The 57671-nt window shown below is 63.5% G+C and carries 51 protein-coding genes, 1 tRNA gene and 1 pseudogene (1 of these 53 running past the window's edge); 25 read left to right on the forward strand and 28 right to left on the reverse strand.

Features of this window, described 5'->3' with window-relative positions:
* Nucleotides 1-305: 305 nt before the first annotated feature.
* The 4 genes from UP10_RS28555 to UP10_RS28570 all read right to left on the reverse strand — a co-directional run bounded on the left by UP10_RS28555 (nt 306) and on the right by UP10_RS28570 (nt 4359).
* Nucleotides 306-1112 (reverse strand): helix-turn-helix domain-containing protein, encoded by an 807-nt coding sequence (locus UP10_RS28555; protein ID WP_502692262.1) that lies wholly within the window; start codon nt 1110-1112, stop codon nt 306-308.
* Between the two features lie 128 nt (nt 1113-1240).
* Complete coding sequence (locus UP10_RS28560; protein ID WP_044590561.1) at nt 1241-1897, reverse strand: glutathione S-transferase family protein; 657 nt, start codon at nt 1895-1897, stop codon at nt 1241-1243.
* Nucleotides 1897-3066: an acyl-CoA dehydrogenase family protein gene (locus UP10_RS28565; RefSeq protein WP_044590562.1), complete on the reverse strand. Its 1170-nt coding sequence runs from the start codon at nt 3064-3066 to the stop codon at nt 1897-1899. Before UP10_RS28565 ends, UP10_RS28560 begins: the two co-directional genes overlap by 1 nt.
* 156 nt (nt 3067-3222) lie before the next feature.
* Nucleotides 3223-4359, reverse strand: a complete 1137-nt coding sequence (locus UP10_RS28570; RefSeq protein WP_044590563.1) for an acyl-CoA dehydrogenase family protein — start codon at nt 4357-4359, stop codon at nt 3223-3225.
* A gap of 218 nt (nt 4360-4577) precedes the next feature.
* Here UP10_RS28570 and UP10_RS28575 point away from each other — a divergent pair, with 218 nt between their 5' ends.
* Nucleotides 4578-6119, forward strand: a complete 1542-nt coding sequence (locus tag UP10_RS28575) for an acyl-CoA synthetase (RefSeq protein WP_044590564.1) — start codon at nt 4578-4580, stop codon at nt 6117-6119.
* Nucleotides 6120-6248: 129 nt separating this feature from the next.
* A complete protein-coding gene (locus UP10_RS28580; protein ID WP_044590565.1) occupies nt 6249-7469 on the forward strand; it encodes an ABC transporter substrate-binding protein in 1221 nt (406 codons plus the stop codon).
* A gap of 109 nt (nt 7470-7578) precedes the next feature.
* Here UP10_RS28580 and UP10_RS28585 read toward each other — a convergent pair whose 3' ends face one another.
* On the reverse strand, nt 7579-8343 hold the full coding sequence (locus tag UP10_RS28585; protein WP_044590566.1) for a helix-turn-helix domain-containing protein: 765 nt from the start codon (nt 8341-8343) through the stop codon (nt 7579-7581).
* Nucleotides 8344-8597: 254 nt separating this feature from the next.
* On the opposite strand from UP10_RS28585, the gene UP10_RS28590 reads away from it, so the two are divergent.
* The 4 genes and pseudogenes from UP10_RS28590 (at nt 8598) to UP10_RS28600 (ending at nt 15485) form a co-directional block, all read left to right on the forward strand.
* On the forward strand, nt 8598-10814 hold the full coding sequence (locus UP10_RS28590) for a marine proteobacterial sortase target protein (protein WP_502692263.1): 2217 nt from the start codon (nt 8598-8600) through the stop codon (nt 10812-10814).
* Between the two features lie 194 nt (nt 10815-11008).
* A pseudogene (locus UP10_RS45445) lies at nt 11009-11563 on the forward strand (class GN sortase); the annotation flags it as partial.
* 183 nt (nt 11564-11746) lie between these two features.
* Entirely contained in the window at nt 11747-13969 is a 2223-nt protein-coding gene (locus tag UP10_RS28595; protein WP_044590631.1) for an acetate--CoA ligase family protein, read from the forward strand.
* 313 nt (nt 13970-14282) lie between these two features.
* Nucleotides 14283-15485: an IS110 family transposase gene (locus tag UP10_RS28600; RefSeq protein ID WP_245321921.1), complete on the forward strand. Its 1203-nt coding sequence runs from the start codon at nt 14283-14285 to the stop codon at nt 15483-15485.
* Between the two features lies 1 nt (nt 15486).
* On the opposite strand, the gene UP10_RS28605 is transcribed toward UP10_RS28600, so the two are convergent.
* Nucleotides 15487-16248 carry a S1 family peptidase gene (locus tag UP10_RS28605; RefSeq protein ID WP_044590632.1) on the reverse strand — a complete coding sequence of 254 codons (762 nt, stop codon included), beginning with the start codon at nt 16246-16248 and terminating at the stop codon, nt 15487-15489.
* A gap of 117 nt (nt 16249-16365) precedes the next feature.
* On the opposite strand from UP10_RS28605, the gene UP10_RS28610 reads away from it, so the two are divergent.
* The 4 genes from UP10_RS28610 to UP10_RS28625 all read left to right on the forward strand — a co-directional run bounded on the left by UP10_RS28610 (nt 16366) and on the right by UP10_RS28625 (nt 19886).
* A complete protein-coding gene (locus tag UP10_RS28610) occupies nt 16366-16998 on the forward strand; it encodes an HAD-IA family hydrolase (protein ID WP_044590568.1) in 633 nt (210 codons plus the stop codon).
* Nucleotides 16999-17071: 73 nt separating this feature from the next.
* Nucleotides 17072-17389, forward strand: a complete 318-nt coding sequence (locus UP10_RS28615; RefSeq protein ID WP_044590569.1) for a hypothetical protein — start codon at nt 17072-17074, stop codon at nt 17387-17389.
* A 165-nt stretch (nt 17390-17554) separates the two neighbouring features.
* Entirely contained in the window at nt 17555-18502 is a 948-nt protein-coding gene (locus UP10_RS28620; protein ID WP_044590570.1) for an AAA family ATPase, read from the forward strand.
* Between the two features lie 7 nt (nt 18503-18509).
* Nucleotides 18510-19886, forward strand: a complete 1377-nt coding sequence (locus UP10_RS28625) for a VWA domain-containing protein (RefSeq protein WP_044590571.1) — start codon at nt 18510-18512, stop codon at nt 19884-19886.
* 124 nt (nt 19887-20010) lie between these two features.
* Here UP10_RS28625 and UP10_RS28630 read toward each other — a convergent pair whose 3' ends face one another.
* Nucleotides 20011-20535 (reverse strand): hypothetical protein, encoded by a 525-nt coding sequence (locus UP10_RS28630; RefSeq protein WP_044590572.1) that lies wholly within the window; start codon nt 20533-20535, stop codon nt 20011-20013.
* A 346-nt stretch (nt 20536-20881) separates the two neighbouring features.
* Here UP10_RS28630 and UP10_RS28635 point away from each other — a divergent pair, with 346 nt between their 5' ends.
* On the forward strand, nt 20882-22102 hold the full coding sequence (locus UP10_RS28635) for a T6SS phospholipase effector Tle1-like catalytic domain-containing protein (RefSeq protein ID WP_044590573.1): 1221 nt from the start codon (nt 20882-20884) through the stop codon (nt 22100-22102).
* 188 nt (nt 22103-22290) lie between these two features.
* Nucleotides 22291-24159 carry a DNA helicase RecQ gene (recQ, locus tag UP10_RS28640; RefSeq protein WP_044590574.1) on the forward strand — a complete coding sequence of 623 codons (1869 nt, stop codon included), beginning with the start codon at nt 22291-22293 and terminating at the stop codon, nt 24157-24159.
* A 31-nt stretch (nt 24160-24190) separates the two neighbouring features.
* On the opposite strand, the gene UP10_RS28645 is transcribed toward recQ, so the two are convergent.
* Nucleotides 24191-25129, reverse strand: coding sequence for a DUF1186 domain-containing protein (locus UP10_RS28645; RefSeq protein ID WP_156180322.1), 939 nt, complete (start codon nt 25127-25129; stop codon nt 24191-24193).
* Between the two features lie 190 nt (nt 25130-25319).
* Here UP10_RS28645 and UP10_RS28650 point away from each other — a divergent pair, with 190 nt between their 5' ends.
* Together UP10_RS28650 and UP10_RS28655 are read left to right on the forward strand one after the other, a co-directional pair.
* Nucleotides 25320-27068, forward strand: a complete 1749-nt coding sequence (locus UP10_RS28650) for a flavin-containing monooxygenase (RefSeq protein ID WP_044590575.1) — start codon at nt 25320-25322, stop codon at nt 27066-27068.
* A gap of 83 nt (nt 27069-27151) precedes the next feature.
* Nucleotides 27152-28093 carry a metallophosphoesterase gene (locus UP10_RS28655; RefSeq protein ID WP_044590576.1) on the forward strand — a complete coding sequence of 314 codons (942 nt, stop codon included), beginning with the start codon at nt 27152-27154 and terminating at the stop codon, nt 28091-28093.
* Between the two features lie 15 nt (nt 28094-28108).
* On the opposite strand, the gene UP10_RS28660 is transcribed toward UP10_RS28655, so the two are convergent.
* The 3 genes from UP10_RS28660 to UP10_RS28670 form a co-directional block, all read right to left on the reverse strand.
* Nucleotides 28109-29032 (reverse strand): sterol desaturase family protein, encoded by a 924-nt coding sequence (locus tag UP10_RS28660; RefSeq protein WP_044590577.1) that lies wholly within the window; start codon nt 29030-29032, stop codon nt 28109-28111.
* Nucleotides 29033-29289: 257 nt separating this feature from the next.
* Nucleotides 29290-29544, reverse strand: a complete 255-nt coding sequence (locus tag UP10_RS28665) for a hypothetical protein (RefSeq protein ID WP_245321926.1) — start codon at nt 29542-29544, stop codon at nt 29290-29292.
* A 114-nt stretch (nt 29545-29658) separates the two neighbouring features.
* Complete coding sequence (locus UP10_RS28670; protein ID WP_044590578.1) at nt 29659-30672, reverse strand: 1-aminocyclopropane-1-carboxylate deaminase; 1014 nt, start codon at nt 30670-30672, stop codon at nt 29659-29661.
* A gap of 160 nt (nt 30673-30832) precedes the next feature.
* Between UP10_RS28670 and UP10_RS28675 the strand changes: the two genes are divergently transcribed.
* On the forward strand, nt 30833-31297 hold the full coding sequence (locus tag UP10_RS28675; RefSeq protein ID WP_044590579.1) for an Lrp/AsnC family transcriptional regulator: 465 nt from the start codon (nt 30833-30835) through the stop codon (nt 31295-31297).
* Nucleotides 31298-31306: 9 nt separating this feature from the next.
* Here UP10_RS28675 and UP10_RS28680 read toward each other — a convergent pair whose 3' ends face one another.
* Nucleotides 31307-31549 (reverse strand): hypothetical protein, encoded by a 243-nt coding sequence (locus tag UP10_RS28680; protein ID WP_044540842.1) that lies wholly within the window; start codon nt 31547-31549, stop codon nt 31307-31309.
* 302 nt (nt 31550-31851) lie between these two features.
* Between UP10_RS28680 and UP10_RS28685 the strand changes: the two genes are divergently transcribed.
* Both UP10_RS28685 and UP10_RS28690 read left to right on the forward strand, forming a co-directional pair.
* On the forward strand, nt 31852-32058 hold the full coding sequence (locus UP10_RS28685; RefSeq protein ID WP_044540841.1) for a hypothetical protein: 207 nt from the start codon (nt 31852-31854) through the stop codon (nt 32056-32058).
* A gap of 32 nt (nt 32059-32090) precedes the next feature.
* Nucleotides 32091-32270 carry a hypothetical protein gene (locus UP10_RS28690; protein ID WP_044540840.1) on the forward strand — a complete coding sequence of 60 codons (180 nt, stop codon included), beginning with the start codon at nt 32091-32093 and terminating at the stop codon, nt 32268-32270.
* Here the strand turns inward: UP10_RS28690 and UP10_RS28695 are convergent.
* Nucleotides 32267-33829 carry a serine hydrolase domain-containing protein gene (locus tag UP10_RS28695; RefSeq protein ID WP_044590580.1) on the reverse strand — a complete coding sequence of 521 codons (1563 nt, stop codon included), beginning with the start codon at nt 33827-33829 and terminating at the stop codon, nt 32267-32269. The genes UP10_RS28690 and UP10_RS28695 overlap by 4 nt on opposite strands.
* Before the next feature lie 202 nt (nt 33830-34031).
* Between UP10_RS28695 and UP10_RS28700 the strand changes: the two genes are divergently transcribed.
* Entirely contained in the window at nt 34032-34838 is an 807-nt protein-coding gene (locus UP10_RS28700) for an NAD-dependent protein deacetylase (RefSeq protein WP_197086912.1), read from the forward strand.
* 6 nt (nt 34839-34844) lie between these two features.
* On the opposite strand, the gene UP10_RS28705 is transcribed toward UP10_RS28700, so the two are convergent.
* The 7 genes from UP10_RS28705 to UP10_RS28735 form a co-directional block, all read right to left on the reverse strand.
* Entirely contained in the window at nt 34845-35141 is a 297-nt protein-coding gene (locus UP10_RS28705; protein WP_044590582.1) for a hypothetical protein, read from the reverse strand.
* Nucleotides 35138-35416, reverse strand: coding sequence for a cell division topological specificity factor MinE (minE, locus tag UP10_RS28710; protein ID WP_044541192.1), 279 nt, complete (start codon nt 35414-35416; stop codon nt 35138-35140). The genes UP10_RS28705 and minE overlap by 4 nt, the downstream gene beginning before the upstream one ends.
* On the reverse strand, nt 35416-36231 hold the full coding sequence (gene minD, locus UP10_RS28715; protein WP_044540837.1) for a septum site-determining protein MinD: 816 nt from the start codon (nt 36229-36231) through the stop codon (nt 35416-35418). The genes minE and minD overlap by 1 nt, the downstream gene beginning before the upstream one ends.
* Nucleotides 36232-36251: 20 nt before the next feature.
* Complete coding sequence (gene minC / locus UP10_RS28720; protein ID WP_044590583.1) at nt 36252-36959, reverse strand: septum site-determining protein MinC; 708 nt, start codon at nt 36957-36959, stop codon at nt 36252-36254.
* 154 nt (nt 36960-37113) lie between these two features.
* Entirely contained in the window at nt 37114-37809 is a 696-nt protein-coding gene (locus tag UP10_RS28725; protein WP_044590584.1) for a hypothetical protein, read from the reverse strand.
* Nucleotides 37810-37996: 187 nt separating this feature from the next.
* Nucleotides 37997-38947 carry a tripartite tricarboxylate transporter substrate-binding protein gene (locus tag UP10_RS28730; protein WP_245321928.1) on the reverse strand — a complete coding sequence of 317 codons (951 nt, stop codon included), beginning with the start codon at nt 38945-38947 and terminating at the stop codon, nt 37997-37999.
* Nucleotides 38948-39045: 98 nt separating this feature from the next.
* Nucleotides 39046-39540: an Lrp/AsnC family transcriptional regulator gene (locus tag UP10_RS28735; RefSeq protein ID WP_044590585.1), complete on the reverse strand. Its 495-nt coding sequence runs from the start codon at nt 39538-39540 to the stop codon at nt 39046-39048.
* 140 nt (nt 39541-39680) lie between these two features.
* Here UP10_RS28735 and UP10_RS28740 point away from each other — a divergent pair, with 140 nt between their 5' ends.
* Complete coding sequence (locus UP10_RS28740; protein ID WP_082077295.1) at nt 39681-41060, forward strand: flavin monoamine oxidase family protein; 1380 nt, start codon at nt 39681-39683, stop codon at nt 41058-41060.
* A 332-nt stretch (nt 41061-41392) separates the two neighbouring features.
* Nucleotides 41393-43000: a pilus assembly protein TadG-related protein gene (locus UP10_RS28745; RefSeq protein WP_082077296.1), complete on the forward strand. Its 1608-nt coding sequence runs from the start codon at nt 41393-41395 to the stop codon at nt 42998-43000.
* A gap of 57 nt (nt 43001-43057) precedes the next feature.
* On the opposite strand, the gene UP10_RS42220 is transcribed toward UP10_RS28745, so the two are convergent.
* Complete coding sequence (locus tag UP10_RS42220) at nt 43058-43660, reverse strand: CGNR zinc finger domain-containing protein (protein ID WP_050043834.1); 603 nt, start codon at nt 43658-43660, stop codon at nt 43058-43060.
* A 74-nt stretch (nt 43661-43734) separates the two neighbouring features.
* Here UP10_RS42220 and UP10_RS28755 point away from each other — a divergent pair, with 74 nt between their 5' ends.
* Complete coding sequence (locus UP10_RS28755; RefSeq protein WP_050043835.1) at nt 43735-44412, forward strand: AzlC family ABC transporter permease; 678 nt, start codon at nt 43735-43737, stop codon at nt 44410-44412.
* Entirely contained in the window at nt 44405-44710 is a 306-nt protein-coding gene (locus tag UP10_RS28760; RefSeq protein ID WP_044590587.1) for an AzlD domain-containing protein, read from the forward strand. Before UP10_RS28755 ends, UP10_RS28760 begins: the two co-directional genes overlap by 8 nt.
* A gap of 50 nt (nt 44711-44760) precedes the next feature.
* Here the strand turns inward: UP10_RS28760 and UP10_RS28765 are convergent, their stop codons facing one another.
* The gene (locus UP10_RS28765) at nt 44761-45282 is read right to left on the reverse strand and encodes a ParB N-terminal domain-containing protein (protein ID WP_044590588.1); all 522 of its coding nucleotides are present in this window, start codon (nt 45280-45282) and stop codon (nt 44761-44763) included.
* Between the two features lie 335 nt (nt 45283-45617).
* Between UP10_RS28765 and UP10_RS28770 the strand changes: the two genes are divergently transcribed.
* Nucleotides 45618-47384 carry an MOSC and FAD-binding oxidoreductase domain-containing protein gene (locus UP10_RS28770; RefSeq protein ID WP_044590589.1) on the forward strand — a complete coding sequence of 589 codons (1767 nt, stop codon included), beginning with the start codon at nt 45618-45620 and terminating at the stop codon, nt 47382-47384.
* Nucleotides 47385-47525: 141 nt separating this feature from the next.
* On the opposite strand, the gene UP10_RS28775 is transcribed toward UP10_RS28770, so the two are convergent.
* Nucleotides 47526-48281, reverse strand: coding sequence for a DUF2786 domain-containing protein (locus tag UP10_RS28775; protein WP_044590590.1), 756 nt, complete (start codon nt 48279-48281; stop codon nt 47526-47528).
* Nucleotides 48282-49080: 799 nt separating this feature from the next.
* A complete protein-coding gene (locus tag UP10_RS28780) occupies nt 49081-52206 on the reverse strand; it encodes an autotransporter outer membrane beta-barrel domain-containing protein (RefSeq protein WP_245321924.1) in 3126 nt (1041 codons plus the stop codon).
* A 312-nt stretch (nt 52207-52518) separates the two neighbouring features.
* Between UP10_RS28780 and UP10_RS43320 the strand changes: the two genes are divergently transcribed.
* Nucleotides 52519-52908, forward strand: a complete 390-nt coding sequence (locus tag UP10_RS43320) for a hypothetical protein (RefSeq protein WP_050043837.1) — start codon at nt 52519-52521, stop codon at nt 52906-52908.
* Complete coding sequence (locus tag UP10_RS43325; protein WP_156180314.1) at nt 52878-53342, forward strand: hypothetical protein; 465 nt, start codon at nt 52878-52880, stop codon at nt 53340-53342. The genes UP10_RS43320 and UP10_RS43325 overlap by 31 nt, the downstream gene beginning before the upstream one ends.
* A gap of 150 nt (nt 53343-53492) precedes the next feature.
* Here UP10_RS43325 and UP10_RS28790 read toward each other — a convergent pair.
* The 4 genes from UP10_RS28790 to UP10_RS28805 all read right to left on the reverse strand — a co-directional run.
* Nucleotides 53493-53582 (reverse strand) — tRNA-Ser (locus UP10_RS28790).
* 621 nt (nt 53583-54203) lie between these two features.
* A complete protein-coding gene (locus UP10_RS28795; RefSeq protein ID WP_044590591.1) occupies nt 54204-55655 on the reverse strand; it encodes a trehalose-6-phosphate synthase in 1452 nt (483 codons plus the stop codon).
* A 170-nt stretch (nt 55656-55825) separates the two neighbouring features.
* A complete protein-coding gene (gene otsB, locus UP10_RS28800) occupies nt 55826-56662 on the reverse strand; it encodes a trehalose-phosphatase (RefSeq protein ID WP_044590592.1) in 837 nt (278 codons plus the stop codon).
* A gap of 6 nt (nt 56663-56668) precedes the next feature.
* Nucleotides 56669-57671, reverse strand: the 3' portion of a protein-coding gene (locus UP10_RS28805) for an MFS transporter (protein ID WP_156180316.1). 488 nt of this gene lie beyond the right edge of the window; the window shows 1003 of its 1491 coding nt (coding positions 489-1491); the start codon falls outside the window, past its right edge; the stop codon is at nt 56669-56671.

The following is a 57671-nucleotide window of genomic DNA, read 5'->3' on the forward strand; positions in this document are numbered from 1 at the left end:
ATGGGAGCCGTCGCCTAACAGATTGGCCGGCCGGCGGGTTCGCCCACCGGCCGACCCGGAAGCTGCAAGAGCAGATGGAGCAATCGGTCGATCAACGATGCGAGACAGTCCGTGGGACCCATTGGCCGTCAACAGGTCGCGGGGTTGTTTGGAGCTCGCGTCGCGCAACCCATCTTGGCCAGCGATCAATGTGCGTCGCATCAACAGGCCGGACATATGGATGCAAGCGTTCCGATCTACTCACAAAGCTCTTGTGCCACGGGGGCCGTCCACATATGGGTCCCGGCCTTCGCCGGGACGACGGATTAAGTCAACACCGGCTCACTCACCACCTGCCCGGCATGATAGATCGCCAGATCCCTCGAGCCGGAAAAGATCGCCCGCGGCTTCAGGCCGTAGAAGCGGCGGATCGAATGGCTGAAATGGGTCGAGTCAGGATAGCCTATATCCTGCGCGAGATGCGCGAGATTGATGTCCTGGTTGGCGAAGTGCAACAAATGCCGCGCGCGCTTCCAGGCGCGGAAGGAGCGGAACGAGATCCCGGTCTCTTCCTTGAACAGATGCAGGAAGCGCGAGGGCGACAGCGAGGCGTCCGCGGCGCAACCCGCTGCCGTCACCGGCTCGCCCGAGAACTGCCCAATGCGGCTGATCGCGCGCACCACACGGGGATCGAGCACGCGCTGCGGCAGCGCGTCGCCAAAGCACATCGTGTCGAACTCGACATTCGAGATCGCGTCGCGGTATTGCATCTCGGCAAGCCGCGCATAGGCGGCGCGAATGCGGCTCGCGAACAGGGCGCAGTCGGGGCCTTGCAGGCGGCGGGCGACCGCCTCCAGCGTGCCGTCGGGCACGCTCTCGGGCTCGATCGCGACGCAGATCGCCGAGCGATATTCGCTGGTGATGGTGTGGCGCAGGTTCGGCATGGTCACGGCGAGTTCGCCATGGCCCTGCTGGCCGTCGCTGGTGGACAGATGCAGGCCGTCGCGGATCGCGACATAGACATGAAACGCGCCCGGGCAGCGCTCACGCGGGCGGCCGAGCAGCCCGGCGTAGAACACCCGCTCCGGCGTGATCAGCATCCGGTGGCCGGAGTCATGGCTCTCTACGTCCACGATGGCGTCCATGGCAGCTCCTCCTCGCGCGGCTCTTAGGCCGCTGCGACCGGGGCTACCATAGCGCATATTCGCAACCTGTCACCGACGGGTTGGATCAATTCCGGGACAGATCGCCGCTGCGGCAATCAGGGCCGCGCCCTTGGCGCAACGTTCTGTTCCAACCCGGCTTTTTGCTCCGCCGCCACCGCGCGCTGATAACCCTCGCGCTGTTGCAGCCGGGCCCAATAGGCCGCGACATTCGGCCCGAAGTCCTTGGCGAGGCCGATATTGCCGGCGAGCCGCAGCGCATAGCCGTTGGCAATGTCGGCCGCGGTGAAGCGTTCCGCGCAGAGGAATTCTGACTTGGCTGCCGCGGCCTCCACCGCACGCAAGCGGCCGAGGAACCATTTGGCGTAATCCGTCGAAACCTGCGGGTTGCGCCGCTCTTCCGGCTCAAGCTGGCTGTAGCGGAGCACCAACGTCTGCGGGAAGGTCAGCGTGGCGTCGGAAAAATACATCCAGTTCAGGAACGCGCCATAGGCCGGCTCGTCGACGCCGACAACAAGTGGTGTCGGGCCGTGTCTGGTGCCGAGATAATGGCAGATGCCGGAGGATTCCGTCATCCTGGTTTCTCCGTCGATCATGAACGGGATGGTGCCGAGCGGATTGATGCCGAGATATTCCTTGGCGAAGACGCGCGGCGGGAACGGCAGCATTTTCAGTTCGTAGGGAAGCCCGAGCTCCTCCAGCATCCACAGCGGACGGAACGAGCGCGCGGCGTCGCAGTGATACAGCGTGATCATCAAGCGTTTCCCTTTGGCTTGGGGCCCGGCAGCGTCCCCATCATCTTGCACAATACCATCAGCATCACCTCATCGGCACCACCGCCGATCGAAGTCAGGCGGCTGTCGCGATAGGCGCGGCTGACCGGCGTCTCGTTGGTAAACCCCATGCCGCCCCAATATTGCAGGCAGGCGTCGGTGAGCTCGCGGCCGAGCCGGCCGGCCTTCAGTTTGGCCATGGTCGCAAGCCGTGTCACGTCCTCGCCCGCCACCAGCGCCTCGCCGGCACGATAGATCAGCGAGCGCAGCAATTCGACCTCGGTCTGCATCTCCGCGAGCTTGAAGTGCACCACCTGGTTGTCGAGGATCGCGCCGCCGAACGCCTTGCGGTTGCGGGTGTAGTCGATGGTCGCGTTGATGATGAATTCATGCGCCTTCAGGCAGGCCGCCGCGCCCCACAGCCGTTCCTCCTGGAACTGGATCATCTGGTAGGTGAAGCCCTGGCCCTCCTCGCCGATCCGGTTGCGCTTGGGCACCCGGACATTGTCGAAGAAGATCTGCGCGGTGTCGGAGGAACGCATGCCGAGCTTGTCGAGCTTGCGCGCGACCTGCACGCCTTTGGTCTTCATCGGCACGCAGATCAGCGACTTGTTGCGATGGACCGGACCGTCGCTGGTGTTGGCGAGGAGGCAGATCCAGTCGGCCTGGGTGCCATTAGTGATCCACATCTTGCCGCCATTGATGACGTAGTCGTCGCCGTCGGCGCGCGCACTTGTCTTGATCGAGGCGACGTCGGAGCCTGCGCCCGGCTCGGAGACGCCGATGCAAGCGACCTGGTCGCCCGCGATCGCCGGCACCAAGAACTCACGCCGAACCTCGTCGGAGCCGAACCGCGCCAGCGCGGGCGTCGCCATATCGGTCTGCACCCCGATCGCCATCGGCACGCCACCGCAGGTGATGGCGCCGAGCTCCTCGGCCATCATCAGCGCATAGGAATAATCCAGCCCCTGACCGCCGAATTCGACCGGCTTGTTGAGGCCGAGAAAGCCGAGATCACCAAGCTTCTTGAACAGCTCATGCGCCGGGAAGATATCGGCCTTCTCCCATTCGTTGACATGAGGGTTGATCTCGGCCGCGATGAATTTCTGCAAGGCGCGGCGGGGTTCGTCGTGATCGCCGGTGAAGAGCATGGTCGCTATCTATCCCTTGTCATTCCGGGGCGCGCGCAGCGCGAGCCCGGAATCCATTTCACCATAAGATTTGCGGCCCGATGGATTCCGGGTTCGCGCGGAGCCTGTCATCGGGCACGCATGCGCGCGACCCGTTGGCGCGCCCCGGAATGACGGTTAGAGTCCCATCTGCCTTGACGCGAGATCCTTCATGATCTCCTCCGTGCCGCCGCCGATGGCGTTGACCTTGACCTCGCGGTAGATGCGCTCGACCTTGATGCCGCGCATGAAGCCGGCGCCGCCGAAGATCTGCACCGCCTCAGAGGCGCAGTGCGCCATGGTCTGGGTCGCCTGGTTCTTCATCATGCAGATCTCGGCGACCGGGCTCTCGCCCTCGCCGAGCCGCCACGCCAGCATTTCCAGCATCGCCTGCGAAACTGCGACCTTCTGCGCCATGTCGACGATCTTGTGCCTGATGACCTGATGCTGGGCGATCGGCTTGCCGAACGTCTTGCGCTCCTTGGCGTAGGCGATTGCCTCGTCGAGGCAAACCCGCGCATACGCCGTGCAGCTTGCCGCCATGCCCATGCGCTCGCTGTTGAAGTTCTGCATGATGATCTTGAAGCCCTGCCCCTCTTCGCCGATCAAATTCTCGACCGGCACGCGGCATTCGTCGAAATGCAGCGTCGCGGTGTCCGACGCCCACCAGCCCATCTTCTTCAGCTTGGTGCGGGACAGGCCGGGCGTATCACCCTCGATCAGCAGCAGGCTGACGCCGCCGGGGCCCTCGCCGCCGGTACGCACCGCGACCGTCAGATAGTCGGCGCGCATGCCTGAGGTGATGAAGGTCTTCTCGCCACTGACAACGTAATGGTCGCCGTCGCGCCGCGCCTTGGTGCGCAAATTGGCGACATCAGAGCCGCCGCTCGGCTCGGTGATCGCAAGCGCGGAGATCTTCTTGCCCGACAGCACCTCCGGCAGCACCCGCGCCTTCACTTCCGGCCGGGCGGCGCGCGCGATCGGTGGCGAGCCGATGGTGTGGCTCATCAGGCTGGCACTGACGCCCCCGGCGCCGGCGCACGCCAGCTCCTGCGACGCCACGATCTTCATGAGCTGGTCGGCGGCGATCCCGCCATATTCCTCGGGAAAGCCGAGGCCGAGCAGCCCGATCCCGGACGCCTTCGCATAGAGCTCGCGCGGAAACTCGCCCGCCTCGTCCCATTGATGGGCGTAGGGCTCGATTTCCTTCGCAACAAAGCGGCGCATCACCTCGCGAAAGGCCTCGTGCTCGCTGGTGTAGAACGGGTTCGCCATTCGCACTGCTCCGTTGATTCCTGCGGCCGACGATGTCCGGATTTCTACCGGGTAACTTGCGTCGAGTGGCTGCTTCACCGGGGCCGACGCCCGATCTGGCCACCGACCAGCCACTAAACGCAAGACAGTATCCCGATACGCCCCCTCCACTCCCGATCCGTGGCATCAATGGAACCGGGGACAGGCGGCACAAGACCGCCGATCCGGAGGAGGAGAATTTGCCGGTTCGTTATTACGACTGGATCGCGCATCATCGCCGGCGTACGCCGGACAAGGTGGCGCTCGTCGATCTCGCAAGCGCGCGCCGCTTCACCTATGCGCAGTTGGACGCGCGGGTGTCGCGCCTGGCCGGCCACCTGCGCGACCAGCTGAAAATTGCCAGCGGCGACCGCGTCGCGGTGCTCGCGCTGAACACGACGGATACGCTGGAGGTGCAGTTCGCCTGCTTCCGGCTCGGCGCGACCTTCGTGCCGCTCAACACCCGCCTCACCGTTCCCGAGCTGCACTACATCGTCGGCGACGCCGCGCCCAAAGTCATGATCCATGACGACGATCTCGCCGAGACCGCGCTTGCGGTCGCAAAACTCTGCAATGTTGCCTCCGTCATGAGGCTCGGTCCCGGCGGCTCTTATGAGTCCGGGATCGCTGCGGCAAAGCCGCTCGATCGCATCGAGATCGTCATGCTCGATGACATCTCGACCATCATGTACACCTCGGGCACAACCGGCCAGCCCAAGGGCGCGATCATCACGCATGGGATGACGTTCTGGAATTGCGTCAATCTCGGCGGCCCCGCCTGCATCTCACCGTCCTCGGTGCTGCTCACCGTGCTGCCGCTGTTCCACACCGGCGGACTGAATTGCTACACCAACCCGGTGCTGCACGCCGGCGGCACGGTCTTGATCATGCGCGCCTTCGAGCCCGGCGAGGCGATGCGGCTGATCAGCGATGCCAAAGAGGGCATCAACGTGTTCTTCGGCGTACCCGCGATCTACCAGTTCATGGCACAGCATCCGTCATTTGCCACCGCGGACTTCAGCCGCCTGATCGTCGGCGGGGTCGGCGGCGCACCGATGCCGGTGCCGCTGCTGAAGACCTGGGAGACCCGCGGCGTGGCGCTGCAGCAAGGCTACGGCATGACCGAGACCTCACCGGCGGTGATGGTGCTCGATCGCGAGGACGCCGCGCGCAGGGCCGGCTCGTCCGGCAAGCCGGTGCTGCACACCGAGGTACGAATCGTGCGGCCCGACGGCGCCGATGCCAAGGTCGGAGAACTCGGCGAACTCTGGGTCAGGGGGCCGAACATCACGCCGGGCTACTGGAACAGGCCGGACGCCAACGCCTCTTCTTTCACCGACGGCTGGCTGCACACCGGCGATGCCACGCGGATGGATGAGGAAGGCTTCTACTACATCGTCGACCGCTGGAAGGACATGTACATCTCCGGTGGCGAGAACGTCTATCCCGCCGAGGTTGAGAGCGTGCTGCATCAATTGGCGGCGGTTGCCGAAGCCGCGGTCATCGGCATCCCGAACGAGCAATGGGGCGAGGTCGGGATGGCCGTTATCGCGGTCAAGCCGGGCCTTACGCTTGCGCCGGCCGACATTCACGCCCATTGTCAGGCCAATCTGGCACGCTTCAAGTGCCCGCGCCTGATCGAATTTGTCGATGCCCTGCCGCGGAATGCGACAGGAAAAATTCATAAGCCGACGCTTCGGCAGACGTTCAGCCAGCCGAAGCCGACCGATACTGCGGCGTGATTCCGGAAAGCGCGTGTCGCTTTTCCGGACCACGCCGAGACAAAGAACTGCCCTGTAACTGTCTGCCGGGACCGGCTACGGGTTTGTCGCAGAAGTCCCCAACCAAAATCAATCGAGGAAAATGCCTTTATGAAAACGACGAAACTGTCGCTGCTCGCGGCCGCCACGGCGCTCTGCCTGCTCTCCACCCAGGCCGCCTTTGCACAAAAGAAATACGACACCGGCGCCTCCGATACCGAGATCAAGATCGGCAACGTCGAGGCCTATAGCGGCCCCGCCTCCGCCTACGGCGTCATCGGCAAGACCGAGGAAGCCTATTTCAAGATGATCAACGATGCCGGCGGCATCAACGGCCGCAAGATCAACTGGATCTCCTATGACGACGGCTACTCGCCGCCGAAGACGGTGGAGCAGATCCGCAAGCTGATCGAGAGCGACGAGGTGTTTCTGGTGTTCAATGCGCTGGGCACCCCGACCCAGACCGCGGTCCAGAAATATCACAATGCCAAGAAGGTGCCGCAGCTATTCCTCGCCACCGGCGCCAGCAAGTGGAACGATCCGAAGGACTTCCCGTGGACCATGGGCTTCCAGCCGAGCTATCGCGTCGAGGCCCGGATCTTCGGAAAGTACATCCTCAAGGCCAAGCCGAACGCCAAGGTCGCGATTTTCTATGCCAACGACGATTTCGGCAAGGACTACCTGATCGGCCTCAAGGAGATCCTCGACAAATCGAGCGCCACGATCGTCGCCGAAGAAAGCTACGAGACCACCGAGCCGTCGATCGATTCCCACATCGTCAAGCTGAAGGACACCAACGCCGACGTGTTCGTCAACATCGCGACGCCGAAATTCGCAGCCCAGGCGATCAAGAAGATCGCCGAGCTCGGCTGGAAGCCGATGCAGGTGATGACCGACGTCTCGCTCTCGATCGGCGCTGTCATGAAACCCGCCGGGCTCGAGGCCAGCGAAGGCGTGCTGTCGGCCGGCTATCTCAAGGATGCGTCCGACCCGCAGTGGAAGGACGACGCCGGCATGAAGAAGTTCATGGCCTTTGTCGAAAAATACATGCCGGGCGCCAACATCTCGGATGCCAATTTGGTCTATGGCTACGCCGCGGCGCAGACCATGGTTCAGACGCTGAAGCAGTGCGGCGACGAGCTGACGCGTGAGAATGTGATGAAGCAGGCCGCCAGCCTGAAGGATTTCATGCCCGACACGCTGATCCCCGGCATCAAGATCAACACCAGCGCGACCGACTTCGCTCCGATCGAGCAGCTCCAGATGTGGCGCTTCAAGAGCGGGCAGTGGGAGCTGTTCGGCGACATCCTCAGCGCCGAGACGGGGGGCTGATCGTATCCGTCATTCCGGGGCGCTCGCGACAAGCGAGCGAACCCGGAATCTCGATCGACAATCTCCAGATTCCGGGTTCGCGCTTACGCGCGCCCCGGAATGACGAACGTTAGCCCGGCAACAAGATCGCAAATGACTCATCCACCGTGCGGCGCAAATGCTCGCAGTAGAGCTTGTAGTTTGCATCGTCCGGCGATACCCGCCCGAGACTCGGATTGGGCACGTTCTTCACCGGCAACAGTGCGATCGGCGCCGCGATCGGCGTCAACAGTGAGGCGCGGCCGGCGAGCAAGGTCGTGATGATACCGTACATCTCGCCGGAATTGCGCGGCCGGCACACCGTGATCAGGCGATGCTGGCCGTGACGGTTGGTGACGAGGTAGACAAAACCCGACTCGTTGGGCACCGCGACCTCGCCGTACTGGGTGTAGTCGGCATCCTGCCGCTCGCCCTCACGAAATCCGAGTGACGCGGTGACCTCATCCCAGGCGATCTCGGTGCGATAGGCATAGATCGCATCCTTGTCGCCGAATGACGGCCGCACCGTGATGTAGGTCCCTTCGATCCGCGCCACCGCGCGGCGGGAATAGGATCCGAGGCTGTCGGGCGCGATCGCGCCATTGACGGATGCTGCGACCGGCGCGACGGCCGGCATCTTGCGCAAGGAGACGCCGAGCGCCTGCTCCAGCCGCACCGTGGTTGCGAGCGTGAACGGGCGCCGACCACCGAGCACCTTTTCCAGCGTCGAGAGGCTGAGCTTCGCCTGCTCGGCCAGCGTCTGCCGCGAAATTCGACGCCGCGCGATCTCCTCGCGGATGGTCTCCGCGACCTGCCGGCTCTGCTCGGCGGAAAGCTGCTTGTCCGGCGTCGGCATCGTGATCCCCAGCGCGATTCCTCATCGATTTCCGCAGTCTAGCAGACCGGACAATCCAGCACAAAACCGCACAAATCCGCCTAGCCCGCAGGCGGATCGCGACGGACGGTGGCCAAACATTGCCGATCGTTCTGCTCGCGCCAAAACGGCCGTTCTCCATGATTGCGAGACAGCGAAACCCTCGCTCGGGAGCGACGAAAATGACGATTTGCGATGCAAGTGAGACCAGCCGGCGGATCCGCCTGTCGCGCAGGATGCGCATCCTGCTGTTCTTCCTGGTGGAAGGCGTGGCCGCGCTGGCGATCGGCTTTGCGGCCCTGTTCCTGAGCTTTGATCCGGTGTGGTCGGCGGAGCAGCCGAAGCCCGCATTGTTGCGGCCGGCCGATGCGCGCTCCGGCTCGCTACTGCTGAAGACCGACGACGGCTATACCGACGCTCTCAGGCTCGGCATCGACGTCGACCTCACCGTCTCCGGTCCAACCGTTCGCGCCCGGGTCACCCAAGTCTTTCGCAACCAGACCAAGGATTGGGTCGAAGCAACTTACGTCTACCCGCTGCCTTCAGGCGGCGCGGTCGACACCCTGAAGATGGTGGTCGGCGACCGCGTCGTGGTCGGCGACATCAAGGAGCGGCAGCAGGCCCGCGCCATCTACGAGCAAGCCAAACAGAACGGCCAGAAGGCCGCGCTCACCGAACAGGAGCGGCCGAATATCTTCACCAACTCGGTCGCCAACATCGGCCCCGGCGAAACGGTGCTGGTGCAGATCGAATATCAGGAGCCGGTGCAGCAGAACGGCAATGCGTTCTCGCTGCGGGTGCCGATGGTGGTTGGCCCGCGCTACAATCCGCAACCGGTGGTGCAGAGCGTCGACCTCCGCGCCGATGGCGGCGGCTGGGGCGCGACCACGACCGATCCAGTGCCGGATCGCGACCGCATCTCGCCGCCGGTGCTTGACCCCGCCGAGAATGCGCCGATCAATTCGACCAATATCACGGTGCACCTGCAGGCCGGCTTCGCGCTCGGCGAGGTGAAGAGCCATTTTCACCAGGTCAAGATCGAGAGCCCCGACAATGCCACACGCGTCATTAAGCTGGCCGAAGGCCCGGTGCCGGCCGATCGTGACTTCGAGCTGACCTGGAAACCCGCCGCCGAAAAAGCGCCGTCGGTCGGACTGTTCCGCGAGCGTGTCGGCAATTCCGACTATTTGCTCGCCTTCGTCACCCCGCCGTCGGTCGAGCAGGCGAACGAGAAGCCGCTGCCGCGCGAAGTGATCTTCGTGATCGACAATTCCGGCTCGATGGGCGGCACCTCGATCATCCAGGCCAAGGCGAGCCTGTTGTACGCGCTCGGCCGCCTGCAGCCGGCCGACCGCTTCAATGTGATACGTTTTGACGACACCATGGACGTGCTGTTCCCGACGCCGGTGGCCGCGAATACTGCCAACATCGGCAACGCGACGTCGTTCGTCAGCGCGCTGCAAGCGCGCGGCGGCACCGAGATGGTGCCAGCGATGCGCGCCGCGCTGTCCGACACCAATCACGATGACGCCAGTACCATCCGCCAAGTCGTATTCCTGACCGACGGCGCGATTGGCAACGAACAGCAATTGTTCGAGACCATCAGCGCACTGCGCGGCCGCTCGCGCATCTTCATGGTCGGCATCGGCTCAGCGCCGAACACCTATCTGATGACCCGCGCCGCCGAACTCGGCCGCGGCACCTTCACCCATATCGGCTCGGTCGAACAGGTCGACGAACGAATGCGCGACCTGTTCGCCAAACTTGAGAATCCGGCAGTGACCGGTCTCTCCGCAAAATTCTCCGACACCACGGCCGACCTGACGCCGGCGGCGATCCCCGACGTCTATCGCGACGAGCCGCTGGTGCTCGCCGCCAAACTCGACAAGCTCGCAGGCTCGGTCGAGATCAAGGGCCGGATCGGCGACCGGCCCTGGAGCGTGACGCTGCCGCTCGCCAACGCCGCCAAGGGCAAGGGTCTCTCAAAACTGTGGGCGCGCCGCAAGATCGCGGATGCCGAAGTCGCGCGCACCACGCGGCAGGCAAGTCCTGAAGATGCCGACAAGACCATCCTTGCGCTCGCACTGGAGCATCAGCTCGTCACCCGGCTGACCAGCCTGGTTGCGGTCGACAAGACGCCCAGCCGTCCCGAGGGCGAGCCGCTGAAGCTCAGCGAATTGCCGCTCAACCTGCCGGCGGGCTGGGATTTTGCAAAGGTGTTCGGCGAGCGTCCGCGCCTGCCGGTGGCCCCGACCGAGCGTCGTGCTGAAGCTGGTGATGTCAACGTCCGGCTCGCGGCGCTGAAGCGGCCGGTGGTCACGACGGCTCCCGCCACGGTCCAGCTGCCGAAGACGGCGACCGATGCCGAGTTGAAGATGATCGCGGGCGTGATCCTGCTCACGGTCAGCCTGCTCCTCATGGTGTTCAACCGACGTCAGACGTCGCCCCACTGACGTCGGATGAAAGGAGGAGGTTTCCCCCGACCTCCTCCTTCAAGAGCGCGCGCGGCCTCTCACCCGTCCCCCAAGGGCCGCGCGCGCCGTTCTCTTTCTGAGTGTCATTCCGGGGCGATGCGCAGCATCGAACCCGGAATCTCGAGATTCCGGGTTCGTCCTTCGGACGCCCCGGAATGACAGCAAGGTCCGACATGCCCCGCTTTCTCCCTCCGGCCATCCTCGCCCTCATCGGCCTGATCCTGTTCGGCCAGGGCGCCACCATCCACGCCAAGGCGCTGCTCGCGCAGGTGCTGCTGGAGCGCGCTTTCGAAGAGACCATCGTCACGGGACATCCCGTGAAGCCGTGGAGCTGGGCCGACACCTGGCCGGTGGCGCGAATCGAGGTGAAACGGCTCCATGCCTCGACCATCGTGCTCGCCGGCAGCAGCGGCCAGGCACTCGCGTTCGGTCCGGGCCATGTCGAAGAGACCGTCGACGCCGGCGAACGCGGCGTCGCGGTCTACTCTGCGCATCGCGACACGCATTTTCGCTTCCTCAAGGACGTCGCTGTTGGCGACGAGATCGACGTCACCACGAGTGACGGCAAGACATTCCGCTATCGGGCCGATCGCAGCTCGGTCGTCCGCTTCGACCAGTCCGGGATTGATCCGCTGACCGACCGATATGAGCTGGTGCTGTCGACCTGCTGGCCGTTCGATGCACTGACATCGGGGCCGGAGCGCTATCTGCTGCACGCGACCTTGATCGAACCGGGTTCCCAAGCCCAGCGAATTTTGCGCGCGCCGGGATATTTTGTGCGGTGCCCTGCCCCGTGCTGGCGTGAGTTGCCACCCTCTTCCGTCAGCCATAAAAGGAATGAAAATCACGGCGTTCGGCGATCGTCCGTCGGCCTGAGGAAACGAACGACAACAAGGGTAAGGGCAGGCTCCATGGAAACTCTCGCAAGCACGGCGTCTCATCCGTCCTCAAAATGGACGCCGCCTGCCGACGCCAGCGACATCGTGAAGAGCATTCATGCGATGCTGCACCCGCGCAACATCGTGCTGGTCGGTGCCACCGACAAACCGGGCAACTATGCCGAGCGTATCTGGAACAATCTGATCAGATACAAATATGAAGGCAGGATATTCCCGATCAACGCCAAGCGTGAAGCGATCTGGGGCGTGCCCTGCTACAAGGATTTTGCCGGCCTCCCGGAGAAGCCCGATCACGTGCTGGTGCTGGTGCCGGCCCGGTTTGCCGTGCAGGTGATCCGCGATGCGGCCGCCGCCGGCGCACGTTCCGCGACCATCGTCACCTCAGGCTTCAGCGAGTTGCAGGACGAGGAGAGCCAGCGGCTCGCCGTCGAGCTGAAGCAGGCCATCAAGGAGACCGGGCTCGCCGTCACCGGCCCGAACTGTCTCGGTAACTTAAGCGCTGGCGAAAACCTGTTCACCAATATCGACGACCGCATCGTCACCATGGAGCAGGGCGCGGTGGCGATCGCCGGCCAATCCGGCGCGATCGTGATGGCGATCCGCCAGGCGCTCGAGGATCGCGGCGTCGGCGTCGGCTACATGGTCACGACCGGCAACGAATCCGGGCTGGAGACGCCGGACTTGATGGCCTATTTCGCCGCCGATCCCAGCATTCGCGTCATCGTGGTCTATCTCGAAGGCGTCCGGAACACGAAAGTGTTCCGCGAAGCCTGCAAGGCCGCGCGTGCCGCCGGCAAACCGGTGATCGCGCTCAAGCTCGGCGCATCTGAAGGCGGCCGCGCTGCAGCGATGGCGCATACCGGCGCACTCGCCGGCTCGATCGAGACCTTTGACGCGATTTCAACCCGCGAAGGCGTGATCCGCGTCCGTGGGCTCGACGAATTGATCGAGACCACCGAGTGTTTTGTTCACGCCGATCCGCCGAAGGGCAATCACCTCGCCGCGGTGTCGCTATCCGGCGGCAAGCGCGGTCTCTTGATCGACGCCTTCTATTCCGCCGGCCTGAACTTTGCGCCGTTGAGCCCGAACGCGTCAGAACAACTGGCGAAGATGCTAGGACCCGGCAGCATCGTCGGCAATCCCCTTGATGCGGGCTTTGCCGCAGTGGTCGATCCCTCGGTCTACATGAAGTCGATCGAGATCATGATCGACGATCCCGACACCGATGTCGTCATCATCGACGCCGAGCTGCCGAAGGCGCCGCACGAATTGCGCGAGCGCAATCTGCGCATCGTCAACGAGATGGCGGCCAAGGCCAATAAGCCGGTGATCTATATCAGCACCATGTCGATCGGCTTCACCGAATTCACCAAGGGACTGCGCAAGAGCCTCCCTGACATCGTCGTGATGCAGGGCCTCGACCGCGCCGTCGGCGCCATCAAGGCGCTGATCGAATACGCCGGCCTGCGCAAGGAAGTGCCTGACATCGTGTCCAGCTCGAAGGCCTCCGCGCGCGCCGTGCTGGAGAAGACGCTAACAGCCGCCAATGGCGCCGCCGCGCTCGACGAGGTCGCCTCGAAGAAGCTGCTCAAGGCCTATGGCATTCCGGTCTCCAGGGAAGAGGTCGCACAGACCGCGGCTGAGGCCGTGACAATCGCCAAGCAAATCGGCTTTCCGGTGGTCGCGAAAGTGGTCAGCGCCGACATCCTGCATAAATCCGATATCGGTGGCGTGGTGCTGAACCTCGGCAATGCCGCCGAGGTGAAGAAGGCGTTCAACGACATTACTGTGCGGGTGAAGAAGCTGAAAGGTAAGCCGAAGCTCGAAGGCATCCTGATCGCGCAGCAGGTCAAGGCCGACCTCGAGCTCGTGGTCGGCGCCTCGCTCGACGCCGAGATGGGACCCGTGGTGCTGTTCGGCACCGGCGGCGTCGATATCGAGCTGCTGAAGGACGTGGCCCTTGCTGGCGCGCCGCTCGATGCCGCCGAGGCGCGAGAGCTGATCGCGAAGACCAAGGCCGGCATCAAGATGAAGGGCTATCGCGGCAAGCCCGCGCTGCACGAAGCATCAGCGGTGAAGGCACTGGTCGGCCTCTCCAATCTGATGGCCGACGCCGGCAACCGCATCGCCTCGATCGACGTCAATCCGTTCCTGATCAACAGCAAGCTAGGCGTCGCCGTCGACGGCCTGATCGTGCTGAACAACGCGGCTGCGAAGAAGGCGGCGGGGCATTAGGTTCGACGCGTGCTCAATCCGTAGGGTGGGCAAAGGCGCGCCGCGCCGTGCCCACCACATCTTGCACGGCCCGTGATGGTGGGCACGCTACGCTTTGCCCACCCTTGTATTAGCGCGCTGGATTAGACTTGCCTCGTTCCGTGAGGAATGGCCCAGCGCGGGTGGCCGCCCGAGCTGGGCCGCCGATCGATCGGATCGATGCCCACCGAAGCCTTGAGGGCTGTCTTTGTAGCAAGATCGCGATCGGCACTTCATCGGGACCCGCATGGTTGAACGAACTTTAGGTTCGCATCACAAGGGAGGGTCGAGGAAGATGGCCAAGCGTACCACAATGTGTGCCGGGATCGATACCGGCAAACGGAAGCTCGACGTGGCGTTCGATAGCAGCACGGAACGGCTGCAGGTCGAGAACACAGTTGAGGGTTACAAGACGCTGGTGGAGTGGTTACGGCGCCACAAAGTGAAGCGGGTCGGGATTGAGGCGAGCGGCGGCTATGAACAGGCCGTGGTTGCCGAACTGCGATGCAAACGCTTTGTCGTCGTGGTGTTCCAGCCAGCGCAGGTGCGCAGCTATGCCAAATTTCGGCTGCAGCGGGCCAAGAACGACAAGATCGATGCCGCCTTGATCGCGGCCTGTACCGCCGCGGTCCGGAAGATCTACGCCGCGCCCGATGCCAAGTTGCTGCCGTTTGCCGGGCATCTGACGATGATCGATCAGATCGGCGAGGATATTGCCAAGCTCAAGAACCGGCTCGAGAGCTGTCGCGATGGGCGTATCCAAAAGCTCTGGAAGGAAGATATCGCCCGTCTGGCCAAGCGCGAACGAGCCGAGTTCAAGGCCCTGGTGGCGGCGATCCGCGCGCGTCGCGATCTCGCTGCCCGGCTCGATCTGATCTACAGCGTCAGCGGCAGTGGACTGCTGACCGCGGTGGCCATCCTGGTCCGGATGCCCGAGATCGGTCTCCTCACGCGTGAACAGGTCGCCGCCTTGGCCGGACTTGCACCTTATGACGACGATAGCGGCGATCGGCTTGGCAGCCGTCAAATCGACGGCGGCCGCAAACGCCTGCGCCGGGCACTCTATACAGCCGCGCTGCCGGCATCCTTTCGTTGGAATCCACAGCTCATCGCCCTTTACAGAAGGCTGATCGCCGCCGGCAAGGGGCACAAGCGTGCGCTCATTGCCTGTGCCCCAGGAAGCTGCTCATTTTCATCAACACCGTCGTGGCCCGCGGGACACCGTGGCAAGACCAGCCACCGCTGGCCGCTACCGTCCCGGCCAGCTGATCCGTTTCTTTGTTCGATCGGGGCGCCGTTTCTTCGTCCCGACCTGCCGTCGCAAAGACGCCGCGCGCAGCGGCCGTCAAGGATGGCCGTCGCTCAAACCCCACCACATACTCCGCCCTCGACAGGCCACGCCTTGACGGCCGCGAGCACGACGTCAGGATCAACGGCGATCGGACAATCCAATCGCGAACAACCACAAGATCTAATTGTTGCTACAGGGTCGTCGTGACTTAAAACCTCGCACCCCACTGCCGCGCGGTCTGCATCAGCCAGTCGCGGTACAGCGTCAGCGGCGTGACGCCGGTGATGCCGCCGCAGCCAGCGGTGCCGTTCGGCCCCGTGGACCAGCTCACCACGCCGATGATCGCAGGCCCGCTCTGCTTGTCCTCGAACACGGGCGCACCGGAATCGCCGGTACAGGCGCCCATCCCGTCGCGTGTGCCCTGGCCAACCGGATCGACGAGACGGATCTGCAGCGTACCGGGTTTGCCGGTCGCGATCAGGCCGGCGACGCGGATGGTGCCGCCGCTCTTGCCGTCGCCGCGCACCGTGACGCCGACGCCCGCGATGGTGAAACGACCGCCGACCTGGATCGGAATTTCGGGCGTACCAAGCGTCGATGGCGCTTTCCCAACCATTGGCGCGGCAAGCTGCAGCAGCGCGACATCGGCGGTCGCGACATGATTAAGCATCGCTTGCATCTTGAAGCCCGGATGAATCGCAACCGTCTTGACGTCCTGCAGCTTGGGCTGCCGGTCCGCGCCATAATCGACGATCTTGTAGTCGGCGCCGGGCTGCACGCAATGCGCCGCGGTCAGCACGACTTTTGGCGCGATCAACGCGCCGGTACAGAAATTGCCGCGCGAGCCGACGATGGTGACAACGGAACGCGCGACACCGTCGGTCGACGGTGCGCCGCCGCCGACGATGGCGGAGGCGGGAGAGCACGTGAGCGACAGCATGGCCGCGAAGATCAAGTGACGTTTCTTCATCGGCGCAGCAATAGCCCGCGCCGCGCGGATCGCCAAGCGCCGGATCGGGCTGGTTCCGGTCATCAATCCGTGTTAGCCGCTCGCTCCGTCAACCAATACGTGACCTGGCAGGGAACAATGATCGAAGCAGTGATCTGGGATTTCGGCGGCGTCCTGACCACCTCGCCGTTCGAAGCGTTCGCGCGCTATGAGACCGAGCGCGGCCTGCCCGCCGACATCATCCGCCGCACCAACGCTGCCAACCATCTCGAAAACGCCTGGGCCAAATTCGAGCGCGCCGAAATCGACATCGACGCCTTCGACAAACTTTTCGCGACGGAATCGAAATCGCTCGGCGCCGAGGTGCGCGGCAAGGACGTGCTGCCGCTGGTGTCCGGCGACCTGCGCCCCGAGATGGTCGAGGCACTGAAGCGCATCAAGGCGAAGTTCAAGACCGGCTGCATCACCAACAATCTTCCGGCCAACGCGATCGGCAGCCACAGCGGGCGCACGCTCTATATCGCCGAGGTGATGGTGCTGTTCGATCATGTGATCGAATCAGCCAAGATCGGACTGCGCAAGCCCGATCCGCGCATCTACCAGATGATGGTTGAGACGCTGCAAGTGAATCCCAAGAACTGCGTCTATCTCGATGATCTCGGCGTCAACCTGAAGCCCGCGCGCGAGATGGGCATGACCACGATCAAGGTGCTCAACGCCGCGCAGGCGATCGGCGAACTCGAAGCCGCGACCGGCCTCACGTTGAGGTGAAGCCGGTTCCGCACGCATTCACCAAACATTCAGGCGATGGCATCTAATCGTCAGCCTCTTTTCGGAGGCACTCATGAAATCCCTGGTCATCGCTCTCGTCTCAGCCGGCTCGCTCCTGGTTTCCGTCGCGGCCTTTGCACAGTCCACGCCGGGCGCAACTCCTGTCGCTCCGCCAGCGGCTCCCGCACAAGACAACGCGGCGGCTGCGCCCGTGCCCGGAGCGAGGCGTGCGGCCTGTCAATCGTCGGCGCAAGCGCTGAAGGGGCAGGACAAGCACGACCAGATACAGCTCTGCATGGCGCAGGCGCGTCTCGATTGCCTGAAGCAGGCGATCGACCAGAAGGTCGTTGGCCCGCAGCGCAAGGATTTCGTGAAGAGCTGCGCAGGCTGACGACGCCGCTTCCGGCTTGTATTGCGCTCGGCGGAAATAGGCCGGAACCATGCGCTAACCCCAAGCCTTTAACCCTCGGCCTTTGCGGTCCAAACGAGCCTTGTGCTTTGCCTGTAACGGGGGCAGAACAGGTCCGAGTTCTAGGCAACTTCGGAGCTGATCCTCGTGGCTGACACCAGGCCCACCGCCGCGATCGAGGCCGTGGAAAGCGGCCTCGCCGCGCACGGTTATATCGCCAGCCGGCAGATCGCCACTGCGGTGTATCTGTCGCAGCAGATCGAGAAGCCGATCCTGGTCGAAGGCCCCGCCGGGGTCGGCAAGACCGAGCTGGCGAAAGCGATCGCCGCCTGGCGCGGCCTCAAATTGATCCGCTTGCAGTGCTATGAGGGCCTCGACGAGGCCAAGGCGCTGTACGAGTGGAAGTACGCAAAGCAGCTGCTCTACACCCAGATCCTGAAGGACAAGCTCGGCGAGGTGCTCGGCGAAGCGCAGACGCTGCATGAGGCGCTCGGCCAGCTCCACGCCTTCGGCGACGTGTTCTTCTCCAAGGAATTCGTCGAGCCGCGCCCGCTGTTGCAGGCGCTGGAGCAGCCGGCCGGCTGCGTGTTGCTGATCGACGAGATCGACAAATCCGACGCCGAGTTCGAATCGCTGCTGCTGGAAATCCTCTCCGATTTCCAGGTCACCATCCCCGAGCTCGGCACGATATCGGCGGTCGCGCCGCCGACCGTGATCCTGACCTCGAACAGCGAGCGCGACCTCGGCGACGCCTTGAAGCGGCGCTGCCTGCATCTGCACATCGGCTTCCCCGAGCAGAAGCTGGAAGAGCGTATCGTCGAGAGCCGCGTTCCCGGCATCTCCCAGGCCCTGCGCAAGCAGATGGTCGGCTTCATCCACGAGATCCGCACGCTGGATTTGAAGAAGCTGCCCTCGGTCAGCGAGGCGATCGACTGGGCGCGCGTGCTGGTGTTGCTGCAGGCCACCGAACTCGACCACGAGATCGTCAAGGATACGCTCAACGTACTCCTCAAATACGAAGCCGATATCGAGGCCGCAACGCCGCAGGTCTCGGCGTTCATTGCCAAGGCATCGCGGCAAGGCGTCTTTAGCTAGGGTTCCAATGCGCGAGAACCTGCATCGCTTCTTTCGTGCGGCGCGGGGGGCCGGGGTCCGGGTCTCACCCGCCGAAAGCATCGACGCGATGTGCGCGGTGTCCAAGATCGGCTTCGCCGATCGCACGATCCTGCGCGACACCATCCTGCTGACGCTCGCCAAGACGCAGGACGAGAAGCGCGCGCTCGCCGACTGTTTTGATCTGTTCTTCAGCCAGCCCGAGCCGCAGCAGGACACCTCCGAGCAGAACAAGCAGGACGACAACAGTGAGTCCGGCGCCAACCCGTCGGCCGATGCGCATGGCGACGCGGCGGGTGGCGCGGAGAGCGAGAACATCGGATCGCTCGCCGAGATGCTGCTGTCGCAAGACCGCAACGCGCTCTCGGCCGCAATCGCCAACGCTTCGGGCGCAGCCTCGCTGTCCGACATTCGCTACTTCACTCAGCGCGGCATCTTCCAGACCCGCATCCTCAATGCGATGGGCATCGAGCGGCTGCGCGACGACATCGACGACCTGACCACACGCAACCCCGCGCTCGCCGAGCGGCTGCAGGATGCGCTCAACGGCTTGCGCGGCACCGTCCGCGATACGGTCTCGCAGGCCCTGCTGCTCTACGGCCGCGAGGAGACGGAAAACCTGCGCAACGAAATCCTGCGCAACGCGCCGCTGGCGCGGATCGAACCGCGCCAGGTCGAGCAGATGCGCGCGCTGATCCGCCGGATCGCCCGCCGCCTGCGCGAGCGCTTTTCCAAGCCGCGCAAGCGCCAGCGCCGCGGCCATCTCGACGTGCGCCGCACGCTGCGGCGTAACGCAGCCTGGGGCGGAGTCCCCTTCCTCACGGCATGGAAACGCAAGCACCGCGACCGGCCGAAGATCGTGGCGCTGTGCGACGTCTCGGGTTCGGTCGCGCGGGTCTCGGATTTCTTCCTGCTCCTGATCCACAGCCTGCACGAGGTGGTCGACGACGTCCGCTCGTTCGCTTTCTCGGGCCATCTGATCGAGGTCAGCGACATCCTGGACTCCAAATCGCCCGAAGAGGCGATGAAAGAGATCATGTCCAAGGTCGGCTTCGGCTCGTCCGACTACGGCAACTCATTCGCCGATTTCGAGAACGAGTGGATGAGCGCGATCACACCGCAGACCACCGTGATTGTGCTCGGCGACGCCCGCAGCAACAATCTCGACCCGCGCGCCGAAATCCTGCGCCGCATCGGTGAACGCTCCAAGCGGCTGGTGTGGCTCAATCCCGAGGGCCGCATGGTCTGGGGCTTTGGCGATTCGGAAATGCCGCGTTACGCGACCTTCTGCAGCGTGGTGCGCCAATGCGGTACCGCGCAGCAGCTCGAGCGCGCGGTGTCGGACATTGTGGCGACGTATCAATAGGCCCCACGGTCTTGAATGACCGGCGCCTGGAGCGTTTTCGAGCGAAGTGGATACCGGTTCGCGTGAAGAAAACGCGTCAAAGCAAGAATCTAGAGCTCCGTTCCGATTCCATCGGAACGGAGCTCTACGAGCCAAGCCGGGTACTGAGCAGCCATCCAGCCAATGAGATCAGCGTCAACGCGATCGCTGCAGAGAAGCTGACGAATTTGATGGTCGTGATCGCTTTCAACATCGGAACGGTCCGTGCTGCCTCGTTCGGCTCGCCGCGCAGCAACAGCCACGCCAACAGACAATCCTCGATCAGGTCGCTGAGCAGATATACCCCCGGCACCAGCAGCCCGAGCCACGCCTCAGATGGATAGAGTTGCTTGATCCAGTGCGACGATGCCGCGCCCATCGCGCCCGCAAGCGCCAGCATGACGATCAGATCGAGTGGGAACAGGATCGGGCAGACGTATTTGAACCGAAGGTCCGACGTAACCAGTGCGCTGAGCTGGTCGGCTGTGTAGCTCAGCGTCTTCTCAGGAAAGCGCGAAGGAAATCTCTTTGCGAAGACTCTTTCGGCGTACTTGCCGACGCCCCAGAACAGGCCAAACGCAATCACGACCAAACCAGCGAGGATGACCTTCACGCGGGCTTCATGACTCATGTCGGTCCGCCCCTGTGCAGGTCAGGCGTGTGGTGGACACCCGCGGGCAGAATATGCACGCGCACCGGGCAAATCTCCAGAAAATAGAAAGTATGGATACAATATCGCAATGGTTGTTGATTAGATTCCCATCTTTTCCGCACTGTTGCAATTGAATTCTACGGATTGCCGCAACCGGACGCGCGTGCACAGCGCTGGGGCCGGGCGCAGCAAAACACGCTCCGCCAGGCCGCCGGGTGGCGAGTCATCCCGCGTAAACACAGCCTTGCTCAATTGAAGATTGAATCCGGACCGCATTCTGCCCTAGATAGACGCAGGAGTTCACGGCGACCGCAGGGGGCAACGGATGCCGAAGGATATCATCATTTGCTGCGACGGCACCGGCAGCGAGATCAGCGCCAATATTTCCAACGTGCTGAAGCTGTTTCGTGTCACCGAGAAGAGCGATCGGCAGCGGATCTATTACCAGCCCGGGCTCGGCACGATCGGCATGCAGAATTCCTGGGGGCGCTTCAAGCAGCAGATGCGCGGCCTGTGGGGGCTGGCCTTCGGTGCAGGCCTCGACAAGGACACGCTCGATGCCTACGTCTTCCTGTGCAAGGCTTGGGAGCCCGGCGACCGGGTCTGGGTGTTCGGCTTCAGCCGCGGCGCCTACACGGTGCGCGTGCTGGCCGGCTTCATCCATGCAATGGGACTGCTGCCGGTCGACCAGATCGACCTCGCCACCTATGCTTTCGGCACCTTCAAGAAAGCCAGTTCGGACGCCCAGAGGTCCGATGGGACCTTCGACGAAGCGCCGCTGAAGGAGGTCTGGCATTTCAGTCAGATCGCCGGCGGGCGCAACATCGACATCGAATTCATCGGGGTCTGGGACACCGTGGCCTGCATCATCGTGCCGCGGCAGGACAATTTCTGGTTCGACATGCAGACGCTGCTCTTCACCCGCACCAATTCAAGCGTCAAGCGATTCCGCCAGGCGATCTCGATGGACGAGCGGCGGCGCATGTTCCGCCTCAATCGCTGGATCGACCCGCAGAAGTACCGGTCGAATCCGTTCGATCCGAAGACGGCCGTGGACCAGGACATCCGTCAGGTCTGGTTTGCCGGCGTCCACTCCGACATCGGCGGCGGCTATCCGGAGGCCGAGAGCGGGCTATCGAAATTTCCGCTGATATGGATGCTCGCGCAGGCCCAGGCCGCCGGGCTGCACATGGACCGGATGCTGATCGATCATTTCGCCTGGGGAATGCCGCTGCCGCCGCCGGCGCACGTCTATGTGCCGCCGAGCGCGACGGGACCGTTGCGCAATTCGCTGACCGGCGCCTGGGAAATCCTGGAATGGATTCCGAAGCGCGACAAGTGGAAGGAATGGCCCGAGCGTAAATCCTTCCTCGGCTTCTATCTGCCACTTGGCGAGCCGCGGCTGATTCCGGACGGTTCGACGATCCATCGCTCGGTGCTGGAACGGATGGAGGAAATTCCAACCTACCGTCCGATCAACATGCCGAAGGACTACAAGATCGAGGAGTTGACGCCGACGCCACCGCCGATCGCTTCCTCCGTCTGAATCAACGGTTTCACGCGTCGATCGCATCCTTGATGCGCCTGCGGGTGAGCGCAGGTGGCATTGACGAGCGATGTGTGGCCAAGCGCCGCCCCGAATTGCGTTTGTGATTGGAGGGTGTATTAACAGGTCTCGTTTCGGTATCGTTCGGTTCCCAGGACCTCGATCACCGCCTGTTGACCCCAGGACTCATGACCGCCCAGCCCGCCCTCGATCGTGCATCTGCCCCGCCCCGCGATGCGCTGTCCGTGCTCAACCACGTGTTCGGCCTGCCGGATTTCCGTGGTGCGCAGGAAAAGATCATCCGCCATGTCGCTGATGGCGGCAATTGCCTGGTGCTGATGCCGACCGGCGGCGGCAAGTCGATGTGCTACCAGCTGCCGTCGTTGCTGCGCGACGGCTGCGGCATCGTGGTGTCGCCGCTGATCGCGCTGATGCGCGACCAGGTCGCGGGTCTGACCGAGGCCGGCCTCAACGCCGCCGTGCTGAACTCGACGCTGTCCTATCAGGAGGCCTCCGAGGTCGAGCGGCGGCTGCTCGCGGGCGACCTCGATCTGCTCTATGTCGCGCCGGAACGGCTGCTGACGCCGCGCTGCCTCAATCTGCTCGGCCAGGCGAAGATCGCGCTGTTTGCGATCGACGAGGCGCATTGCGTCTCGCAATGGGGCCATGACTTCCGCCCCGAATATATCGGCCTCTCGGTGCTCGCCGAACGTTTTCCCGGCGTGCCGCGCATCGCGCTGACCGCGACCGCCGACGCGATGACGCGGAAAGAGATTGCGGAGCGGCTGTCACTGACGGACGCGCCGGAATTCGTTGCGAGCTTCGACCGGCCCAACATCCGCTACGAGATCGTCGACAAGCAGAATGCGACCACGCAACTCAAGAATCTGATCGCCGAACGGCATGCGGGCGATGCCGGCGTCGTCTACTGCCTGTCCCGCGCCAAGGTCGAGGATGTCGCGGCGTCGCTGAGCGACGCCGGCATTCTCGCGCTGCCCTACCATGCCGGGCTCGATGCCGGCGTGCGTGCCAGGAATCAAGATCGCTTCATCAACGAGGACGGCGTCGTGATCGTTGCGACCATCGCGTTCGGCATGGGCATCGACAAGCCGGATGTGCGCTTCGTCGCGCATCTCGATTTGCCCAAGAGCGTCGAGGCCTATTACCAGGAGACCGGCCGCGCCGGACGTGACGGCAAGCCGTCGACCGCATGGATGGCCTACGGCCTCTCCGACATCGTGCAGCAGCGCCGCATGATCGACGAATCGACCGGCTCCGACGCCTTCAAGCGGGTCTCGATCGGCAAGCTCGACGCACTAGTCGCACTGGCCGAGACCGTGCACTGCCGGCGGCAGCGCCTGCTCGGCTATTTCGGCGAGACGCAAGGCGGCGAGAGCTGCGGCAATTGCGACAATTGCCTGACGCCGCCGCGCATTCGCGACGGCAAGGTGCTGGCGCAGAAGCTTTTGTCCTGCGTCTATCGCACCGGGCAACGTTTTGGCGCCATGCACCTGATCGACGTGCTGGTCGGGCGCCTCACCGAGCGCGTCAAGCAGTTCGGCCACGACCAACTGTCGGTGTTCGGCATTGGCCGCGAGCTCAACGAGAAGCAATGGCGCGCGGTGCTGCGCCAACTCGTGGCGATGGGCCATCTGCGCGCCGATAGCGACGCCTTCGGTGCGCTGAAGCTGACCGAGAGTGCCCGCGGCGTGCTGAAGGGCGAAACTGCGGTGATGCTGCGCGAGCAGGCGGAGGGCGCGCGCAACCGCGCGATCCGCGGCAAGTCGCGCCGCGGCGAACTCGCACAAGCGGCCGATAGCAGGGGCGCCGCCGCCAACCCCACGCTGCATGCGGCGCTACGCGCCTGGCGTTCGGAGGTGGCGCGGCAGCGCGGCGTGCCGGCCTATGTGGTGCTGCATGATTCCACGATCGACGGCATTGCCGCGATGCGACCGGATACGCTGGACGATCTGCGCGGCATCGCCGGTATCGGTGACAAGAAGCTCGAGCATTACGGCGCCGAGCTGATCAGGTTGGTGAAGGCCAACGACGGCTGAGCCGGCAACGCCGGGCCCAGGCTACAGCGGCTCACGCCTGACGAGCCAGACAACACTTCTTGTATTTCTTGCCGCTTCCGCACGGGCAGGGATCGTTGCGTCCGACATGGCGCAACGGATTCCTCACAGGCTCCGTCGGAGTCCATCCCGTATCGAGATCTTCGTCGGAGAATTGATTCGTGGCATCGCCGTCATCGTAGTCGGACCATTCCAACGCCTCGAGCACGTCCTCGATATATCCCAGACGAATTTCCTCGAAGCGCGTGATGTCTTCGGGACGTTGCTCCGCCTCGGCCAGAATCTGCTCGAAGTGCCGACGTTCCCGCATCCAATCCGGTATGCGGCCTTCATCTCCCGCGCGATGCACAAGTGGTGCCAGGTCGCGAAGCCCTAACAGGGCAATGGCTTGTTGCCAGGCAAACCAAGCCTGGTCCTGGTCTCCGGCAAGCTTCTCCTCATGAAACCGTTCGAGCAGACGTCGCATCTGATCGCGTTCGATGCTTCCGTTCCAGGTGAGGAAGGCCGCCGCGCCGAGCATTTGGTCGCGAACGAATTGGTCGACCGACTGATCTGTAGTCAGACTCAAAAGAGCGTCGATATCGCCATCGAAGACGCTCGTGACAATACGTGCCATGTCCTGCGTCAGGCCATCTCCGAGCAGCTCATCTAGCTCGGCTTCGGGTCTGCGAAGAAAACGCAGCAGGTCCTTGCAAACTGCTGTATCGCGGGCGCCCCCCAGAATGTACAGGCCCAGAAACAGCAACTGCGCTTCATCGTCGGACAATGGCTCGCCGTTCGCAGCGCGAGTGACCAGGGCGCGCAGCGGCGGAGCCGCTTCTTCGATTCTGCCAAGGCAAACGCCGATGGCGTAGGCGGGCAGGCGCTCTTGGGTGGCGATTGCGCGGAGGTAGTCTTCGATGGGCCCCGAAGCGCCCTGCCCGACGACGGCTTCAAGTTCTTCCTGCTTCATGGAGCATGCTCTCTCTTGTCGGGGCCAGCTTACACCTGAGATGCCGTACTGGACCACCACCGGGCGCGACTCGGCATGGGTGCCATTCGCTGCGCGGCCGTGCACGCGCTTGCGGGCCGCGCCGCCCCCGCCCTAATCTTCGGCTCGTCGCGTTCAATCAGGCGCGGCCAATACAGGGAAGAGACGGGCCATGCCTCAGGAGAGCGCCGCGCGCACCTACGCGCGCCCTGCCGAAACCGGAACGTTCGATGCCGTGGTGATCGGCGCGGGCTTTGCCGGGATGTACATGCTGCATCGGCTGCGCGGGCTCGGCTTCACCGCGCTGGTCTATGAGGCCGGCGGCGGCGTCGGCGGCACCTGGTACTGGAACCGCTATCCCGGCGCGCGCTGCGACGTCGAGAGCCTGCAATATTCTTTCTCGTTCTCCGATGAGCTCGACCAGGAATGGAGCTGGTCGGAGAAATACTCACCGCAGCCCGAGATTCTTAGCTACGCCAACCACGTCGCCGACCGCTTCGATCTGCGCAGCCAGATCGTGTTCGACACCCGCGTCACCGCGGCGACGTTCGACGAGGCGGCAGGCACGTGGTCGATCGAGACCGATCGCGGCGACAAGGTCACGGCAAAATTCTGCATCATGGCGGTCGGCTGCCTGTCTGCGCCGAACCGTCCGGCCTTCGCCGGCATGGAGGGTTTCCGCGGACCGATCTACCACACCGGCGAATGGCCGCACGACGGCGTCGACTTCACCGGCTTGCGCGTCGGTGTCATCGGCACCGGCTCGTCGGCGATCCAGTCGATCCCGATCATCGCGCAACGGGCCTCGGAGCTCACGGTGTTCCAGCGCACCGCGACCTGGTCGGTGCCGGCGTGGAACGAGGCGCTGTCGCCCGACTATCTCAAAGAAGCCAAGGCACATTATCCGGAACTGCGCGCGAAGGCCCGGGCGCGCCCGACCGGATTCTATTTCCTGTTCAATGCCCAACCTGCGTTAGAGGCGAGCGCCGCGGAGCGCGAGCGGCAATATGAGGAGGCCTGGCAGCGCGGCGGTCTGCCGTTCCTCGGTGCGTTCGGCGACCTGCTGTTCGAGAAGGACGCCAACGACACCATCGCAGACTTCGCGCGCGAGAAGATTCGCGGCATCGTCAAGGATCCCGCGACCGCCGAGCTGCTGTCCCCGCAGAACGTGTTCGGCTGCAAGCGGCTCTGCGTCGATACCAATTATTTCGAGACCTACAATCTACCGCATGTGAAGCTGGTCGACGTGTCCAAAACGCCGATCGAGCGCTTCACCACCGACGGCATTGTGGTCGACGGCGCCGAATACAAGGTCGACGCGATCGTCTCCGCCACCGGCTTCGCCGCGATGACTGGCTCGTTCGACAAGATCAAGATCACCGGTCGCGGCGGCCGGACGCTGGCCGAGAAATGGCACGCCGGACCACGCGCCTATCTCGGCCTTGCCTCCGAGGGATTTCCGAACCTGTTCATGATCACCGGGCCCGGCAGCCCGTCGGTGCTGGCGAGCATGATCCAGGCGATCGAGCAGCATGTCGACTGGCTGGCGGATTGCCTCAGTCATATGCGCGATATCGGCGCCGGCACCATCGAGCCGACTCGCGACGACGAGGATGCCTGGGTTGCCCATGTCAACGACGTCTCGACGGTGTCGCTGCGCTCGACCTGCAGCTCCTGGTATGTCGGCACCAACATCCCCGGCCGGCCCCGTGTGTTCATGCCCTATATCGGCGGCTTCCCGGTCTATGTGCAGAAATGCAACGAGGTGATGAATTCGGGCTATGACGGCTTCGTACTGCAGGGCGCGCAGGGCAGCAACGCACCGCCGCTTGTGCGCTTCACCGAACGCTGGCAGGTGCCGCTCGACATCGAGGTGATCTCGCCGGCCGCGATTGCCGCAAGGCGCGTGCCCGTGGTCTGAAGCGGTACGCCGAGAGGTTTTCCGCGCCGTCATCGCGCGTGTTACTGTCACGCGAACCGCACTCGCGGGACAGACGGACAGCGATGACGGACAGAGACTTGCAGGGATTGATCGAGCGGATCGGCGCCGACCATGTCGCGCGCCGGCTCGCGGTCGAGACCGAGCACGAGGCGCAGCTGTTCGGCCAGGGCACGCTGCTGTTCAATGTCGAAAACTGGCAGCTCGCACCTTGGATCGTCGAAGGCGCACTCAAGGCCGCGGGCCTCTATGGCCGCGCGCGGCGCAATGCGGACCGTGTCGAGCTCAGGCAAAACACAGTGACTTCAGCCAACCTGCCGGCGAGCTTCGACGGCTTCACCATCCTGCAGCTCAGCGACCTCCATGCTGACATCAGCCAAGGCGCGATGCAGCACCTGACCGGTTTTGTCGGCGACATCGCCTGCGATATCTGCGTGCTGACCGGTGACTATCGCGGCAAGACCTTTGGCCCGTTCGACACAAGCCTCGCGTTGATGACGGAGCTTTGCACCCGGCTGAAGCCGCCGCTCTACGGCATCCTCGGCAATCACGACAGCATCCGCATGACCCCGGCGCTGGAGGCGATGGGCGTCCGGATGCTGTTCAACGAATCCGAGACGATCGCGCGCGGCAATGATGTCATCCATCTGGCCGGCATCGACGACGCGCATTTCTATCGCGCCGACGACATTCCGAAGGCCGCGGCGACAATTCCGCGCGATGCGTTCTCGGTGCTGCTTGCCCATACGCCGGAGTCCTATCGCGCGGCAGCGCGGGCCGGCTTCGATCTCATGCTGAGCGGCCACACCCATGGCGGCCAACTCTGTCTGCCCGGCGGCATCGCGATCAAGCTGGAGGCGCGGCTACCGCGCCGGATGGGCGCCGGCGCCTGGCGTTTTGAGCGTCTCGCCGGCTACACCGCAACCGGCGCCGGCACCAGCCTCGCGCCGGTACGGCTCAACTGCCCGGCCGAGATCACGCTGCATACGTTGCGGCGGTCCGAATAGGACGCCGGAGCAATTCTAGTCGGCCTTGATGTCGAAAGGCATGCTCTTGCCCAGACCGGCGCCACGCGCCAGCCAGCCGACGATCCGGGCTCGTCTTGCTTCGACCCACAGGGTCGCCAGCCGTGCCCATTCCAGCAGCGGCCACAATGTCAGCTTCACAACGTCGTTGCGCGGTATGCCCGCGGCGCCAACAGGTGCATCGCATGGTCCTGGGACGCGATAGGTGCCAAACATCCAGTCGAAGAACGGAAAGATGTTGGCGAGGTTTTTGCCGTGGGACTCCGGCACATCGGCATGGTGCCAGCGGTGAAAGCGCGGGGAGGCGATCAACAAGCGCAGCGCGCCGTGGCCCCAGTCGACATTGATATGGACGTAGACGTTGTGGAACGTCACGAAGAGTGCACCGATGCCGATTGCGTCGGCGGGCATGCCGAGCCACGTCAGCAAAATGGTATAGGAGCCCCACATCACGAACGCCTCCAGGATGTGGATGCGGTATGTCGTCAAGCCGTTGACGACAGGGTCGGAATGATGGATCGCGTGCACCGGCCACAGCCATTTCAAATGCATGGCGCGATGGTTCCAGTAATTGGCGAAATCCTGAGTCAGGATGGCGATGAAACTGAGCAGCCAGAGCGGCAATCCATCCCAGACGGAGCCTGGCACACTCGGTATTCCAAGCAGCGCATAAAGCGCCTTGAAATGCTCCGACAACAGCCAGACAGCGGGCGTCAGCAGGATGTTGATGAGGAAGATGGCGAGCGTCGCCGTCACGCTTTCGACCGTATCGACCGCACGGCGCGGCCAGGACGATCGCCAACCCATGTAAGCAGCCAGCAGCAGAAGCAGGGCAGCGAAGATCAATTGCTTGCCGGGATCGGAAACCGCGCCACGCCAAGCCTCGAACACGAACGTGCTGGTATTGACTATGTTGTCCACGTTACCCGCATCAGTCCGGACGCAAAGCCGGCGCAGACCCATTGCGAAGCCAAGCCGGCAGTGCAGTTTTTAGCGGGATTTGCCTTAAGGCCCGGTGAATCGATACCTCGGTTTTGGTGACAGTCCTGGACCGCACCCCCTCCATCTAACTGCTCGGCGCGGTGATGGCGCTGCCGCAAGTTCACGTCACTGGTGCAGGCCGCATTGACTCGCCCTCGCGGCCCTTGCCAGGGTTACTCCGACGCCCCGACACGAGCCTAATTCGGCTCTCGGACCGAGCTTGGCGCCGGCCGATTTGGCTGCCCGAGATCGCCGAACCAGTACTCGGATGCGAGGGCATGGACGCCGACGCCGAGCAGGAAAATGCCGGCGTACAGTTCGAACGCCCCGTTCATCGCCCAGAGACTGGCGCGCGGCAGGGTTGGATGGTGCTGATGGATCCAGAACCAATGCCCGACGGCGGCGATGCCAATGCCGAGAGCGGCAATGGCGCGACTGAGCGCATTCATCATCCTCAATGCAGGCCTCCTGGCTCGCCCGGCGCACAAGGATACCGAAACAAGCTGACACAAGCCTGACATGAGACGCCATAATGGGCGGGGGCTGGCCCCCGCCCGGCCGGCCCTTTAGCCGTTGCGGAAGGCGTAGGCGTAGCCGTTGAGCGCCGGCGCGCCGCCGAGATGGGCGTAGAGCACCTTCGAGCCGGCGGGGAAGTAGCCCTTCTGCACGAGGTCCATCATGCCCTGCATCGATTTTCCCTCGTAGACGGGATCGGTGATCATGCCCTCGAGCCGGGCACAGAGGCGGATCGCCTCCTTGGTCTCATCCGACGGCACGCCATAGGCGGGATAGGCATAATCCTCGACCAGCACGACGTCATCAGCGACGATGTCCTTGCCGAGTTCGACCAGCTTTGCGGTGTTCTGCGCGATTGACAGCACCTGCGCCTTGGTCTGATCGGGCGTGAACGAGCCGTCGATGCCGATCACGTTGCGCGCGCGGCCGTCGGCAGCAAAGCCGACCAGCATGCCGGCATGGGTCGAGCCGGTGACGGTGCACACCACGATGTAGTCGAACTTGAAGCCGAGCTCCTTCTCCTGCGCGCGCACTTCCTCGGCGAAGCCGACATAGCCGAGCCCGCCGAATTTGTGCACGGAGGCGCCGGCCGGAATAGCATAGGGCTTGCCGCCGGAAGCCTTGACCTCCTCGATCGCCTGCTCCCAGCTCTGGCGGATGCCGATGTCGAAACCTTCGTCGACCAGGCGCACATCGGCGCCCATCACGCGGCTCAACAGAATGTTGCCGACGCGGTCATAGACGGCGTCCTCGTGCGGCACCCAGCTTTCCTGCACCAGACGGCACTTCATGCCGATCTTGGCCGCAACCGCCGCCACCATCCGCGTGTGGTTCGACTGCACGCCGCCGATCGAGACCAGCGTATCGGCATTGGAGGCGATCGCATCTGGAATGATGTATTCGAGCTTGCGCAGCTTGTTGCCGCCGAAGGCGAGTCCGGAATTGCAGTCCTCGCGTTTGGCGTACAGCTCGACCTTGCCGCCGAGATGTTTTGAAAGACGATCGAGCTTCTCGATATGCGTCGGCCCGAAGGTGAGCGGATAGCGCGCGAATTTTTCCAGCATGCTGGCATCCCCATTGATGATCTGGTGTTGGCAAATACCTATCACCGACGGCGCGAAAGGTGCTCTCTAACTCGGGCTAAGCCTTCTTCATCTGTTGCACCTATTTCTCATTTTGCTATGCTTTCTTTCACATATATCGCCAAATGTGAGAGATTCTTCCATGCCGGCCCGGCTCGATCGAACCGACCTCAAGATGTTGAGATTGCTGCAGAAGAACGGCCGGCTCAGCAACGCCGAATTGGCCGATCAGGTCGGTGTCAGCCCCGCAACTTGCCATCGCCGCACGCAAGCCTTGTTCGACGAGGGCTTCGTCGGCGGCGTCCGCGCCATGGTCGCGCCGCGCAAGGTCGGCAAGGGCACGCTGGTGATGGTCGGCGTCGTGCTCGACCGCTCGACGCCCGAGAGCTTCGCGAGCTTCGAGCAGGCGGTGGCAAAGCTGAAATGCGTGCTCGACTGCCACCTCGTCGCGGGCGACTTCGACTACTTCCTGAAGATCCGCGCCGGCGATGTCGATGACTTCAAGCGCATCCACGGCGAGCAGCTGATCGCGCTGCCCGGCGTGCGGCAGACGCGCACCTTCTTCGTGATGAAGGAGGTGGTCGACAATGCGGCGCTGGAGTTTTGAAGCAGCTGCTTACTTCGAGGCCTTGGTGATCTTGTGACCGAGATGGCCGGTCTCATGATCGCGGCGCAGCTGGCTCAACGACGTCTCGTTCAGATGAACCAGGATGTCGCTCAGCTTCTCCGTCTCGGGATAACCCGCCGCGAAACCAGGCCCGTAAATCTTGCGCAAGGTGCGCAGCGGCGTCTCCCCGTGCTTGCTGCTGATTTCGCCGTCGTGGTTGCGGTGCCGGTTGTCGAGACCTGGCTTGCTCATCTTGCTCCCCCTGTGTTGTTGTTGGATCGCAGCATCTGCCTCCGAAGATCAAATGGCAATCGAAGCCGCAAAGGCCGGCGGGGAACCCGCCAAATAGGCCGACGCAGCCTGCGTCAAACCCAAGTATTCGATGGCTATTTGCAGCGTTTTCAGTCAATGTCGCTTACGTTCTCCCGCGTGCTCCGGAAAGGCTTGGCGCATCGATCACAGCAGCCATTCGCCTTCACGCCGGAAGGCCATCGCTCCATTGCGTCGCAGCACGGTCTACGTTAGAGCAACCCCTAAATCGCAGAGGTGGACAGATGTCATACGCCTACAAGCTGAACCAGGACGTTCGCCACCGGCCGCAGGGGCCGCAAGGTCGCGCCGAGGCCGAGCAGCCGATGGTCTACACCATCATTCAACGCATGCCGATCGAGGCGGACGGCCGGCTGCGCTATCGCATCAAAAGCAAGTCGGACAATGTCGAGCGCGTGGTGACCGAAGAGCAGCTTTCGTACTCGCAGTGAGTATGCGCGCCGTGGTGGCGGGAGATTAAGTCGTGCTGAACGATCGAGAGAATATCCTGAGCGCGCTGCGCGAGAAGCCGCAGAAGGTCTACCAGCTCATGAAACGCGCCAATATTCCGAACGAGGAAGCCTGCCAAACCCTGCTGCTGAAAATGCGCGACGAGGGTCTGGTGAAGTTCGATATCCATAAGGGGCTGTGGAAGATCGGTTAGCCGCCCGCCACCCCTTCCGCCGAAGCCTCGCGCCCATTCCTCGCCTTGCCACGCAGCGTGGCCTTGTCGCCGTCGAAGGTGAACGTCCATGTCGACGCCTCGCCGAGCCCGATATACTGGAAGTCGACGACGAAGGTCTGCTCGTTCTGCCACGTACCTTTGGCGGCGCGAACACCGAGGAAGCCGGGTGTGCCCTTCCTGTAGAGACCGTCAAGACCGATCGGCCCGTCGAGGCGACGCCGCGCCGGATCACCCGTTGAGGTCTCCACCTTGTAGCGCGGATTCTCATCGGTCAGAAAAAGCGCCAGCGATTTGATGCCCAGCGCATTGTCGGAAAATCTGTAGGTCTTGCCCGAGATCACGGACGCGGTCGCGGGCGTGGCGCCGACCTTTGTTGCCTTCTCGATGGAGACTTCGTCGATCGCCTTTGCCAGCTGATCGGTCGCCGCCGAATTGACCGGCAACGCCTGATCGGACCGGACGGCACCTGAGATATCATCGGCCAGTTTGCCGAACGGACAAAAATCCCTGGCCGTCATCACCGCGACGATGTCCCGTTCGGGCAACACCATGATCACCTGGCAGTGGTACCCGACAGCCATATAGACGTGCTTGTCGGGGATGGCCCAGAACTGGTTGGCATAGCGCAGCGCAGGATCAAATCTCGCGTTCATGCTGATGGTGGCATGGCCGACGGCATCGAGGAAGTCTGATGGCAGCAGCCGCTTGCCCTCCCATTCGCCGTTGCGCAAATAGAGATAGCCGATCTTCGCCATGTCCCGCGGACGGAGTGCGAGGCCGAATCCTCCGATCGAGAGCTGTTGCGGATCCCAGCGCCAGAACGGACGAGCGATCCCGAGCGGGCCGAACAGCCGCTCATTGGCATAATCCGCGGTGCTCCTGCCGGTGAGCTTGCTGACGATCGCGGACAGCAGATGCGAATTTCCGCTGTTGTAATAGAAGACCTCGCCCGGCGCATGCGCCATCGGGCGGTCCAGGATGAACTGGACCCAATCGGGGCTCACGCCGAGGTCTCGCATCGACTGTTCCCGGCCGCCCTCAAACCCCTCGTCCCAGTCGAGGCCGGATGTCATGTTGAGCAGGTTCTGGACCGTCATGCCCTTCTTCCGCTCGTCGACGTCAGCAACGCTGCGATCGGACAACAAATCCAGCACCGGATGGTCCAGGCGATCAAACAGTCCGTCCTTGTAGACCATCGCCGTCAGCGTGCTGACGACCGCTTTGGTGGTGGAATTGACGGCGTGCGGGATATCGGCGGAATAGGGCGCATAGTAGGCATCGAGCACGATCCTGCCGTGGCGCGCGACGAGCAGGCTGTCGAAGCTGCGCGTCGTTCCGAACGCGACCAGTCTGGCGAGATCAGCCGAATCCATGCCCTGCTCCTCGGGCGTGGAGGTCTGCCATTGAACGGTCGGCCAGATCGTTGCTGTGCCTTGCCCATTGGCCGCACCGCAACATACTGATGCGAGCAGGATGAGCCCACCCAGTGCGGCTCTGATCCGTGACGAAAGCCCGACGACGAGAGCATCCAGCTGCATATTCCGCTCCTGGTTGGGATCAGCCCGCGCACGCAAATACCACAAGCGGCGGCCGTTTCGCTACACAACTTGCGGAAATGCATTCAGGCACGGATCGTGCGAAACCATGCTGAGCATGGATCGCGACACCGCAATCCAATCTCGTCGAGACCGACAGCTCCGGCCGCTGGCGAAGCCGCCCCGGCCGCACTAGATGTGCCCCATGCAACATCGCGCGCTCCAGAATTTCGTCGACAGGCACACCCGCCTGTTTGTCCTGACCGGGGCCGGCTGCAGCACCAATTCCGGCATTCCCGATTATCGCGACAGCGACGGCAACTGGAAGCGGACGCGGCCGGTCACCATCCAGGCATTCCTCGGCGGGGCCGGCACCCGTCAGCGCTATTGGGCGCGCAGCCTGATCGGATGGCGGCGGTTCGGCCGCGCCGCGCCGAACGACGCCCATCGCGCGCTCGCCAGCCTCGAAGCGCAGGGCCGCTGCGAGCAGCTCGTGACCCAGAACGTCGACCGGCTGCATCAAGCCGCGGGCAGCCGGCAGGTCATCGACCTGCACGGGCGGCTCGATGTGGTGCGCTGCCTCGGCTGCGCTGCGACGACGCCGCGCGAGCAGTTTCAGGGCGAGCTGTCGCGACTCAATCCCGCCTGGCTGGCGCTCGATGCCGCGGACGCGCCTGACGGCGACGCCGATCTCGATCACGCGGACTTTTCGTCCTTCGTGGTCCCGGCGTGCGAGGCCTGCGGCGGTGTTCTCAAACCCGACGTGGTGTTCTTCGGCGAAAATGTGCCCCGGGACGTCGTCGGGTCGGCACAGGCCCATCTGGAGCGGGCCGACGCCATGCTGGTCGTCGGGTCCTCGCTAATGGTCTATTCCGGATTCCGCTTCGTGCAGGCGGCGGCGCAGCGAGGGCTGCTGATCGCCGCGGTCAATCTCGGCCGCACCCGGGCCGACGATCTGCTCACGCTCAAGGTCGAGGAGCAGTGCGAGGCGGCACTTTCGTTCTTGCTGTAGATGCCCTTACGCGCGGTGCCGCTGCGGCCTCGCGTTCACCGGACTGGCGCTCCAGTGGGTCCAGCTCACGCTGGCGAGGCTGCCGCGGTCCGTTGCCAGCGGCCGCCGGGTCCGGCGCTCATATTCGGCGATGCAGCGGCCGGACTCGCCGATCTTGCGCTGCAATTCGGCGATCGTCATCTGCGCGCTGCGGCCGCAATTTGCGACGCCGTGCTGATTGACCTCGAGCTCCTTCAAGGCCGCGCGGAGCTTTTTGAGCTGCGCGCGTTGCCAGGCGATGTGACTATTGCTGTCTGCAGTCATGTGGCCGCCACCATCATTGATCGTTGCACGCCGTTGGGGACCTCGATGTCGACCTCGAGCATCGAGACAAACTTGCCGCGGTCCATCCGGACCACGACCTTGTCGGGATCGAGGTCGATATGCTTGGACACCACGCCGAGGATTTCCGCGCGAAGAAGTTCCAGAAGGTCAGGCGTACCACTCCGGCCGCGCTCATGCGCGAGCAGGATCTGCAGCCGCTCCCGCGCCACCGGCGCAGAGGCGTCTCGGCCGCCGAACAGCCGCATCAGATTCATCATGCCGCCCTCCGTCGCAGCAGCCGATCCATCAGGCCCCTGCGCTCGACCGGCACCGTCATCGCCACCGTCTCGCCCATCAGCCGGCGCACCGCGTCCATATAGGCCCGCGCCGGCAAGCTTTCGGCGTTGTTCAGCGTGACCGGGCATCCGACGTTGGAGGCGCGCAGCACGTCCTGGCTTTCCGGCACGATGCCCAGCAGCGGCGTAGCGAGGATCTCGAGGATGTCGTCGATCGAGAGCATCTCGCCGCGCGCAGCGCGGGCGCTGTCGTAGCGGGTGATCAACAGATGCTTCTCGACCCGCTCGCCGCGCTCGGCGCGGGCCGTCTTGGAATCCAGCATGCCGATGATGCGATCGGAGTCGCGGACCGACGAGACCTCAGGATTGGTGACGATGATGGCTTCATCCGCGTAGCGCATCGCAAGCGTCGCGCCGCGCTCGATGCCGGCCGGACTGTCACACAGGATCCAGTCGAACTTGGTCCTGAGGTCGTCGATCACCCGCTTGACGCCCTCGTCCGTCAGCGCATCCTTGTCGCGAGTCTGCGATGCCGGCAGCAGCCAGAGGTTCTCCAGACGCTTGTCACGGATCAGCGCCTGCGAAAGCTTTGCCACGCCCTGCACGACGTTGATCAGGTCGAACACGACCCGCCGCTCCGCGCCCATCACGAGGTCGAGATTGCGCAAACCGACGTCGAAATCGATGACGGCGACGCTCTGCCCCAGTTGCGCGAGGGCAGCGCCAAGCGCAGCGGTGGACGTTGTCTTTCCGACCCCGCCTTTTCCTGAGGTCACGACCAGCACTTTGGCCATTCTCTTCTCCTTGTGGTCGATCAGTTCAATGGTGTGATTTTCAGCATTTCGCCGTCGAGCCACGCCTGGGCGGGCCGGTTGCGCAAGCTGTCAGATATCTCTTCAGCGGTCTGGTAGTAGCCGTCGATGGCCAAGAGCTCGGCCTCGATCTTCTGGCAGAAGATCCGGGCCGCAGCGTTGCCGTTGATGCCGGCCATCGCGCGGCCACGCAGCGTGCCATAGACATGGATCGAGCCGCCGGCCACGATCTCGGCGCCGGAGCCGACCGAACCGAGCACGGTGATGTCACCCTCGGCAAACACGATCGACTGGCCGGAGCGCACCGGGCTCTCAAGCAGCAGCGACGGCAACTTGGCCCGGGTATTGGACTGGGTCTTCGCCTGCGGGGGCGGATCGACCTGGGTGACGACGCAGGACCGCCCGCCGGTCAACAGCGGCGGCATGTTGGCGGTGAGCCTCGATTCGTCGACGCCTTCGATGCCGAGCACGCGGATGTTGCGTTGATCGAGACTTCCGACGAGATGCGCGATCGCGGCCTGGCTGAGGTCCACGGACGCCAGATCGAGCACGACAGGCTTGCCGGCAAAGAAGCCGGGCGAGCGCGCCAGCGTCGCGTCGATGTCAGCAAGCCAGTCAACGATCGGCACGACCGGGGAGAAGACGAACGCGACATAGGAGCGGCCGCGCATGCGGACCTGTTGACGTGATGCCTGCTGAATAGCGTCCATCGCCCTTGACTCGGTTGTCTTGTCGAATGGTTAACATTCGGCATCCATGGTTAATCATTGGTTAATGTCGTCAGTGTTTTCACGGATTTAGACAGGGTGCGCTCTGCCGCGTGGGCCTCGGCGCGTTCGTCCATCGCTTCGCCCTGCCTCGCCGCTATCTGTTCGGCAGGCCGTGCGGCTGCTGCGACAATTGCCGCAGGAAATCGTTGGTGTCCTTGGTCAGGCCGTTGGTCCCGATCTGATTCGTCCCGGGGCGCACCGATGGCGAAGACGATGGGACTGGCGAGGACATCGAAGCCTGGGCCGCGTGCTGATGCGGCAACAGCGCAAAGACGGCCGCCCCGATCACCGCAACCGCGACGACGGCAGCGGAACCGATCACAACGAGATTCGGCTCACGGGACTTTGCCGGCGCGGGTGATGGGCTCCCCTCGTCCGGCGATTGCAACGCGTCGACGGCCGGGCCCGGAGCGACAAGGCCCTTGCCCTGCACACAACCCGCAACGACCAGCAGCACAAGATTGGCACTCGCGACAACAAGGCCGACCGGGTTCATCAGCGCGATAAACTGGGCGGGCGGGAGGTCGTTCGTGATCGCATAGGCCACGACCAGCAGCGGGACGACGAGCATGGTGCCGATCACGAACGATCCGCCGATCCAGCCCGACCATCCGATATCCCTGAACCGGCGCGCGATCAAAAGCGCCAACGCAATGAGAGCGATGGTGTCGGCCCCGCCCATTCCGTTGACGCCTGCTCTGACGGCAACCGACAGCGCGACATGCGCGATGACCAATGGGACGGCCCAGGTCCAGAACACACGCCGGTCGACCGTCTCAGGCAATTTCATCGTCCGCCCCTGCCCTGATGCCGGACTTAGTTGGCCGCAACGCTCCGACGCGATTTGTAGGAGAGCGGACGGAACGGGTCAACGCCTCGGCGACGGCGACCGCTCGGCCTGCGTGGATGCGTCGAAGACCGCGCGGCATTAGGCACTGAGCTGCTCGACCTGGGCGTCGAATCAGATAGTTCTGCGCCTATTCCGCCTTGATATTGGCGGACCTGACGATCGGCCACCACTTCTCGATCTCCGCAGCCTGATGGCTCCGCAGCGCGGCGGGGACCTGTTTGTCCGACGGCGGGATCTCCTGCCCGAGTTCGGCGAAGCGCTGGTGGACATTGGGCTCGGCGAGCGCGGCCATCACCGCCGCCGACAATGTCGAGACGATCTCGCCGGGGGTGCCCTTCGGCGCCCAGATGCCGTGCCAATAGGCGATGTACAACCCCGGCAATCCCGCCTCATCGACGGTCGGAATCTCCGGCGCCGATGCGAGCCGCGTCGAGGCCGTCACCGCATAGGCCTTCACGGTCCCGCTTCTGACCTGCGCCAGCGAGTTGGAAGCCTGATCGAACATGATGTCGATATGTCCGGCCATCAGGTCGTTCAGCGCGGGACCGGCGCCGCGATACGGCACGAAAGAGAAGCCGGTCGCGGTCAATTGCTGAAAGAACACGCCCGCGACATGCGCGCCCGATCCCGGCCCGGCAGTGCCGGACGTTGCCGTGTCCCCGTTGGCCTTGAGCCAGGCGATCAGCTCCTTCAGGTTCTGCGCCGGCAGGTCCGGCCGGCCGATCACGAGCTGCGGTCCGCTTGCGATCAGCGCGACCGGCTCAAACGCGCGCACATCATATTGCAACTGATAGATCGCGCCGTTGAGGCAATGCGTGCCCCAGTGCCCGATCGTGATCGTATAACCGTCAGGCGCCGCGCGCGACGCCCGCAAGCCGGCGACCGTGCCCGAAGCGCCGGTAACATTCTCGATCACGACGGGATGGCCGAGAGACCTGCGCATATATTCGGCCACGATCCGCGCCAGCACATCGGTCGGCCCGCCAGCGGCGAAAGGCACGATCATGGTGATTGGGCGCGATGGAAATGTGTCGGCACGCGCGGTGAGCGAGGCGACCGGCAGGGTGGCAGCGCCGATCGCAAGCTGAAGAAACGGACGACGAGAAATCCTTGGCCGGGAAATCCTTGGCAATGTGCGTCCCCGTTTATGCGGTCATTGGTTCGCGCCGAAGAGAACTAAGAGCTGCCCGACTCACCCAAGGGCAATGCGCCTCCCGCCAGATAGCTGCGCATCGCAAAACTGGACCGGATGTCTCTGATGGCGGCCAAAGAGAGAAGTTGCCGGAGCACGGTGGCTTCGTAGGTTGCCATATCGGGGACAACGACTTCGACGAGGAAGTCGACATCGCCCGAAACCAGATGGCACGCCACGACTTCCGGCAACGCAAGCACGGCGTTCACGAACGCGTCGGCCTGGTCTTGCGCGTGACGCTCGACCCGTACGCCAGCAAAGACCGTCAACCCGAGCCCGACCGCGGCACGGTTGAGAACCGCCCGATATCCCTCGATGACGCCGGCCTCCTCGAGCAACCTGACCCGTCGCGAACACGGGGACGGTGAAAGCCCGACGCGATCGGCAAGCGTGAGGTTGGGGGTACGGGCGTCGTTCTGGATCTCCCGAAGAATCTTCAGGTCGATCGCATCCAGCGTTCGATTAGCAGAATTGCTCATATTGAACTCGCAAATATACCAATTGTGCCAATACTGGCGCCGCCAGCGACCATTTTTAGCACCCTTGTCGACAGCCTGTCAGCTAAAAGGCGACCTCAAGGGTGCGTCTGGGCGCGACCAGAGACAGAGAGCGACGTGCGATGTCTGCAAAACCACAGAGACTTCGACAGACCGGCAAGCGGCAAAAGATCCTGGTGGCGGGCGCCGGAATGAGCGGCCTGGTCGCGGCGCTCGAACTGGAGCATGTCGGCCACGACGTCACCATCATCGAAGCCCGCGATCGTGTCGGCGGGCGGGTCCACACCCAGCGGGGAAGTGACGGCACGCCGATCGCCGAGGCGGGAGCCGGCCGCATCCCGCGTTCGCATCATTGGACGCTGGATTACATCGGCCGCATGGGCCTGGCGCTTCATCCGCTCTATCCGCCGAAGTTGACGAATCTGGCATTCATCAACGGACAGCGATGCTCGCTTGATTCCGGCGCCGAGCTTGCACAGGCCGTTGCACTGCCGGAGAACGAGCGCGCACTCGGCTACCCGGGGATCGTCAAGACATACCTTCTCGATAATGTGGACAGGCTGCTTGCGGCCGGCGTCATTGACACGCCGGCGTGGCCTCCGGAGCAACTGGCCGACCTCGATCGGCTGAGCGCTCCGGACTATCTGGCCGAACGCGGCCTGTCGCAGGCGGCCATCAAGCTCCTCACCCTCGGCGCGTTCCCCACCGCGATTTCGCCGCTGATGCTGTCCCGGGTCTTGGCGCATTACGATCGAGACGGTCTGTCGATCATCGAAGATGGCAACGACAGCCTTCCGAAAGCCATCGCGGCACGCCTTCGGGGCGACATCCTGCTCGGTACGCCCGTTCTGGCGGTGAGCCAATTTTCGGATCGTGTCGAAGTCACCGTCGTCAGAGAGGGTCGTACGACGACGATGACAGCGGATGCATTGATCTGCACGATTCCGTATTCGGTTCTGCCGACCGTCACATTCGAGCCGCTGCTCAGCCCGGCGAGGCGGCAAATCCTCGCGGAGATGCGATACGTCAAAGTGGCCAAAGTTGCCTTCCGAATGCGCTCCCGCTTCTGGGAGGCCGATCACCTCAGCGGCTTTGCCCAGCTCGACACCGGGGCCGAGATCTGGAGTCCACAGTGGCCGAGCAACGGTCATCGGGGCGTGCTTCAGCTCTATCAGCAGGGCGATCGCGTCACTGAGATGGATGCCTTGAGCGAGCCGGATCGGATGCGGTGGGCGATCGAAAAGATCGAGGAGGTCTTCCCGGGAGCCGAGCGGCACGTCGAGGAATGCGTCAGCTATTCCTGGCAGCTCGACCCCTGGGCGCGCGGCGCCTACGGCATTCCCTACCCTGGAGATCTCTTCAAATGGAAGGGACGGCTCGCGGGACACGAAGGACGCATTCATTTCGCCGGCGAGCACACGTCGGAATACCCTGCATGGATCGAGGGGGCGGTACGCTCGGGCCATAGCGCAGCAAGCGAAGTCAACGAGACAGGTAGCTGAGCGCACCGTGCATATATTCGCGCCACGATCCGCGCCGGCGTTGCGCCGCCGCCGGCAACCGAGACACATGCCGGATAGCGACCTTTAGCCGCTTCAGCGATTTACCGAATGATAAGCATCACTGAACGGAAAGCGCCGGCAATCGAAGCAGGCGGCAGGAGCGTCAGCTTTGCGTAAGGAAGCGTTTGTACCATCCGCGCTCAGATTTTCAGCCATCGCGTAGCCGTCCGCATCGTCCCCGCCAGTGAGAGGCGCTAAAGCGCCTCGAACATCCAATTTCAAATCAAACACATTGAGCCGTCGCCGTCGGCCGCGCTGAGGAGTGTCTCGGAATGCACAAGCAGGCCCCCGTTGCAAACAACAAGCCGTCGCCTTCCTCTCGGCATGCCGGTGGTCTCCTGCGTCGATTTTGCCGTAGCACCGGGGGCAACATCGCCGTCTCCTTCGCGATGGTGATGCTGCCTATCGTCGCCGTCGTCGGTTGCGCGCTCGACTATGCCCAGGCCAACCGGATCAAGACGAAGCTGCAGTCGGCGGCGGATGCCGCCAGCGTCGCGTCGGTGTCCTCGAAATCCGCCAGCTACCTCGCCGCATCCGCCATGCTGACCAACGGCCCTGTGCCGGCCGCCGTGGCCGAAGCCAACAACGTCTTCAATGGCAATGCGAGCACGATCACCGGCTATAGCGGCCTGTCCGAGACCAGCACCGTGACGAAGACTGGTCCGACGCTGGCATCCAGCGTAACTTTCACCGCGCAGGTCCCTGTCATGTTCCTCAAGGTGATGGGATGGCAGACCCTCACGGTCACGGGCACCTCGAGCGCAAACTCCTCGCTGCCGCTCTATCTCGACTTCTACCTGATGCTGGATGTGTCGGGATCGATGGGGCTGCCCTCGACCAACAGCGAGCAGACGCGGCTGGCCGCTATCAACCCGGACAACTTCGTCCAGTATCCGACCGGCTGCACGCTCGCTTGCCACTTCACGCCGCAGAACAGCGCTTGCACCGATTCCGGCACCCAGCAATACCCGACCAATAATTATTGCATGGGCTATGCGTATACACGCGTGAGTCAGAGCGCGCTCACGAGCCTTGTCAGCATGAAGTCGACCAAGAGCGCCCCCAAGCAGGTTCCCGGTCTGCCGACCTCGATGGTCTCCGGCCTGCCGGCTTCGCTCAACAGCGATCCGACATGGGGGATGTCGGCGGTGTCGTCCTGTCCCTCTCCCGGCACCGACTCCTGCATCCAGCTGCGCGCCGACGCCGTCGGCTACGCGGTGAACCAGTTGTTCTCCACCGCCAATGCGACTGAGAAGGTCGCCAACCAGTTCAGGATCGGCCTCTACCCGTTCATTCAGAATCTCTACGCGTATTTTCCGCTGACCAGCGCCATCAACGGGTCGGCCACCAACCCGTCGACGATCAACTATGCTGCGGCCAACCTCGCCTCCCAGCTCGACACCAACACCAACGGGAATCTCGGTTCGGGCGGCACGCATATCGACACCGCGTTCTCGACCATGAACTCCACGATTGTATCCGTCGGCAACGGCAGCTCCGCGGTGAACACGCTGCCCTACGTCTTCCTGATCACCGACGGCGCGCAGGATCCGCAGATCAAGGGCGTCAATTCCGGCGCGTGGTCGGGCAGCAACCATGCGACCGTGATCGATCCCACCAGCATATGCGCGTCGCTCAAGAACCGCGGCATCATCGTCTCGGTGCTCTATATTCCCTACGCACCGATCCAGAATCCGAATCCGTCCTTTGCCAATGACGAAGACGACGCCGCCAACAACAACATCCCGAGCATTCCGCCGAGCCTGCAGGGCTGCGCCTCATCCGGCTATTTCTACACCGCGAACACGCCGGCCGACATCACCACCGCGTTGAACGCGATGTTCAACCACGCGCTGGTGACGGCGCACATCACCAACTGATCGCGCGCGGAGCTTGCATACGAACCGGGCGCCCCCTCGCCCGGTTCGTATGTTGTGTCACGACACGCCCTTGCGCTTGGCATAGGCGCGCCGCGCCCGCTCGCGATTGCCGCAGACCTCGCTCGAGCACCACAGGCGCGTCCGGTTCGGGCTCTCGTCGACAAAGAACCAGCCGCAGCCCTGCGCCTCGCAGCATCCAACGCGCTTCGCGTCGTCGGACGCCAGCAGCGCGGTGAGCGACCAGAGCACGGGCCACAGCGGCTCGTTGATGTCAGCCCCCGCGAGGGCATGGCGATATCCTCGATCCTGCCGCACCAGCTCAGGCTGGCGAGGCGCCACCGAGAGCATCCGATTGACCAGCCGAAGCTCCGCGGCATGTCCGGCGCGTAGCCTGTCTGCGATAGTCCAGATGTCGCGACGCAAGGCGTACGCCGTTTGCATTACGGCCGCAGCTTCCTTGCTTGCCGCGCGCGGCCTCAGCTTGCGGCTTGCGGCATCGGGCAACGTGCCGCGGCGCTCGCTCCACGACAGCAACGCCGCGTAATCCGGGATGAGTTCTTGCGGATCATCCGACGTTCGCCAGTCGAGCGTGTTCGCAAAATCGAGGCAGACCCGTCCGCCGAAGAATTGCGTCGCCGCCCGCGCGGTATCCCTTGACATCACAGCCTCTCACGACATCTAATCTAATGGTCATGACCATTACAAGCGCCCGACCGGACCCACGCACCCCCGTGATGACCGCAGCCGGCCTCAGGCGAGGCCTGGTGGCGGCACTGCCCTTCATTCTCAGCAATGGGCTCGCGGGCCTCGTGATGGGACTGACCTATAAGGGCCTCGGGCTCGGAGCGCTGCAAGCAATCCTGTTCAGCCTCCTCCTCTATTCCGCCACGGCCCAGGCGATCATCCTGAGCATGTGGGCGAGCCCGCTGCCGATCGTCGCCATGGTAATCGCATGCATCGCCACCAATTCGCGATATTTACTGATGGGCGCCCATTTGCGCCAGCTGTTTGACGGATTGGCCAACCGCAAGATGCTGCCCAGCCTGTTCCTGCTGGCGGATGCGTCGTGGCTGATGACGAGCTCGGATGCGGAACGCAACGGGCCGGACGCCGGCTATTTCCTCGGCGCGAGCATCCCGATGGCGGTCGGATGGATCGGCGGCACCGCACTCGCCTATGTCGCACCGCTGACCGCGAACGGATCGCTCAAGCTTGCGGCGGCCTTGCTGCCGACGATGTTCATCGCGACGCTCGTTCCGAGCCAATGGAAGGGCACGAAATCGCTTTGGCCGTGGCTCACGTCAGGCATCATCGCGCTTGTGGTTGCGCGGTTTGTCGATCCGAGCTGGTCGATGCTGATCGGAGGCGGATGCGGCACCCTCGTGAGCATGATGGCGAAGACCGATGGATGATTTGCACCTTCTCGGCGCCATCGCCGTGCTCGGCCTCACCTGCTATGCCATGCGCGCCGGGGGATACGTGCTGGCGACATCGTTGCGCGACGACGGCTTTGTCGCCCGGTTTCTCCGGCTTGCGCCCGGCAATCTGTTCATCGCGTTCATCGTGGCCGGCTGCCTGTCCGGCGGGCTGGCCGGCCTGATCGGGACGCTCGTTGCGCTCGTCACCATGGCGCTCACCGCCAGGGAATGGGCCGCGCTGGGCGCCGGGTTCGGCGCAGCGTTGGCGACTGCGGCAGTCGGGATGTCGTGAGCCAAGATGAAATGCCTGATCAATTCGGCAAAATAAGGCCGAGCCAGCAATCAATAACGCTCACCATCGCGCTTTTGTTGGGTGATCCATTCCGACAGCGTTTTGGGTCTTGCTTCGGGCAGCCTGCGACTTGATTGGCTCGCGGCCTTGAGCGTGTTGCGGGAACCCTTCTCCGGCCGTTCAGCTGATCGCGTTGCTGTGGCTGCGCCTGTAGCAACAGCTAGCTCCTCGGCAGCCTCTCTTTCGAGGCGCAGCTTTTTCAGGCGCGCCATCTTGTCGCTCTCTGCTTGTGCTTCGGCGCTGTGAAACGACTGCATCTTTGGCTGAGCAGTATCGGCCGAGACCAGCAGCCCGATGATGGTTGCTTCGCCGAGAGACTTGCAGGCTTCGAGCCGATGCAGCCCCTCGACGAGAACAAAGCGGCCTTCGTCGGGCCGAACGAGAATCGGGGCCTGTTGTCCGATTTCCAGCATGCTTTCGGCGATTTCTTGAACCAGCTCAGGCTTAAGAGCTTTCTTTCTCTTCACCGGAACGTAGATCTTGTCGATCGGGAAGCTTTCCGGTTTAGGCATAGCTTCTGCTCCGTAGTGACCAAGCCTGGAAGGAATGACCGCTTCTGGCGCGTGGCGGGCGTTATTTGACGAGCACAATAGCAGGCCAAGATATAATTGCTTGTGCCTCGTGCGCCAGCTTGTTGCAGCGCGCTGCGCTTGGGTCAACGACGCGGATCACGTTGGACCTGCAAAAGCGACTGGCTGCCACTTATCGCCGGACCCTGCCATGCTGCTCAACGGCGGACTTCCGCCACCACCATATATTGATATGATCGAATTGTTCCGAAGACCGAATAGGAAGTGCAACGGCCATCTGAGGCATTTGAGGCAGCACGAAATCATTGGGCAATGTGATGGGGCACTTGCTTTCAGTCAATGTCGGCCTGCCGCACGACGTGAGTTGGCAAGGCAGGATGGTCCATACCGGCATCTGGAAGGCCCCGGTTGATGGCCCACGCATGGTGCGCCGGCTCAACATTGAAGGCGACGGACAAGGAGACCTCAACGGACACGGCGGCGAACGCCGCGCCGTGCTTGTCTATCAGATGGATTCCTACCGGTATTGGCAGAACCAATTGGGACGAAACGACTTCGTCTATGGGCAGTTCGGAGAGAACTTCACCGTCGATGGCCTGCCGGATGCGGAGGTGTGTGTTGGAGATCGCTACCGGATCGGGAGCGCCCTGTTCGAGGTGACGCAACCGCGCGTCACTTGTTACCGGTTGGGCATTCGGATGAACAAGCCCGAAATGGCCGCGCTGCTGGTCAAGCACGGCAGACCCGGCTTCTACTTTCGTGTGCTGGAGGAAGGAGAGGTGGAAGCCGGCGACGAGATCACGCAAGTGGCGTCCGGGCCCGAGCGCATAAGCGTGTCCGAGATCGATGCGCTGCTTTACATGCCCGGTCGCTCCCGCGATCAACTGAAGCGCGCGCTGCGCATCCCAGCACTGAGCGTCGGCTGGCGCAAATCCTTCGAGACGCTGCTCGCAGAGGAAGAACGCAAGGGCGCGGTGACGACGGGAAGCGCTGGATTCAATGCGGCGTCTTCCGGGAAGGCTCCGGCATGGTGCGGATTCCGGCCGCTTCGCGTATCGCGCAAGGTGCGTGAGAGCGGCAACGTGACCTCGCTGCTGCTCGAGCCGACAGATGGACAACCTATCGCCACGGCTCTCCCCGGGCAATTCATTGTGCTGCGGCTGGAGCCGGCATCTGCGCCTCCGCTGATGCGCAGCTATTCGCTGTCGGGAGAACCCGGCGCCTCGACCTATCGCGTCAGCGTCAAGCGGGAAGCCCACGGTGCGGTCAGTACCTATGTCGACGACAAGCTCAGCGTTGGCGACGTCGTGCAAGCAAGCGCGGCACGCGGCAGTTTCACGCTGCGGCCGGGCGATACGCCGGTTGTTTTGTTGAGTGCCGGGATCGGCGTGACGCCGGTGCTCGCAATGCTGCATGCGTTGGCCGCCGAAGCATCGACGAGGGACATCTGGTGGCTACACGGAGCGCGTAATGGCCGCGAACATCCGTTTGCCGAGGAGACGCGCGGACTGCTCGAGGCGCTGCCCCACCATCACCGCCGCATTTACTACAGCTCGCCCGACCCCAAGGACCGGCCCAATGCTGATTTCGACGCTGCCAGGCGCCTGACTACGCAAGCGCTGCAGGAGCTCAATCTGCCAAGCAATGGTGATTTTTATATCTGCGGACCGTCGACCTTCATGAGCGATCTGACTGCCGGCCTTGTCGCCCTGGGCGTCGCGCGAAATCAGATCCATACCGAGATGTTCGGCGCCGGTGCATCCAACACCCCGGGTATCGCGGCTTCGCCGCGTCCATCGCCTCATGTACCGGCCGGGCCTGCCGGCTCGGGACCGCTGGTTACGTTCGCCCGGACAGGACTGAATGTGCGGTGGCAGCCAACGTTCCACAGTCTGCTCGAGTTGGCCGAGGCGTGCGACGTGCCGGTGCGGTGGGCCTGTCGAACCGGGGTCTGCTACACCTGTGAGACCGGACTTGTGGCTGGCAACATCAGCTACGCCCCGGACCCGGTCGACACACCGGCGGACGGCAATCTCCTGATCTGCTGCTCGCATCCTCAAGGCGACGTCGTGATCGATTTGTGACGACGACACCGGGCGCTCATTCGTGGGAGAAGCATCAGCGGCCACCGGCGTCACCGTCGGGCCGCCACTGTTTCGCCTCGCAGCAACATCCTCGGTTTGCCAGAGATGCGCAGCAGGCCTGCTTACTCCCTCTATCGCTCCTTAGGCGCGCTGGCGGTTGCCTTTCGACGGCCTTGAATTCGCCGGCTCTGCAACCGCGGGATTGATGGCCAACGACGCTCCGGCGACACCCCCGGCTTCATAGGCCGTCAGCGACACCGTGCGGCCGGTGCCGCGCCGCGTCCGTAAATTCAAGTCGAGCTTGCCGAACTCGGCATCGACGATCGAGGCCTTGATGACAACAAGGCCGCGGCCGGTGCTCTGGTTCACCTTATCGCGGCCGGCCTTCATCGCTGTCAGCTTGTCCGCTATGGACGCGACCATCCCCAGCGCAAAGGAGGCGTTCGCCAGATGCCGCTCATTGTACCGGAAGCGTCCATAGTCGGGTGTGGTCTTGTAGCGGCCGAGCTCGGAGCGGACGGCGGTGTCGAGCAGTTCGGTCAGGTAGTGCGCGACTTCGATATCCGAGCGAAGACCGAAGAAGACATATCGGCTCTCGCCGACCTGATTCTTCTCGCGCCAAACCCGGCAGTCGCAGAAATTCGCGACGGCGCCGATGCAGTCATCGAGCGGGATTCGCTTCTTGCGGTAGGTCTCATACGCGCGGCGCTCGCAAGGCGCCTTGCGTATGTCGATGTCGGTCAGCGACAGGTCGTAGCGATCGAGCAACTCGGCGACTTTGGCAGCGGCGGACAGCGCCTCGTCCTCGGTGCAGCCATTGTCGATGGTCTTTGCGCGCAACGCCTGGATACGCATCTTGAGCTTGTCGAGCGCAGCAAGATCGGAGTTTTGGTCCACGGATAGGTTACCCCAAGGAAGGGCCGACCAAACCGACGCCCCGGCGGTCGACTGGCGGAGAGAGTGTCAGTCAATCCTCATTGAAAGATCAAGAATTTTTCGACCGTTCCAGACCAGAACCCACGATTTGAGCAACAGCCTGTAGAGCCTGCGCGCCTTCCGGAGGGTGCCGCCGTGCCGGGTCGCCGCGGCTCCCACCAAAAATATCGAAAACAACCCCATGCAAAGTAGCCGGCGGCCGTCGCAACCGCCGGTTTGGACCGAATACTTGACACGTCGGGCAACTCAGCGGCACAATTTCATCATCCCAAAATCCGATCAACGACCACGGGCGCGCAACGCATGCTGTCCGGTGTAAAGTCAAGCGAGACTCCCTCGCCTATGATCGGACACTGCATCGTGACAGCTTCAATGCATTGATGCGATCATGTTCCGCGTGGGTACACCGCTGAGGACGAGCGCCGACGCGAGTCGGAAGCGACTACGAAGCGGAAGGCGCATGCAGGCGGAGGCTCGTCGGGGCCGTTACTCACGATAGTTTGGTGCACTGTCACCGTAATTCCGCTGGCCTTGCCGACTTACTCGACCGCGGTTCTCAAATTCGGAGAGAGGTGGCGAGCCAGCAAATTGCAGAATTTTGATATTCCGCGATCATCCCCGTGGGTGGGCCCGGCTTTGCAGGGCCTGCGCAGCCATCTCTGCCCCTGCGCTACCCTTGACGCCTGTCTCGAAGTCCGGTGCCCCGGTTGCGGTGCCCGCCATGCTGTACTGCCGAATATCATGGCAGGCAGGCCGCCGACTACCACGCGTAGCGCACCGCACCCTTGCCGGCGTAGCTGCGCGTGACGTTCGAGAATTCGCCCTCGAAGGTCGCCGCCGCCGACCAGCCGTTCATCCACTTCATTTCGGCCGAAGCCGTGGTCAGCGCGGAGTCGGAAGCTTGGCCGGCGCCGCCAACGACAAAGCTTGCACCCGGCAACGCCTGGAAGGTCGCCGCGATGTTTCGGTCCGGATCGAAATCATGGGCCCAGGCGAAGCGGCCACGCAGCGTCAGCACACCATTGGTCACCGCGAACGACTTGTCGGTGCGGATGCCCAACTCGCTGCGCACATCGGTGACGCTCTTGGCTGCGTAGTTCAGCGCGAAGGCCGGCGTGCCGGTGACCACGCTCTCGGCGTAAGCCGGCAGATCGAAAGTGGTGAACTGCCCCGCCGCATAGGGCGTGATGCCGACGCCGCCGACCCATGGCGCGACATAGCGATAGCCGCCTTCGACGCGCCCGGAATACGCATTGGCGTTGAACTCGGCCCGCAATTGATCGATCCCGGCAATCGTGACGGTACGGTTGGTGGTGATGTCCTGCCAGCCATAGGCGAGGGCGCCGGTGATGTAAGCTTGACCAACGGTGTGCCGGATGAACGCGCCGGCCTGGAACAGGTCGGAATGGCCACTGCCGCCGTTGGCGACGCTGAAGCTGGTGCCGCCGCCGGCCAGTGCAAATCCGGCGATCGTAGACGGCGAGAAGTGATAGTCGGCGCCGACCGCTGTGCCGGCGAGGCTGCTGCTCGAGTTGTTGGATCCCAGCGTCGCATTGCCGTCGGTGGTCTGCGAGCCGCCAAAGCCCGATGCCCACACGCTCCAGCGCGGCTCATAGACCTTTGCCAGCGGCGCCTTGGCAAACATCGCATAGGCGGTGCGCTCTGCCCCAAGCCGCTTCTGCGCAGCATAGGCGCTGGCGCCCTCCTCATCCGCATAGCCCGGCGCCGACGTCGCGCCGTTGATGCCACCTCCGTGGCCCATGAACGGATCGGTCAAAAGCCCCATGAACTGGCCCATCGCATTGAACGTCGTCTGCTGCGAGCCGGTTGCGGTCTCGCCAGAGGCTTGCGTCAGGCCGTTGAGCAGGGCATTGCCTGATGCATTGAAGATCGCGTTGAACGCATTAGTAGGGTTATTTCCGGCAAGCAAGGCATTATCGATCGCGCCCGCGACCTTGACCTGATTGGCAGGCGCATTGGCAGGCAGGAGCGGCGACAACAGCCCGGGCAGGAGCGTGAGCAGCACCGTGTCGCCCACATAAGTCAGCACCGGATCGCGGGCAAAATTGTTATCAAGACTGACCGAGTTGAAGGTCCCGCTCAGCGGGTTGGCCGAGGAAAAGATGGTGTAGGTGGTCTTCTGCGTCAGCCGGCTCAACACGTCGACCTCGACATTGCCGTTCAATGTGGCGGTGCCGTTGACGGCGATCTGGCCCGCGTTCGACCCCGACACCTGCACCATATAAAGCGCGCCGGAGGTGAAGGCGAGGCTGCCGCTGACGGTCACAAGCTGCTGCTGACCGACGATAAAGGTTCCAGCCCCAGCGAGCGAGCCGACGCTGAGCCGGTCATCGCCGTTCGGCCCCGAGCTGCCCGAAAAATCGATCGTCCCGCCCGCGCCGTTGATCAGATGCGCAGCTCCGCCGTCGCTTTGACCAAAAAATGCAACAATGCCGCTGTTGTTCGTGATGGTGGCGCTGCCGGCCGTGCTGGTGCCGTTGAAAAGGATGGAGCCGTTGTCATTCGTGATCGCGGCGTTGCCGGCCGTGCTGGCGTTGAGGAACTGGGTGAGGCCACCGCTGTTGTTCGCGATGGTGGCGTTGCCGGCGGTACTGGTGGCGTAGAAATAGATGTTGCCGCCGCCGTTGTTCGTGATCGCGGCGCTGCCGGCGCTGCTGGTGGCGTTGAACTGGGTGCTGCCGTTGTTGTTGTTCGTGATCGCGGCGCTGCCGGCCGTGCTGGTGTTGTTGAACAGGGTGGAGCCGCTGTTATTCGTGATGACGGCGCTGCCGGCCGTGCTGGTGGCGTTGAACTGGGTGCTGCCGTAGTTGCTGTTCGTGATCGCGGCGCTGCCGGCCGTGGTGGTGGCGTTGAAAACGGTGACGCCGCCGTTATTCGTGATGACCGCGCTGCCGGCGCTGCTGGTGTCAGTACCTCCGGATCGACCGAACTGGGTGCCGCCGCCGCTATTGTTCGTGATTGCGGCGCTGCCGGCCGTGCTGGTCTGGAAGAACGTGGTGACGCCGCCGCTGTTGTTCGTGATCGTGGCGCTGCCGGCGGTGCTGCTGTCGAAGAAGGAAGTATTGCCGCTGTTGGTGATGGTGGCGTTGCCGGCCGTGGCATGGGCGTAGAAGAAGGTCGAGCCGCCGCCATTATTCGTGATTTGGGCGGAACCGGCGGTCGCGGTGTCGGTCCCTGACACTGCACCGAACTGGATGCCGCCGCCGCTATTGTTCGTGATCGCGGCGCTGCCGGCGCTGCTAGCGTCGAAGACGTAGGTGCTGCCGTTATAGTTGTTGGTAAGGGTGGCGCTGCCGGCGGTGGTGTGGGCGAAGAAATATGTGCTACCGCGGCTGTTGTTCGTGATATTGGCGGTGCCGGCGCTGGCGGTGTCAGCCCCTCGGAATACACCGAAGCTGGTGGAGCCGGCGGAGTTGTTCGTGATGGTGGCGCCACCAGCCGTGCTGGCGTTGAGGAAGTTGATGGCGTTGCTGTTCGTGATGGTGGCGCTGCCGCCGTTGATGACGATGCCGGCGCTGGTGAAGTCCAGGACCTGGCTGTTGCTGAAGCTGTAGGCGAACGCGCCCGGATTGAAGGTGAAGCCGCCGAGGGTGGTGTTGGCCGTGAACAACAGGCTGGTGATCGTCGACGGACCGAAAAAGGCAGTGCCGGTCGGCACGAAACCCGAAGTCCAGTTCGTCGCCGTGTTGAAGTCACCTGAGCCGGGCGTGGTGCTCCAGGTCGCGTCCGCTACGGGTGCGGCCGCCACCGGCGCAGCCCAGATCAGCACGACGCCAGTCAGCAGCGCCCGCAGCGCGCGCCTCTCAGCCTTGCCCCGAACCAAATCGACCGCGCCTGCCCCCAATACCGAGCTGAGCCCGGCCACAACCCCATCATTCCGCATACTTCACGCACCCCGTAGCCGGCCATGCGCGCATCCATTGGCGGAGGCGAGGCGACCGATGGCCAAGATAGCAATGGCCGGGCCATGCCGGTGAGGTCCGCGCAAAATATTCCAAATTGTGGCAGGGAAATGTGAAGAGTGTGGCGCGAAATCCACATTCTTCCAAGGGAACGCTCGGCTGGCAGGAGTTCCGCGGACGGAACGGTAAAATATTGCCGAGTCCGGCTTGAAACAATTTGCGTTTATCCGTAGCTGCCGTGGCAGCGAAACCTCAACGCCGGTCCCTGTTCGTTTATGTCCCCCCCTTCCCCGTCCGCCACCGGCTCCATTCATACCCCCGAAGAGATTCTCGCCCACCCGCGCTTTCCGGCGGCCCGCGGGGCTTTCGTCGACGCGGTTCTCGCGCTGCATGAGGGCGATCAATTCCGCAGCCGGTTGCTGGTCGAGGCGATGCGACAGGTGACATTCAACCTGATCGTGTCCCTGCATCTGCGCCATGACTTGGCCGATCGATCGACATGGGCGACCCCGCAGCGGCTCAAGGATGAAATCAAGCCGTTTGGACTGGCGAGCCCGCGCCGGGTCGATGCGCTGGTGGCGCGGCTTGTCCAGCTTGGCTATGTCGACATCCACCCTCGGAGCACGACGGCCGGGTGCGCATTCTCATCCCCACTGCCAAGATGATGTCACTCGATCGCGAGTGGCTGGTCTATCACTATACGCCGCTGCATGTGATGTTTCCGGATCCCGGCTATGGCGAGCCGATGACGCACGATGCCGCGTTCCAGCGCGCCCAGCGGCTGGTCGCTCTGGATTTTTCCGGCAAGGGCGCTGAGATCATGGCAAACAATCCCGCCGTGATGCGGTTCATGGGGCGTGATTCCGGCGTGGTGGTCCTGATCAAGCTCATTCAAATGTCCACCGCTGGTAACGCCAAGGATCTCTCCTATTCGGATATCGGCGTGCGGTTCGGCGTATCGCGCACCCATGTGCGGGCGCTGCTGGAAGACGCGGCGGAACATGGCGATGTGAGCCTCTCCGGCCGCGGCGGACGCCTGGTCGCGCTTCAGCCGTCCATCCTGCAAGCGTTCGACCGCTTCCTCGCCGACGCCATGTAGGGTCACGATTTGCTCTACAAGCTTGCGCGCGAGCGGATGGCCAAAGAGGTGCGGCGGCCGAACTTTTGATCGCAGGAGCGCGATGGCTTGCCGTCCTATTTCGTTTGCAATCCTAATGCTGCGCCACGCGTAGCCCGAAGGGACTGAGCGTGGCGGAGAGAGTGGGATTCGAACCCACGGTACGGTTTCCCGCACACACGCTTTCCAAGCGTGCGCCTTAAGCCACTCGGCCATCTCTCCGGGAGGCCTCTCTTGAAGGGCTAAGGGGGATTTTGCAAGGGAGCGCGGGCGTCGGGCGCGAAATTTCCTCACTTGACTGAAAATATTGGATAATTCTGGCCTGCGGTGGGACCGGCGGGACGGCCTGATCCGGGTCGGCGGATGGCTTTGGCGCAGTCAGGCGCAAATCAGTCCCGGGCACGGCAGGGCGCCGGGGCCCCGCCCCGCGGCGTGACAACAAAGCCCAGTCTCGCCGGGGAGAGCACGTATAAGCCGTAAAACCATCGCGCAGGGAAAGCCGGAGTGCCCCCGCTGAACCTGTATGCTCGTGTGCGCTTTCTTTCTCTCACTTTGCACACGAGACCGCGGGTGCAGCGCGCCCCCGGCTTTCCCTGCGCCCTTGTTCAAGAGAGGGCGAAGCGAGATGCAAAGCTCGGACAAATCATGTCGCGAGAATGCGGACATATGATTCTCAAGCCCGCAACAAACTTCATGTCGTCCCGGCGAAGGCCGGGACCCATACGCCGCGGCCCGCGGAAAGCGCACAAGCGGCGTCGGCTTCTCTTGCAACTGGACTCGGTGGTTGGGTCCCGGCCTGCGCCGGGACGACAATTGGGACAACGGCTTAACTTGCGTCAGCGCTCAATGATGCCGCGCCGCGATGTCCGTCACGCGGCGTGGCCACAGGGTTCGCGGCTGGGCTACGATCGCGCTGCCGGTGCCCTGTGTATCCTGCAAGGCCTCGGTGAAGTCGGCGAACCACTGCTGGATGGTACCGGCATTGAGCTTCGCCATCATCGCTTCCCAGCGCATCCGCCGCTCCGTCACCGGCATCGCAAGCGCAGCCGCGATGGTGCGCGCCATGCCGTCGATGTCATGCGGGTTGACCAGCAGCGCCGCGTCGAGCTCGTTGGCGGCGCCGGCGAATTTCGACAGCACCAGCACGCCGGGATCGGCCGGGTTCTGGGCGGCGACATATTCCTTGGCGACCAGATTCATGCCGTCCTGCAACGGCGTCACCACGCCGACCTGCGCGGTCCGGTAGAGGCCCGCGAGCACAGCCTGGCTATAACCCTTGTTGAGATAGCGGATCGGCGTCCAATCCACCTCGCCATGCGCGCCGTTGGTGTCGGTGACGAGCTTTGCGATCTCGCTCTGCAGATTGCCATAGGCCTCGATCGCGCCGCGCGAGGGCGTGGCGATCTGCAGCAGCGACACCGAGCGCCTGAGATTCGGATGCAGCGTCCACATCCGGTCGAACGCCTTGATGCGATTGCCGATGCCCTTGGAGTAGTCGAGCCGGTCGACGCCGATCGCGAGCTTCTCGCCGTTGAGGCTGCGCCGCAGCCGCGACACGTCGGGATGCGTCATCGCCTTGGTCGCCAGCTGGGCAAATTTTTGCGGATCGATGCCGATCGGAAACACGGCGGCGCGGGTGCGGCCGAACGACGAGGTGATGACGCCATCACGAACCACGAGGTCGAGATCGTCCTGCACATAGCTCAGGAAGTTCTCGCAATCCTCATCGGTCTGGAAGCCGATCAAATCATAGGCGAGCATCGCCTCGATCAGCTCGCGATGATGCGGCACACCGGAGATCACCGCGCGCGTCGGCCACGGCGTATGCAGGAAGAAGCCGATCGGCTGCGTGACGTCGAGATCGCGCAGCTCGGCGCCGAGTGCGAGGAAATGGTAGTCCTGGATCCAGAAGATGGAATCGGGCTTGCGGAATCGCAGCAGCGCACGCGCCATGAAGGCGTTCACTTCGCGGTAGCTGCCATAGTCATCCTGCGACGTGCGAATGAGGTCGGGCCGCGAATGCAGAGCGGGCCACAGCGCCGAATTGGCAAAGCCTTCGTAATAGCCGCCGTAATGCGCCGCCGGCAGATCCAGCATCGCCAGTGCACCGGCACCGAGGGCTTCGACCTCTGCAAAAGGTTCCTTCTGGCTCCCGTCACGGACGCGGCCGCTGGAACCAACCCATATCGCCCCTGTCTTCTCAACAACCGGCAACAATGCCGCAGCCAGCCCCCCCGTCATGGGTTCATTGGGTTTTCCGCGCGACACGCGGTTCGATACGACGACGAGGTTCACCCGGTCCCCTCCTGTTGATCAACTCGCGTATTAACAACCGTTCATCGAGATGGTTCCTGATCGAGGAGGGAACTCGCGGGAACTCGCAAAAAGAAAATTCCGCACGAGACGTGTGCCAGGACGCAAAACAACCGCATTCGAACGATTCGAACGAGATGCACCCGACTCGATTAGGACAACGCTACAGGCCTTTCGTCATCGAGCAGATGCGCGAGGAACGCGCGCACATCGCTCGGTGCATCGAAATGTCCGGCCACACCGTTCGCGCGACGGCCAACAGAGAACGAGAGACCGTTGAGGTCGGGCATGATCGCGAACACGGTCTCGTCGGTGACATCGTCGCCGATGAAGAACGGACGCCGTCCCTTGAACGGCTCATGCGTCATCAGTTCGAGCACGCCGGTTGCCTTGGTGAAGCCGGAATTCTTGATCTCGCAGACGCTCTTGCCTGGCAGCACCTCGATCGGCGCGTTCGGCAGATCGGCGCGGATCAACGACACCGCTTCATAGATCGCCTTCTCGGCATGCGGTGCAAGCCGATAATGCAGCGCCAGCGAGTAGCCCTTGTCCTCGAGCAGGATGCCGGGACTGAGCTTTGCGATCGCGGCAAGACGGCGTTTCAATTCCCGGTCCAGCGGCGGCGCGTGGGCTGCGACCGATTCGCCGTCGGGCTGAAGCCGCATCTCGGCGCCGTGGCCCCCGATCGCAGGAAACTGATCCGGCGCGAAGATCAGGTCGATGTCATTCAGAGAACGCCCGCTGACCAGCGCCAGCGCGCCGTTGGTGCGCTCGTGCAACCGCTTCAGCGTCTTCGACAGTTCCGGCGGCACCCAGACCTCGCGCGGCGTCGGCGCGAAATCGAGCAACGTGCCGTCGATATCGAGCAGCACCGCAGTTCGGCTGAGATGTGGGATCAACGCTGCCGGCACCGGCACACTATCCGGCGTCACGTCGTCGTCAGGGGCGATATCTTCGTCCATGTGCATTCCGGCCAAATCATGCTTCATGTCATTCTACTCCACAAATGCCAGCGGTCGCGCGACAGTTTCGAGCGATTTCCGCTCTGCCGCGACGGCGTAGCGCCACGCGACAACTGCCGCCGCGATCATCAGAGCCGACCCCAACAGGTAGCCGGCGAAAACAGAGTTGCGCGATCCGGTGTCGATCAGCACGCCGAACAGCGCTGGCCCCGCCACGCCGCCGATGCCGGTGCCGATCGCATAGAAGATGGCGATCGCGAGCGCGCGGACCTCCAGCGGAAACGTCTCGCTGACGGTGAGATAGGCGGCACTCGCGGCCGGTGAGGCAAAGAAGAAGATCACCATCCAGGCGATGGTCTGGCCCTGCGCGCTCAGCGCGCCGATTGAGAACAGATAGCCGGACAGCGCCAGCAGCACGCCCGATATGCCGTAGGTCAGCGCGATCATGGTGCGGCGGCCAAGCGTGTCGAAGAGACGGCCAAGCAGCAGCGGCCCGAGGAAGTTGCCGGCGGCAAATGGCAGGATGTACCAGCCGACATCGTTGGCGGGGATGCCGAAGAAATCGGTCAGCACCAGCGCGAAGGTGAAGAAGATCGCATTGTAGAAGAACGCCTGCGCGGCCATCAGCGTGAGCCCAACCAGCGAACGCTGCCGATAGGTCGAGAACAGCGTCGTTGCGACCTCGCGCAACGGGGTGTGATCGCGCATCCGAATCTTGATTATCTCGAAACCGTCGCTCGGTTGTTCATGACCGAGGACGGACGTCTCGATCTCAGCGACGATCTTGTTGGCCTGGTCGGGATAGCCGTGGATCATCAGCCAGCGCGGGCTCTCCGGAATCCACATCCGCATCAACAGCACGATGAGGCCGAGCGCAGCTCCCGTGAAATAGGCGATCCGCCAGCCGTGATCCGGCGCCAGCACCGCGGGATCGAGCAGGACGATGGCGCTTACAGCGCCGATCGCAGCCCCAATCCAGAAGCTGCCGTTGATGACGAGATCGGTCCAGCCGCGATAACGCGCCGGCACCAGCTCC

The sequence above is a fragment of the Bradyrhizobium sp. LTSPM299 genome (genome assembly GCF_000938235.1).
Lineage (GTDB): Bacteria > Pseudomonadota > Alphaproteobacteria > Rhizobiales > Xanthobacteraceae > Bradyrhizobium.

Bases quoted from the DNA above. Each gene is read 5' to 3' on its own strand.
- UP10_RS28560 (WP_044590561.1), bottom strand. From the start codon at position 1,897: ATGATCACGCTGTATCACTGCGACGCCGCGCGCTCGTTCCGTCCGCTG.
- UP10_RS28565 (WP_044590562.1), bottom strand. From the start codon at position 3,066: ATGCTCTTCACCGGCGATCACGACGAACCCCGCCGCGCCTTGCAGAAA.
- UP10_RS28570 (WP_044590563.1), bottom strand. From the start codon at position 4,359: ATGGCGAACCCGTTCTACACCAGCGAGCACGAGGCCTTTCGCGAGGTG.
- UP10_RS28580 (WP_044590565.1), top strand. From the start codon at position 6,249: ATGAAAACGACGAAACTGTCGCTGCTCGCGGCCGCCACGGCGCTCTGC.
- UP10_RS28585 (WP_044590566.1), bottom strand. From the start codon at position 8,343: ATGCCGACGCCGGACAAGCAGCTTTCCGCCGAGCAGAGCCGGCAGGTC.
- UP10_RS28590 (WP_502692263.1), top strand. From the start codon at position 8,598: ATGCGCATCCTGCTGTTCTTCCTGGTGGAAGGCGTGGCCGCGCTGGCG.
- UP10_RS28595 (WP_044590631.1), top strand. From the start codon at position 11,747: ATGGAAACTCTCGCAAGCACGGCGTCTCATCCGTCCTCAAAATGGACG.
- UP10_RS28600 (WP_245321921.1), top strand. From the start codon at position 14,283: ATGGCCAAGCGTACCACAATGTGTGCCGGGATCGATACCGGCAAACGG.
- UP10_RS28605 (WP_044590632.1), bottom strand. From the start codon at position 16,248: ATGAAGAAACGTCACTTGATCTTCGCGGCCATGCTGTCGCTCACGTGC.
- UP10_RS28610 (WP_044590568.1), top strand. From the start codon at position 16,366: ATGATCGAAGCAGTGATCTGGGATTTCGGCGGCGTCCTGACCACCTCG.
- UP10_RS28615 (WP_044590569.1), top strand. From the start codon at position 17,072: ATGAAATCCCTGGTCATCGCTCTCGTCTCAGCCGGCTCGCTCCTGGTT.
- UP10_RS28625 (WP_044590571.1), top strand. From the start codon at position 18,510: ATGCGCGAGAACCTGCATCGCTTCTTTCGTGCGGCGCGGGGGGCCGGG.
- UP10_RS28630 (WP_044590572.1), bottom strand. From the start codon at position 20,535: ATGAGTCATGAAGCCCGCGTGAAGGTCATCCTCGCTGGTTTGGTCGTG.
- UP10_RS28635 (WP_044590573.1), top strand. From the start codon at position 20,882: ATGCCGAAGGATATCATCATTTGCTGCGACGGCACCGGCAGCGAGATC.
- recQ (WP_044590574.1), top strand. From the start codon at position 22,291: ATGACCGCCCAGCCCGCCCTCGATCGTGCATCTGCCCCGCCCCGCGAT.
- UP10_RS28645 (WP_156180322.1), bottom strand. From the start codon at position 25,129: ATGAAGCAGGAAGAACTTGAAGCCGTCGTCGGGCAGGGCGCTTCGGGG.
- UP10_RS28650 (WP_044590575.1), top strand. From the start codon at position 25,320: ATGCCTCAGGAGAGCGCCGCGCGCACCTACGCGCGCCCTGCCGAAACC.
- UP10_RS28655 (WP_044590576.1), top strand. From the start codon at position 27,152: ATGACGGACAGAGACTTGCAGGGATTGATCGAGCGGATCGGCGCCGAC.
- UP10_RS28665 (WP_245321926.1), bottom strand. From the start codon at position 29,544: ATGATGAATGCGCTCAGTCGCGCCATTGCCGCTCTCGGCATTGGCATC.
- UP10_RS28670 (WP_044590578.1), bottom strand. From the start codon at position 30,672: ATGCTGGAAAAATTCGCGCGCTATCCGCTCACCTTCGGGCCGACGCAT.
- UP10_RS28675 (WP_044590579.1), top strand. From the start codon at position 30,833: ATGCCGGCCCGGCTCGATCGAACCGACCTCAAGATGTTGAGATTGCTG.
- UP10_RS28680 (WP_044540842.1), bottom strand. From the start codon at position 31,549: ATGAGCAAGCCAGGTCTCGACAACCGGCACCGCAACCACGACGGCGAA.
- UP10_RS28685 (WP_044540841.1), top strand. From the start codon at position 31,852: ATGTCATACGCCTACAAGCTGAACCAGGACGTTCGCCACCGGCCGCAG.
- UP10_RS28695 (WP_044590580.1), bottom strand. From the start codon at position 33,829: ATGCAGCTGGATGCTCTCGTCGTCGGGCTTTCGTCACGGATCAGAGCC.
- UP10_RS28700 (WP_197086912.1), top strand. From the start codon at position 34,032: ATGCAACATCGCGCGCTCCAGAATTTCGTCGACAGGCACACCCGCCTG.
- UP10_RS28705 (WP_044590582.1), bottom strand. From the start codon at position 35,141: ATGACTGCAGACAGCAATAGTCACATCGCCTGGCAACGCGCGCAGCTC.
- minE (WP_044541192.1), bottom strand. From the start codon at position 35,416: ATGAATCTGATGCGGCTGTTCGGCGGCCGAGACGCCTCTGCGCCGGTG.
- minD (WP_044540837.1), bottom strand. From the start codon at position 36,231: ATGGCCAAAGTGCTGGTCGTGACCTCAGGAAAAGGCGGGGTCGGAAAG.
- minC (WP_044590583.1), bottom strand. From the start codon at position 36,959: ATGGACGCTATTCAGCAGGCATCACGTCAACAGGTCCGCATGCGCGGC.
- UP10_RS28725 (WP_044590584.1), bottom strand. From the start codon at position 37,809: ATGAAATTGCCTGAGACGGTCGACCGGCGTGTGTTCTGGACCTGGGCC.
- UP10_RS28735 (WP_044590585.1), bottom strand. From the start codon at position 39,540: ATGAGCAATTCTGCTAATCGAACGCTGGATGCGATCGACCTGAAGATT.
- UP10_RS28740 (WP_082077295.1), top strand. From the start codon at position 39,681: ATGTCTGCAAAACCACAGAGACTTCGACAGACCGGCAAGCGGCAAAAG.
- UP10_RS28745 (WP_082077296.1), top strand. From the start codon at position 41,393: ATGCACAAGCAGGCCCCCGTTGCAAACAACAAGCCGTCGCCTTCCTCT.
- UP10_RS42220 (WP_050043834.1), bottom strand. From the start codon at position 43,660: ATGTCAAGGGATACCGCGCGGGCGGCGACGCAATTCTTCGGCGGACGG.
- UP10_RS28755 (WP_050043835.1), top strand. From the start codon at position 43,735: ATGACCGCAGCCGGCCTCAGGCGAGGCCTGGTGGCGGCACTGCCCTTC.
- UP10_RS28760 (WP_044590587.1), top strand. From the start codon at position 44,405: ATGGATGATTTGCACCTTCTCGGCGCCATCGCCGTGCTCGGCCTCACC.
- UP10_RS28765 (WP_044590588.1), bottom strand. From the start codon at position 45,282: ATGCCTAAACCGGAAAGCTTCCCGATCGACAAGATCTACGTTCCGGTG.
- UP10_RS28770 (WP_044590589.1), top strand. From the start codon at position 45,618: ATGGGGCACTTGCTTTCAGTCAATGTCGGCCTGCCGCACGACGTGAGT.
- UP10_RS43320 (WP_050043837.1), top strand. From the start codon at position 52,519: ATGTCCCCCCCTTCCCCGTCCGCCACCGGCTCCATTCATACCCCCGAA.
- otsB (WP_044590592.1), bottom strand. From the start codon at position 56,662: ATGAAGCATGATTTGGCCGGAATGCACATGGACGAAGATATCGCCCCT.